The 57,671-nt window shown below is 63.0% G+C and carries 48 protein-coding genes, 1 pseudogene and 1 riboswitch (1 of these 50 running past the window's edge); of the genes and pseudogenes, 17 read left to right on the top strand and 32 right to left on the bottom strand.

Going from position 1 to position 57,671, the window contains the following annotated elements; translation table 11 throughout:
• Positions 1-696, bottom strand: partial view of a Y-family DNA polymerase gene (locus ACH6CV_RS08915; RefSeq protein ID WP_456357833.1) — the 5' portion only. 543 nt of this gene lie to the left of the window's left edge; only the first 696 of its 1,239 coding nucleotides appear in the window; it begins with the start codon at positions 694-696; the stop codon falls past the left edge of the window.
• A 123-nt stretch (positions 697-819) separates the two neighbouring features.
• Complete coding sequence (locus ACH6CV_RS08910) at positions 820-2,784, bottom strand: polysaccharide biosynthesis protein (RefSeq protein ID WP_456357832.1); 1,965 nt, start codon at positions 2,782-2,784, stop codon at positions 820-822.
• Between the two features lie 138 nt (positions 2,785-2,922).
• Between ACH6CV_RS08910 and ACH6CV_RS08905 the strand changes: the two genes are divergently transcribed.
• From ACH6CV_RS08905 to ACH6CV_RS08895, 3 genes are all read left to right on the top strand, one after another.
• Positions 2,923-4,089 (top strand): D-alanyl-D-alanine carboxypeptidase family protein, encoded by a 1,167-nt coding sequence (locus tag ACH6CV_RS08905; RefSeq protein ID WP_456357831.1) that lies wholly within the window; start codon positions 2,923-2,925, stop codon positions 4,087-4,089.
• Between the two features lie 325 nt (positions 4,090-4,414).
• Positions 4,415-5,092, top strand: a complete 678-nt coding sequence (locus ACH6CV_RS08900; RefSeq protein ID WP_456357830.1) for a methyltransferase family protein — start codon at positions 4,415-4,417, stop codon at positions 5,090-5,092.
• 315 nt (positions 5,093-5,407) lie between these two features.
• On the top strand, positions 5,408-6,301 hold the full coding sequence (locus tag ACH6CV_RS08895; RefSeq protein WP_456357829.1) for an ROK family protein: 894 nt from the start codon (positions 5,408-5,410) through the stop codon (positions 6,299-6,301).
• Between the two features lie 218 nt (positions 6,302-6,519).
• Here ACH6CV_RS08895 and ACH6CV_RS08890 read toward each other — a convergent pair whose 3' ends face one another.
• Positions 6,520-6,690 (bottom strand): DUF362 domain-containing protein, encoded by a 171-nt coding sequence (locus tag ACH6CV_RS08890; protein ID WP_456357828.1) that lies wholly within the window; start codon positions 6,688-6,690, stop codon positions 6,520-6,522.
• Between the two features lie 93 nt (positions 6,691-6,783).
• On the opposite strand from ACH6CV_RS08890, the gene ACH6CV_RS08885 reads away from it, so the two are divergent.
• Positions 6,784-7,278 carry a hypothetical protein gene (locus tag ACH6CV_RS08885; protein WP_456357827.1) on the top strand — a complete coding sequence of 165 codons (495 nt, stop codon included), beginning with the start codon at positions 6,784-6,786 and terminating at the stop codon, positions 7,276-7,278.
• Positions 7,279-7,283: 5 nt separating this feature from the next.
• Positions 7,284-7,417, top strand: a pseudogene (locus tag ACH6CV_RS08880) (DNA-3-methyladenine glycosylase I); the annotation flags it as partial.
• A 10-nt stretch (positions 7,418-7,427) separates the two neighbouring features.
• Here the strand turns inward: ACH6CV_RS08880 and ACH6CV_RS08875 are convergent.
• The 3 genes from ACH6CV_RS08875 to ACH6CV_RS08865 form a co-directional block, all read right to left on the bottom strand.
• Positions 7,428-9,065 (bottom strand): ABC transporter ATP-binding protein, encoded by a 1,638-nt coding sequence (locus ACH6CV_RS08875; protein WP_456357826.1) that lies wholly within the window; start codon positions 9,063-9,065, stop codon positions 7,428-7,430.
• Entirely contained in the window at positions 9,055-10,818 is a 1,764-nt protein-coding gene (locus ACH6CV_RS08870; RefSeq protein WP_456357825.1) for an ABC transporter ATP-binding protein, read from the bottom strand. The genes ACH6CV_RS08875 and ACH6CV_RS08870 overlap by 11 nt, the downstream gene beginning before the upstream one ends.
• A 120-nt stretch (positions 10,819-10,938) precedes the next feature.
• Positions 10,939-11,439 carry a YdeI/OmpD-associated family protein gene (locus tag ACH6CV_RS08865; protein ID WP_456357824.1) on the bottom strand — a complete coding sequence of 167 codons (501 nt, stop codon included), beginning with the start codon at positions 11,437-11,439 and terminating at the stop codon, positions 10,939-10,941.
• Between the two features lie 192 nt (positions 11,440-11,631).
• On the opposite strand from ACH6CV_RS08865, the gene ACH6CV_RS08860 reads away from it, so the two are divergent.
• From ACH6CV_RS08860 to ACH6CV_RS08850, 3 genes are all read left to right on the top strand, one after another.
• Complete coding sequence (locus tag ACH6CV_RS08860; RefSeq protein WP_456357823.1) at positions 11,632-12,672, top strand: hypothetical protein; 1,041 nt, start codon at positions 11,632-11,634, stop codon at positions 12,670-12,672.
• A gap of 36 nt (positions 12,673-12,708) precedes the next feature.
• Positions 12,709-14,742 (top strand): isopeptide-forming domain-containing fimbrial protein, encoded by a 2,034-nt coding sequence (locus ACH6CV_RS08855; protein ID WP_456357822.1) that lies wholly within the window; start codon positions 12,709-12,711, stop codon positions 14,740-14,742.
• Between the two features lie 361 nt (positions 14,743-15,103).
• A complete protein-coding gene (locus ACH6CV_RS08850) occupies positions 15,104-17,353 on the top strand; it encodes a peptidoglycan-binding domain-containing protein (protein WP_456357821.1) in 2,250 nt (749 codons plus the stop codon).
• A gap of 112 nt (positions 17,354-17,465) precedes the next feature.
• Here ACH6CV_RS08850 and ACH6CV_RS08845 read toward each other — a convergent pair whose 3' ends face one another.
• The 5 genes from ACH6CV_RS08845 to ACH6CV_RS08825 form a co-directional block, all read right to left on the bottom strand.
• The gene (locus tag ACH6CV_RS08845; protein WP_456357820.1) at positions 17,466-19,361 is read right to left on the bottom strand and encodes an SDR family NAD(P)-dependent oxidoreductase; all 1,896 of its coding nucleotides are present in this window, start codon (positions 19,359-19,361) and stop codon (positions 17,466-17,468) included.
• Between the two features lie 12 nt (positions 19,362-19,373).
• A complete protein-coding gene (locus ACH6CV_RS08840; protein WP_456357819.1) occupies positions 19,374-20,219 on the bottom strand; it encodes an acetoacetate decarboxylase family protein in 846 nt (281 codons plus the stop codon).
• 12 nt (positions 20,220-20,231) lie between these two features.
• Positions 20,232-22,154, bottom strand: coding sequence for an oxidoreductase (locus ACH6CV_RS08835; protein ID WP_456357842.1), 1,923 nt, complete (start codon positions 22,152-22,154; stop codon positions 20,232-20,234).
• Positions 22,147-23,196, bottom strand: a complete 1,050-nt coding sequence (locus ACH6CV_RS08830; RefSeq protein ID WP_456357818.1) for a hypothetical protein — start codon at positions 23,194-23,196, stop codon at positions 22,147-22,149. The genes ACH6CV_RS08835 and ACH6CV_RS08830 overlap by 8 nt, the downstream gene beginning before the upstream one ends.
• Before the next feature lie 137 nt (positions 23,197-23,333).
• Entirely contained in the window at positions 23,334-24,509 is a 1,176-nt protein-coding gene (locus ACH6CV_RS08825; protein ID WP_456357817.1) for a helix-turn-helix domain-containing protein, read from the bottom strand.
• A gap of 350 nt (positions 24,510-24,859) precedes the next feature.
• A riboswitch (SAM riboswitch) is annotated at positions 24,860-24,972 on the top strand.
• Positions 24,973-25,035: 63 nt separating this feature from the next.
• On the opposite strand from ACH6CV_RS08825, the gene metK reads away from it, so the two are divergent.
• Positions 25,036-26,199: a methionine adenosyltransferase gene (gene metK / locus ACH6CV_RS08820; protein WP_456357816.1), complete on the top strand. Its 1,164-nt coding sequence runs from the start codon at positions 25,036-25,038 to the stop codon at positions 26,197-26,199.
• 101 nt (positions 26,200-26,300) lie between these two features.
• On the opposite strand, the gene ACH6CV_RS08815 is transcribed toward metK, so the two are convergent.
• A complete protein-coding gene (locus ACH6CV_RS08815) occupies positions 26,301-26,987 on the bottom strand; it encodes an SH3 domain-containing protein (protein ID WP_456357815.1) in 687 nt (228 codons plus the stop codon).
• A 179-nt stretch (positions 26,988-27,166) separates the two neighbouring features.
• Here ACH6CV_RS08815 and pta point away from each other — a divergent pair, with 179 nt between their 5' ends.
• The 4 genes from pta to rpmF all read left to right on the top strand — a co-directional run bounded on the left by pta (position 27,167) and on the right by rpmF (position 30,386).
• On the top strand, positions 27,167-28,156 hold the full coding sequence (gene pta, locus ACH6CV_RS08810; RefSeq protein WP_456357814.1) for a phosphate acetyltransferase: 990 nt from the start codon (positions 27,167-27,169) through the stop codon (positions 28,154-28,156).
• A 260-nt stretch (positions 28,157-28,416) separates the two neighbouring features.
• Positions 28,417-29,610: an acetate/propionate family kinase gene (locus ACH6CV_RS08805; protein WP_456357813.1), complete on the top strand. Its 1,194-nt coding sequence runs from the start codon at positions 28,417-28,419 to the stop codon at positions 29,608-29,610.
• 60 nt (positions 29,611-29,670) lie between these two features.
• The gene (locus tag ACH6CV_RS08800) at positions 29,671-30,180 is read left to right on the top strand and encodes a YceD family protein (protein ID WP_456357812.1); all 510 of its coding nucleotides are present in this window, start codon (positions 29,671-29,673) and stop codon (positions 30,178-30,180) included.
• 2 nt (positions 30,181-30,182) lie between these two features.
• Positions 30,183-30,386 carry a 50S ribosomal protein L32 gene (gene rpmF / locus ACH6CV_RS08795; RefSeq protein ID WP_456357811.1) on the top strand — a complete coding sequence of 68 codons (204 nt, stop codon included), beginning with the start codon at positions 30,183-30,185 and terminating at the stop codon, positions 30,384-30,386.
• Between the two features lie 94 nt (positions 30,387-30,480).
• On the opposite strand, the gene ACH6CV_RS08790 is transcribed toward rpmF, so the two are convergent.
• From ACH6CV_RS08790 to ACH6CV_RS08750, 9 genes are all read right to left on the bottom strand, one after another.
• On the bottom strand, positions 30,481-31,941 hold the full coding sequence (locus ACH6CV_RS08790) for a rhamnulokinase (RefSeq protein WP_456357810.1): 1,461 nt from the start codon (positions 31,939-31,941) through the stop codon (positions 30,481-30,483).
• A gap of 13 nt (positions 31,942-31,954) precedes the next feature.
• Entirely contained in the window at positions 31,955-32,563 is a 609-nt protein-coding gene (locus ACH6CV_RS08785; RefSeq protein ID WP_456357809.1) for a class II aldolase/adducin family protein, read from the bottom strand.
• 14 nt (positions 32,564-32,577) lie between these two features.
• Positions 32,578-33,510 carry a 1-phosphofructokinase family hexose kinase gene (locus tag ACH6CV_RS08780; RefSeq protein WP_456357808.1) on the bottom strand — a complete coding sequence of 311 codons (933 nt, stop codon included), beginning with the start codon at positions 33,508-33,510 and terminating at the stop codon, positions 32,578-32,580.
• Positions 33,503-34,579: a hypothetical protein gene (locus ACH6CV_RS08775; RefSeq protein WP_456357807.1), complete on the bottom strand. Its 1,077-nt coding sequence runs from the start codon at positions 34,577-34,579 to the stop codon at positions 33,503-33,505. The genes ACH6CV_RS08780 and ACH6CV_RS08775 overlap by 8 nt, the downstream gene beginning before the upstream one ends.
• 10 nt (positions 34,580-34,589) lie before the next feature.
• Positions 34,590-35,579, bottom strand: a complete 990-nt coding sequence (locus tag ACH6CV_RS08770) for an ABC transporter permease (RefSeq protein ID WP_456357806.1) — start codon at positions 35,577-35,579, stop codon at positions 34,590-34,592.
• Entirely contained in the window at positions 35,572-37,080 is a 1,509-nt protein-coding gene (locus ACH6CV_RS08765) for a sugar ABC transporter ATP-binding protein (RefSeq protein WP_456357805.1), read from the bottom strand. The genes ACH6CV_RS08770 and ACH6CV_RS08765 overlap by 8 nt, the downstream gene beginning before the upstream one ends.
• A 17-nt stretch (positions 37,081-37,097) precedes the next feature.
• Entirely contained in the window at positions 37,098-38,117 is a 1,020-nt protein-coding gene (locus tag ACH6CV_RS08760) for an ABC transporter permease (RefSeq protein ID WP_456357804.1), read from the bottom strand.
• 72 nt (positions 38,118-38,189) lie between these two features.
• Positions 38,190-39,167 carry a sugar ABC transporter substrate-binding protein gene (locus ACH6CV_RS08755; protein WP_456357803.1) on the bottom strand — a complete coding sequence of 326 codons (978 nt, stop codon included), beginning with the start codon at positions 39,165-39,167 and terminating at the stop codon, positions 38,190-38,192.
• A gap of 289 nt (positions 39,168-39,456) precedes the next feature.
• Positions 39,457-40,527 carry a LacI family DNA-binding transcriptional regulator gene (locus ACH6CV_RS08750; RefSeq protein WP_456357802.1) on the bottom strand — a complete coding sequence of 357 codons (1,071 nt, stop codon included), beginning with the start codon at positions 40,525-40,527 and terminating at the stop codon, positions 39,457-39,459.
• A gap of 224 nt (positions 40,528-40,751) precedes the next feature.
• On the opposite strand from ACH6CV_RS08750, the gene ACH6CV_RS08745 reads away from it, so the two are divergent.
• Positions 40,752-41,333, top strand: coding sequence for an RpiB/LacA/LacB family sugar-phosphate isomerase (locus ACH6CV_RS08745; protein WP_456357801.1), 582 nt, complete (start codon positions 40,752-40,754; stop codon positions 41,331-41,333).
• Between the two features lie 80 nt (positions 41,334-41,413).
• Here ACH6CV_RS08745 and ACH6CV_RS08740 read toward each other — a convergent pair whose 3' ends face one another.
• From ACH6CV_RS08740 to ACH6CV_RS08690, 11 genes are all read right to left on the bottom strand, one after another.
• Entirely contained in the window at positions 41,414-41,635 is a 222-nt protein-coding gene (locus ACH6CV_RS08740; RefSeq protein WP_456357800.1) for a small, acid-soluble spore protein, alpha/beta type, read from the bottom strand.
• 54 nt (positions 41,636-41,689) lie between these two features.
• Positions 41,690-41,887: a small, acid-soluble spore protein, alpha/beta type gene (locus ACH6CV_RS08735; protein WP_456357799.1), complete on the bottom strand. Its 198-nt coding sequence runs from the start codon at positions 41,885-41,887 to the stop codon at positions 41,690-41,692.
• Positions 41,888-41,995: 108 nt separating this feature from the next.
• Positions 41,996-43,999: an ATP-dependent DNA helicase RecG gene (gene recG / locus ACH6CV_RS08730; protein WP_456357798.1), complete on the bottom strand. Its 2,004-nt coding sequence runs from the start codon at positions 43,997-43,999 to the stop codon at positions 41,996-41,998.
• Positions 43,996-45,633, bottom strand: coding sequence for a DAK2 domain-containing protein (locus tag ACH6CV_RS08725; protein ID WP_456357797.1), 1,638 nt, complete (start codon positions 45,631-45,633; stop codon positions 43,996-43,998). The genes recG and ACH6CV_RS08725 overlap by 4 nt, the downstream gene beginning before the upstream one ends.
• A 24-nt stretch (positions 45,634-45,657) precedes the next feature.
• The gene (locus tag ACH6CV_RS08720; RefSeq protein ID WP_456357796.1) at positions 45,658-46,008 is read right to left on the bottom strand and encodes an Asp23/Gls24 family envelope stress response protein; all 351 of its coding nucleotides are present in this window, start codon (positions 46,006-46,008) and stop codon (positions 45,658-45,660) included.
• 590 nt (positions 46,009-46,598) lie between these two features.
• Positions 46,599-47,345 carry a CPBP family intramembrane glutamic endopeptidase gene (locus ACH6CV_RS08715; protein WP_456357795.1) on the bottom strand — a complete coding sequence of 249 codons (747 nt, stop codon included), beginning with the start codon at positions 47,343-47,345 and terminating at the stop codon, positions 46,599-46,601.
• 1,125 nt (positions 47,346-48,470) lie between these two features.
• Positions 48,471-49,892 (bottom strand): radical SAM protein, encoded by a 1,422-nt coding sequence (locus ACH6CV_RS08710; protein WP_456357794.1) that lies wholly within the window; start codon positions 49,890-49,892, stop codon positions 48,471-48,473.
• Positions 49,893-50,034: 142 nt separating this feature from the next.
• Positions 50,035-50,583, bottom strand: coding sequence for a TetR/AcrR family transcriptional regulator C-terminal domain-containing protein (locus tag ACH6CV_RS08705; protein ID WP_456357793.1), 549 nt, complete (start codon positions 50,581-50,583; stop codon positions 50,035-50,037).
• A gap of 186 nt (positions 50,584-50,769) precedes the next feature.
• Positions 50,770-51,366, bottom strand: coding sequence for an SOS response-associated peptidase (locus ACH6CV_RS08700; RefSeq protein ID WP_456357792.1), 597 nt, complete (start codon positions 51,364-51,366; stop codon positions 50,770-50,772).
• A 1-nt stretch (position 51,367) separates the two neighbouring features.
• Positions 51,368-52,117, bottom strand: a complete 750-nt coding sequence (locus ACH6CV_RS08695) for a YebC/PmpR family DNA-binding transcriptional regulator (protein WP_456357791.1) — start codon at positions 52,115-52,117, stop codon at positions 51,368-51,370.
• A 57-nt stretch (positions 52,118-52,174) separates the two neighbouring features.
• Positions 52,175-52,588 carry an NUDIX domain-containing protein gene (locus ACH6CV_RS08690; protein WP_456357790.1) on the bottom strand — a complete coding sequence of 138 codons (414 nt, stop codon included), beginning with the start codon at positions 52,586-52,588 and terminating at the stop codon, positions 52,175-52,177.
• A gap of 138 nt (positions 52,589-52,726) precedes the next feature.
• Between ACH6CV_RS08690 and ACH6CV_RS08685 the strand changes: the two genes are divergently transcribed.
• From ACH6CV_RS08685 to ACH6CV_RS08675, 3 genes are all read left to right on the top strand, one after another.
• Positions 52,727-53,707 (top strand): aldo/keto reductase, encoded by a 981-nt coding sequence (locus tag ACH6CV_RS08685; protein WP_456357789.1) that lies wholly within the window; start codon positions 52,727-52,729, stop codon positions 53,705-53,707.
• Positions 53,708-53,774: 67 nt separating this feature from the next.
• Positions 53,775-55,487: a glutamine--tRNA ligase/YqeY domain fusion protein gene (locus ACH6CV_RS08680; RefSeq protein WP_456357788.1), complete on the top strand. Its 1,713-nt coding sequence runs from the start codon at positions 53,775-53,777 to the stop codon at positions 55,485-55,487.
• Between the two features lie 259 nt (positions 55,488-55,746).
• The gene (locus tag ACH6CV_RS08675; RefSeq protein ID WP_456357787.1) at positions 55,747-57,651 is read left to right on the top strand and encodes an endonuclease MutS2; all 1,905 of its coding nucleotides are present in this window, start codon (positions 55,747-55,749) and stop codon (positions 57,649-57,651) included.
• Positions 57,652-57,671 lie beyond the last annotated feature (20 nt).

Here is a 57,671-nt window from a genome sequence, read left to right as displayed (position 1 = left end):
GTCCAGCCCCAGCGCAAACGCCTTGAGCATGGCCCCGTGCTTGCCGAGCTTTAAGGTCAGCGCCGCCTCGTCGGAGCGCGCCAGGTCGCCGATCGTGCGGATGTTCAATTGCGTAAGCTGCGCAAGCGTACTGCCGCCCACGTACAGCAGCGCCTCCGCCGGCAGCGGCCAGGCCTTCGCTTGAAAGTCGTCGCGCTTAAGCACGGTGGTGCCGTCGGGCTTCTTCATGTCGGAGGCGAGCTTCGCCATCACCTTGCCAAACGACACGCCCACCGACACCGTGATGCCCAGCTCCGCGCGCGAGCGAAGCCGGATCATGTCGGCCAGTCGCTCGCCCGCCGCCACCGTGACCCCCGGCGCGCTGATGTCCAGCCACGCCTCGTCCAGCCCGTAGGGCTCTACCCGGTCGGTGTATTGGGCGTAAATGTCACGCAGCAGCCGCGAATAGCGCATGTACTGATCGAAGTGGGGCGGCAGCGCCACCAGGCCCGGGCACTTGCGCCGCGCCTGCCAGATCGGCTCGCCGGTCGCCACCCCCATGGCCCGCGCTGGCTGGTTCTTGGCCAGCACGATGCCGTGGCGCGCCTCCGAGTCGCCGCACACGGCGACGGGTTGCGTTTTGAGTTCCGGGCGGCCCAGCAGTTCCACCGAGGCGTAGAAGCTGTTCGCGTCCGCGTGCAGGATGACGCGTTCCATAGGACAATCCCCCTAGGCAAACATATGTTCTCATCGCTATTTTAGAACATTCGTTTGTGTTTGTCAAGGGGTGGAGCGAAAAAAGCGGCAGGGGGAATTCCCCCTGCCGCTTACCTCTAGCCTCTACCCCGCCTTGCGCTGATCTTCCCTGAAGGACGGCACCAGCGCGCGCAGCGCGTCGCGCACCGCTTCCTCGCCCTCGTCCATCGCGGCATCCAGCGCGTTCAGCTGCTTCAAAAACAGCGCCTCGTCCATCTCCATCGCGCTCAGTACCATAATCTTATCGTGGCAGGTCGTGTGCAGCGTCTCCGCTTCCTCGCTCATCGCCAGTTCCTCGTACAGCTTCTCACCCGGCCTGAGCCCGCAAAACTCGATCTTGATCTCCTCGTCCGGCGTGAACCCCGCGAGCTGAATCAGGTTGCGCGCCAGATCCACGATCCTGACCGGCGTGCCCATGTCCAGCACGAAGATGCTGCCCGTCTCTCCGATGCCGCCCGCCTGCAGCACCAGCTGCGCCGCCTCGGGAATCGTCATGAAGAACCGCGTGATCTCCGGATGCGTCACCCGCACCGGCCCCCCCATCTCGATCTGCTTCTTGAACAGCGGGATCACGCTGCCGTTCGAGCCCAGCACGTTGCCGAACCTGACCGCCATGAACCGCGTCTGCGAATGGCGCGCCATGTGCTGGATGATCCGCTCGGTCACGCGCTTGGTCGCGCCCATCACATTGGTCGGGTTGACCGCCTTGTCGGTCGAGATTTGCACCATGCGCCTTACCCCGTGCCGCGCCGCGCACTCGGCCACGTTCCACGTGCCGAAGATGTTGTTCTTGACCGCCTCCGACGGGCTATCCTCCATCAGCGGCACGTGCTTGTGCGCCGCCGCGTGGAACACCACGTCCGGCTTATGCTCGCCCATCACCTCGTCGAGCCGCGCCTTATCGCGCACCGAGCCGATCAAAACCGTCAGCTTGAGCTTATCCCCGAAGCGGCTGCGCAGCTCCTGCTCCAGCTCATAGGCGTTGTTTTCATAAATATCGAACACGATCAGGTGCGATGGCGCGAACGCCGCGATCTGACGGCACAGCTCCGAGCCGATCGAGCCGCCGCCGCCGGTCACCAGCACCGACTTGCCGGTCAGGTACGCCTCGATCGAGGCCATGTCCAGCTTGACCTCCTCGCGGCACAAGAGGTCCGCGATGTTCACGTCGCGCATGGCGCTGACCCTTTGCGGCCCGCCCGTCACGTCCTGCATCGCCGTCACCATGCGCAGCTTGCAGCCGGTCGACGCGCACACCTGCATGATGCGGCGCATCTGCGCGCCGGACGCCGATGGGATCGCGATCACGATGTCGCTGCACTGGTATTTTTTGACGTATTCCGGGATGCGCTCGGTAGAAGGCGCGATCGGCACGCCGCTGAGCAGCGTCCTGGCCTTGGCCGGGTCGTCGTCTACGACCACCACCGGCATGCCCTCGCGGTAGCCACGCGCGGCCATCTCCCGGATCACCGTCGCGCCGCCCCATCCCGCGCCCACCACCAGCACGCGCCGGCGCTGCTCGGGGCTGATTGCGCGCCGCTTGACGCCCAGCTGGTTTATCAGCCGGATGCTGAACCGCTGCCCTGCGATCAGCAGGAACATGATTAGCCACGCCACGCCGTAGACCACCTTGCCGTGCAGGAAGCTGTTGGCCTGTATGCGCACGCTGTTGCCGACCAACCCCAGCATGTACTGGAAGAACGACAGCCGCGTGCCCGTGCGCTCGAGCGCCGTGGCCACCACCGCGAACGCGTAGGTGGCCATAATGCCCAGTATGGTGCCCAGCAACAGCCGCAGCACCTCGCCGATGCTGGCGTAGCGCCACAGGCATCTGTACACGCGCGTCACGCAGAAGGCGGCGATGCAGAAAAGCGTCAACACCGGCCAGATGTTGACGTAGCGCTGCAGCACCGAACCGGGCACCGCCTTCTCGTAGCGCAGATACAGCGCCGCCAGGAACGATACGTTGACGATCACCACGTCGATCATGATCTGCAGCGCCATCTTGCTCGCGTGCCGCCAGCGCGCCGCCTGCTTGGTGTTTGGCATATCGTCTCCCCTTGCGCGATCGGGCGCAGTCTATGAATGGTGTCATTATACCATTCAGGGCGTCAAAGCGCAACATGGCATAATCGGGACGGGCCGCGGGTAGGATTAGACATAAGCAAACAAGCCGGGGAGGGGATCATGATGCCGAAGAGGCTGCTGGCGTTTTTATGCTTGGCCTTGCTGCTTACCAGCACCCCCGCATACGCCGCGCTCGAGGCCGAACCGCCGATCGCGCTCGAGTGCGAGAGCGCGCTGCTGCTCGAGCCCGATAGCGGACAGGTCGTCTTTGAAAAGAATGCCGACGAGCGCGTGAGCGTCGCCAGCGTCACCAAGGTCATGCCGATCCTGCTCGCCTGCGAGGCGATCGAGCAAGGCCGCGCGACACTTTCAGATATGGTGAGCATATCGCCGCGCGCGGCCGGCATGGGCGGGTCGCAGGTGCTGCTCGAGGCCGGCGAGCAGCAGAGCGTATCCGCGCTGCTCAAGAGCATGATCGTGGCCAGCGCCAACGACGCCACCGTGGCGCTGGCCGAGTTCCTGTTCGGCTCCGAGCAGGCCATGGTGCAGCGCATGAACGAGCGCGCACGGGAACTGGGCATGACGGGCAGCAACTTCGTCAACGCGACCGGGCTGCCCGCCGCGAACAATGTAACCACCGCCCGCGACGTGGCCGCGATGGCGCGCGAGCTCGTGCGCCACGCGCTCTTCTTCGACTACTCGACGATCTGGATGGACGTGATCGAGCACCCCGGGGCGCGGGTGACCGAGCTGACCAACACCAACCGGCTGACGCGGCTCTACGACGGCTGCGACGGCATCAAGACCGGCTCGACCAGTGAAGCGGGCTACTGCATGGCGGCCTCCGCCTCGCGCGGCGGGATGCGCCTGATCGCCGTGGTGCTGGGGGCCGAGACCAGCAAGCAGCGCTTCGCTGTCGCCGGCGCCATGATGGACTACGGCTTTGCCAACTACCGCAAGTACGCGGTCGCGGAGCGGGGCGCGCGGATACGCGGCAAGCTGCCGATCGACGGCGGCGACCGGCAGGCGATCGAATTGATGCTGGGCGAGAACCTGACGCTGCTGATCGCCAAGGGCGAGGAGCAGGACATTGAGCTGACCCCCGCGCTGCCCGAGCGCCTGGCCGCGCCGATCGCCGAAGGGGAGCAGGTGGGCGACGTGGACGTGCTGCTGAACGGCCGGCTCGTGGGCCGGGTGCCGGTGGTGGCCGCGGAAGCGGCCGAGCGGCGAGGGTATTTTGACGGGTGGAGGATGCTGATTCGCAGGTGGCTGTACAGCGCCGCCTGACGGCGCTTGCCGTAACCACCCCGCGTGAGCGATTATGGGCGTCCGGAGGGCTCGCCCTTTGGCGGGATCCGGGGGGCGGGGCCCTTGGCGTTCCCCCGTCCCCCGCGCCGCCGTATCCGGCGCCCAGGCACGAGAAACGCGGCCGGTTCCGGGCGACGGCGGCGCGGCGGCCCCGATGCGGCCGCAGGGAGCGAATCCCCGCCGCGTAAACCGCGCCCCCATTTGCCGCATGCTGGCAACTCGGCGGGCGATATGGTATAATCATCCATCCGTAGACAGCAGGCGCTCAACAGGGCGCCGATACAATTCATAGGGGGCGTGTGCCATGCGCGATCGGATGCGGCTGCTGTTTATCATGCTGGTCAAGGGCATGTCGGGCCTTGCGTTGATGGGGTTGGTGATCTTCGGGGCCGCGGGCAGCTTGCGCTATGCCGGTGGGTGGATGCTCATCGGCGCGCTCGCCGCGCTGATGCTGGGCTTGGGGCTGTTTTTGTGGTCCAAGCACCCCGATACGCTCAAAAGGCGCCTCAAGGCCGTGGAATCCGAGCGGGCGCAAAAGGGCTGTGTCGCCCTGATCGGCCTGCTGCTCTGCGCCTCTTTCGCGCTTGCGGGGCTCGACCATCGCCTTGGGTGGACGACAATGCCCATGTGGACATCGTTCGCAGGCTTGGCCGCCTTAACCTTCGGATACGGCCTGTTTGGCGCGGTGATCCTGCAAAACGCGCACGCCTCGCGGGTGGTGGAGGTGCAGGCGGGTCAGGCGGTCATCGCCACCGGGCTGTACGCCGTGGTCCGCCACCCCATGTACCTGGCGAGTCTTATGCTGTTCCTCTCCATGCCGTTCGTGCTGGCATCCTACGCCGCGCTGCCGCCCATGCTTTTGCTGCCCTTCGCGTTGGCGCTGCGCATCCGAAACGAGGAGGCCGTGCTCGCGGCCGGGCTGGCGGGCTACCCTGAATACATGCAAGCAACCCGATACCGGTTGATTCCCTACATCTGGTAGCCCGCCTGCCGCAACATCCGTGGCCGTTCGATAAGCGCCGGTTAAAGCATGCGTGGGATTTGACCGGCGCTTACCTACCGCTTCTTCTGGTTGCCGCGCTTGTTCAGGCCTCGCGGCAGATTCTTTTGCGTCTCTTTTTTCTGGGTGTCGTTGGCGTCCGTGGTGCGCAGTTCGCTCTCCTTGCGGTTTGACATGACTTCTCCACCTCCACCCCTATTGTCGCGCGCGGCGCGCTTCATTATGCGCCGCGCAGGCTTGAACGACGCGAGGGCTTGTGGTAGAATAAGGCATCCACATGAAAAGGATGTGAAGCCGATGCGGCTGGGCGCACTGGAGGCTGGCGGAACCAAGATGGTCTGTTCGGTGGGCGACGAGCGCGGACAAATCTTCGACCGGGTCAGCCTGTCTACGCTTACCCCGGAGGAAACCATTCCGCAGATCATCGCGTATTTTTCGGACAAGCAGATCGAAGCGCTGGGCGTGGCCGGGTTCGGCCCGCTCGACTTGGACAAATCGTCGCCGACCTACGGCCATATCACCACCACGCCGAAGCTTGCGTGGGTCGACTGCGCGCTGCTGCCGAAGCTGACGGAGGCGCTCGGCGTGCCCGCCGACATCGACACCGACGTGGGCGCGGCGGCGCTGGCCGAGCTTCAAATGGGCGCGGGCCGGGGTATAAAGAACCTGGTGTACGTCACGGTGGGCACCGGCATCGGCGGCGGCGTGATCGTAAACGGCGAAATCGTGCACGGACTGGTGCACCCCGAGGCCGGGCACTTCATCCTGCGCCCGCATCCGGACGATCCCGCGCCGGACGGGTTCTGCCCGTACCATAAGGGCTGCCTCGAGGGGCTGGCGAAGGGGCCGACGTTCGACGCGCGCTGGGGCGTCTCGTCGAAGGATCTGCCCCGTGGCCACGTGGGCTGGGCGATCGAGGCGTACTACCTGGCGCAGCTGTGCGTCATGGCGATCACGGTGCTGTCCACCGAGATGATCGTGCTGGGCGGCGGCGTGATGCTTAAGGATTTTCTGTTCCCGATGGTGCGCGAGCAGACGCTCAAATTGCTGGGCGGGTATGTGGCGCACGACAAGGTGCTGGTCCACCTGGACCGGATGATCGTGCCGCCGGGGCTGGGCGTCAACAGCGGCGTGACCGGCGCGCTGCTGCTGGCCGCGCGCGCGGCGCGGGGGCAGGGGCTGATGGCATGACCCGAATGGGGTGGGATTCGTCGAGTTTTTGTTCCCTGCAAGGCGTCTGCGCAGGAATACCGGGGGTATTTTTAGCGGAAGCGGCACACAGAAGGCGAAAAGGCGGCGGAAGACGCCCCATGAGCGGCCGTACCATCAACCCTTAAAGAAAGCATAAAAAACGGAGGCGGCCTTGCGGGTCGCCTCCGCCTGTAGACGAGGGTCGGATATTACGGATATTACGCCTCGGCGGGCGCGTTGACCGGGCACACGTCGGCGCAGGCGCCGCAGGAAATGCACGTGTCGGCATCGATCTCGTGCTTGCTCGCACCCTCGGAAATCGCGCCGGTGGGGCAGGCGTCGACGCACGCGCCGCAGTTGATGCACTCGTCGGAAATCGCATAGGCCATGGGAATACACCTCCATATTTTTCTCAGGGCATTATAGCATTGATCCGTACAAATTGCAAATGTATTTTCGAAACGGAAACGGATGTGAGGAACATGTCGAACGCATTGGAAAACGCCTGGGCGCTGCTCGGGGCCTGCACGCCGCTCAAGGGGGATTGCGGGGCGCTGTGCGGCGCGGCGTGCTGCGCGCCCGACGAGGACGGACAGGGCGCGGTGCAGCTGTTCCCGGGCGAACGGGCGCTGATCGGGGCAGTCGGCTGGGCGCGGCTCGAGGAAGCAGATGCGGGCGTCACGTTGGTGTGCGAGGGACATTGCGAACGCGCAAAGCGGCCGCTCGGATGCCGGATTTTTCCGCTGACGCCGGTGAGGCGGGGCGGCGCGTGGGACGTGCGGCTCGACCGGCGGGCGTGGGCGATGTGCCCGCTGATGGGCAGCGGCATCATGGGGCTGGCCCCGGATTTTGTGGAGGCGGCGCGCGAGGCCGTGCGGATGCTCGCGGCGGACGCGGAAATCGAACCGTTCCTGCGCGCCTGGGCGCGGCGGGAGCGCGCGTATCGGGCGCCTCTTACGGCGGAGGGATGGCGATAGGCGGGATCAAACGCTGCGATTGGGCGAACAGGAGCGATCTGAGCAAGCATACCGCGACAGGGCATGGGGCGTACCGGTCCACGACGACCGCCAACTGTTCAAGGCGCTGATCCTGGAGGGCCGGCAGGTGGCATCGTCGCCTCTTGCCTTCATTCCCCAATCCGCACCAGCCGCAGGCCCTGCGCGCGTTCGTGCAGGCGGTGGGAGATCGACAGCACCGTGCGGCCCGCGCAGGCGCGCTCCAGCGCGTCCAGCACGTGGCGCTCGGTGTCGCTGTCGAGGTTCGCGGTGATCTCGTCGAGCAGCAGAATGTGCGGCTCGGCGGCTACCGCCCGCGCGATCGACAGCAGCTGGAACTGGCCCTTCGAAAACGCGGCCTTGTCGGCGGGCGTATCGTAGCCCTGTTCGAGCAGCAGGATGTTTTCGTGCAGGCCCACGAGCCGCGCGGCATCCTCGACTTGCCGCCTCGTGATGGCGGGGTCAAACAGCGCGATCTGATCGGCCACCGTGCCGCTCACCAGGCGGAACGACTGCTCCACATAGCCGAACAGCTTGCGCTTCTCGGCGTCGGGGATGCCCGAAGCCTCCGCGCCGTCCACCAGCACCCGGCCTCGCTCGGGGCTGTACAGGCCAAGCAGCAGCCGGAACGCGGTGCTCTTGCCCGCGCCGGTCCGTCCCACCAGGGTCACCGCCTCGCCGCGCGCAACCGTCAGACTCAGGTCGTCGAACACGGGGTCATCGTCGTCGTACGCAAAGCGCACATGGTCGAATTCAATGCAGGGATCGGCGTTGCGGTCGATCCGGCCGGTCGCTGCCGCCCGCTCCGGCTCTTGCATAAATTCGTCGATCCGCACGACGCCCGCGACGGCGGACTGGATGTTTTGAATCTCCATGCCGATGCTCTCGAGCGGCTCGAACACCTTGCCGACATAGGCGATGACCGCCACCGCCGTGCCCACGCTCATGCCGAAAAACGCCTGCATGCCGTAGCCCCGTGCCGCGGCGACCATCATCAGCGCGATCACGCAGGAGCCGATGACAATCACGATCGGCGAATAGATCGAATCGTACACATTGGCCGCGTCGGTCGCGCGGTAGCTCTCCCCGATGTAGTCGTCGTACCTGCGCTCCATGTACTGCTGGCGGAACAGGTTGCGGATCATGCGGATATTCAAGATGGTTTCGGGCACGTGGCCCGTCACCTTGCCCACGGCGACGCGGTTCTTGATTTGCGCCGCCAGCATCCGCTTTTGGAACAGGCGCGTCATGAAGAACAGCGGCGGCGTGACCAGCAGCATCATAACGCCCAAGCCCCTGCTCTTTATGAAGATCACCGCCAGCACGCTCAGCACCTTGAACGCGTCGGCGACCATGCCGATGATGCCGTTGGTAAACAGCGAGTCCACCACATCCACGTCGTTCACGAAGCGCGAGGTGATCTCCCCGGGCTCGTGCCGCGTGAAGTAGGCGGCGGGCAGGCATGTGAGCTTCGCGCACATGGCGCTGCGCAGAGCGTGGGTGATCTTCTGCCCGAACAGGGTTATCATGACATTTTGGCCCGATTCCAGCAGCCCCGACAGCGCCAGCAGCCCAAAGTACTCAAGCGCCAGGTTGAGCGGGATCGACTGCCGCGCGGTCAGCCGGTTGACGATGCGCTCCAGGACCAGCGGCGGCAGCAGCGCCGCCCCGATCGACAGCGCGATCACGAGCCCGGTCAGCAGGGTCTCTCTCTTGGCGGCCGAGACGATGCCGCGCACCACGCCGCCCAGACCGCGCCTATGCTTCACGCGCGTCACCCCCATCCACTTGCGCGCGGTACAGTTCCGCGTAGGCGGGGTTATCCCGCATCAGTTCGTCATGCGTGGACAGAACGCCCGCACCGCCGTCCAGGTACAGCACGCGGTCGAGCTGCGAGAACATATACAGCCGGTGGGAAATCAGGATCACGATCTTATCGGCGGCCATCCTGCGCAGATTGTCGAAGATCGCGCGCTCGGTGCTTTTGTCCACCGCCGAGAAGGGATCGTCCAGCACCAAGATACCCCGCGCGTTGTACAGCGTGCGCGCCAGCGCAAGGCGCGCCTGCTGCCCGCCCGACAGCCGTACGCCGCCGCCGCCGACCGGGGTGGCGGCGCGCTGTGGCATCTGTGCGACCTCGTCCGCCAGGCATACCGCTTCCAGATAGGGCGCGGCATCCTTCGCCTCGCCCAACCGGATGTTCTCCTCGACGCTGTCGCTCATCAGTTCCGGCTCGTGGCCCATGTAGGTAATAAGCCGGCTGCGCTCATATAAGCTCAGCGCAGCGAGCGCCCGGCCGCCGACGCGGATGTCGCCCGTATAGGGCGCCTCGCCGATGAGCGCCTTGCCCAGCGTGGACTTGCCGCAGGCCACCGGCCCGGTCACGCCGACGATCTGCCCCGGGCGGGCGGACAGCGCAATGCCGTCGAGGATTTTCGGCCCGCCCGGCCAGGCGAGCGACAGATCGGAGATCTCCAGTTCCACCGGCCGCGAAAAATTTATCGTCGTCGATGTATCCGGCTCGACGTATTCCCGCATCAGCGGCTTAACCCTATCCCAGGACACCCGCGCCTTTTGCACGGCGTTAAACAGCCTGGCCGCCCTGGAGGATTTGAGCGCCATCCTGGCAAAGCAGGCCAAGAAGGCGGTAAACGCCGCGATGTCCCAATTCGCCCAACCGCTGCCCAGCACGTTCTTCCCGCCCAGGTAGAGCACCGGGATCACGCCGCACATCGAGATGATGTGGTAGATCGGCTGCATGCTGTTCTCCCACAGGTTGGCCGCGACGGCCTTTTTTTCGTAATCGTCCAAATGCGCTTCAAACGCCGCGTCGCGCCCTTGTTCGCAGCCGTACGCCCGGTAGGTCACGGCATTCGATATCCGATCCATAGAGGCGGCGTTCAGCCGGCCGGCGCTGTGCTTGTACGCCATGTTATAGCGCGCGACGCGGCCCTTGAGCCGACCGGCCAGCACGTAGGCGACGGGTGTGAACGCGCCCGAGAGCAGCGCAAGCCGCCAGTCGTAGGCAAGCAGCAGCGCGAGATAGGAGACCAGCACCACGCCGGTATCAAACACCTCGGTAGTGAACTTGCGCATGCCCTCCACGCAGGCATCCACGTCGGCCACCGCCTTGGTCATCACCGCGCCCAGGCCTTCCCGCTCCAGCTCTTCCCTGTCCTTGTTCACCAGGCTGTTGTAGAGCATGTGGCGCATGTTGCGGCTGACGTTGTTGGCGAACCGGCGCACGTAGAACCGCTTGACGCCGCGCATCGACTGCACGGCGAGTATCACGGCCAGGTAGATCATTGCCAGCGACACCATCGCCGGGAAATCCTGCTTGCCCTCCGAAATGTCAAGCAGCGTCTGCGCCAGCCGGCCTTCAAAATAAGGCCCGGCGATCATGCCGACATTGTACAGCACGCCCGACACGGTGGTCAGCGCAAGCGGCCACCGCTCCAGTTTGAAATAGGAGACAATGCGATCCGGCCGCTCGACATTCCTGATTTTCTTAGGGCCGGTCATCTCGAAGGAGCTCCTTCCATATGTGGCCTCCGTGCGTTGCGTCTTCGCAGTCATTATAGCACATAATCGGCGTTTGTGTGCCCTTCGGTGTGCATGCAATATCACGATGGCTGCGTGCATTCAATCAATCAATATCCCCGATTTGGACACGTCGGGCACGGTGCAGCCGGAGGCGTTGAAACAGCAGGGCCGCCGATCGCCGCGGCTCAGCTTCGAGCAGGCCACCTCGATCCGTTTCTGGCGCGTCGCCGGGTTGGCGGCGGCGCGTATCCACCGGAACCACGCCCAGCGCGCCTTGGCGGTGAGGTCGTCCCAACGGCCGGTGAGCCCGGCCCGGACGATCGCGTCCGCGATGTCGCGCGGGATGTCCGGCTCCGGCCACTTGTCGATCGGTTCCACGTCGAAGCGCAGCGTTCCCTCACCCGCCTGGCCCGGCGCCAGTTCAAGCCAGTGGCCGCCCTTGCCGTCCGGCTCAACGGCCGCCTCAAAGGCCGCGCCGCCCAACGTCCCCCGCACCATCGCCATGCCGCGGGAGGGCAGTTGCCCGCTGGCGTCTGCCGGCAGCCGCACGATCCTGCGCGCCCCGGCCGTCGACGGCGTTGCCTCAAATACGATACGCATGCCATGACCTCCTTCGTCCATGCGGACCCTATGATACAGAAATATACCCCAAATCCAGATTTTCAAATTATTTCCAAGGGTTTTTCCCCCTCGGTTTCCAAGTCAAATGCATCCATTTGCGCGCGGCGCGCGTCTAAGGTTTTGATGGACGAAAGACCAATCGCATCTCACCCGAGGAAAGGAGCAATATCCATGAAACATCCGATCAGAAAATACCTGTCTATCGCGCTGGCCCTGAGTATGCTCTGCCTGCCGGTCGCAGGCTACGCCGAGTACTGGGAACTCACTCCGTGGAAAATGATCGACGGCGTGTGGCAGTACGAGGATGTCGACGGCACCCTGTACCCGTACGACCCCACCGGGATGACCTTGCCCCCCGATGTAGACGGCATGGTCTACCCCGCACCGCAGGCCGAGCTCGAACCCGAACCAGAGTATGAGCCCGAGATCCCCGAGCAGCCCGAGATCCCCGAGCCCGAGATCCCCGAGCCCGAGATCCCCGAGCCCGAGATCCCCGAGTCCGAGATCCCCGAGCCCGAGATCCCCGAGTCCGAGATCCCCGAGCCCGAGATCCCCGAGCCCGAGATCCCCGAGCAGCCCGAGATCCCCGAGCAGCCCAAGGTCGTCGAGCAGCCCGAAGTCGTCGAGCAGCCCGAGGTCGTCGAGCAGCCCGAAGTCGTCGAGCAGCCCGAGGTCGTCGAGCAGCCCGAAGTCGTCGAGCAGCCCGAAGTCGTCGAGCAGCCCGAAGTCGTCGAGCAGCCCGAAGTCGTCGAGCAGCCCGAGGTCGTCGAGCAGCCCGAGGTCGTCGAGCAGCCCGAGGTCGTCGAGCCCGAGATCCCCGAGCAGCCTGAGGTCGTCGAGCCCGAGATCCCCGAGCAGCCCGAGGTCGTCGAGCCCGAGATCCCCGAGCAGCCCGAGGTCGTCGAGCCCGAGATCCCCGAGCAGCCCGAGGTCGTCGAGCCTGCGATCAATCCGGACGACCTGCAGGTGGAAATCACCCCGGTCTTCGCGGGCGAGAAACCCCAGTACGGCGAAGCCGTCCGGCTGCTGTCGGTGGTGCTGGGCGCGCCCGAAGGCGCGGCGCTCGACTACCAGTGGCAGTACCTGCCCGACGGCGGCGGTTGGACCGATGTGCCGGGCGCGAACGGCAGCACCTACGAATTCGTACTGGACGAAGCCAATGTCTACTACACCTGGCGGTTGCTGGTCACCCCGGTGAACGAAGCCGCCTAGGCCGCGCGTCGGTCATAGACAGGAAGGAGATTGTGCATGAAACGCAAACTGACCCTATGGCTCGCGTTGCTGATGGCGCTGATGTGCCTTATGCCAGCAGCGCTGGCTCAAGACGTACCGCCGGAAAGCAAGGAATCCAATGAAGTAACGATCCCGCTGCCCGAGCCGCCCGCCGAGACCAGCGAGCCGGTCGAAACCGGCGAACCCAACCTGGCGCTGTCGATGAGCCTCGCGCCGCAGAAAGTCGCGCCGGGCGGCAGCCTGGTGTGGACGGTCCAACTGACCAACAACGGCCTCACGGCGGTCACCAACCCGATCGTGACCGGCTATATGCCCGAGGATTTCGCCCCGGTCTATCCCGAGGCGCTGCCGGGCTACGACTCCGCCGCCAATCGATTCACCTGGTCGCCCCCGTCGGTGGGCGTGGGTGAGACGCTCACGCTGGCGATAAACCTGATGGTGGCTTCGGACGCCGTCGCCGCCGAGGCCCCGTTCAGCACCGTGCTGAGCACCTCCGACGGCCAGGTCCTGCAGACCGTGGTCGGCAGTGTGAACGTGGTGGAGGCCACGCTCCGGCTGAGCATGCGCTCAAATATCAAGCGTGCCGAGCCGGGCGACGCCGTGGCCTACACGATCGAGGTCACCAACACGGGCAAGATCGACGCGGCGGACCTGTGGCTCACCAACGACGTGCCCGAGAACATGACGATCGATCCCGGAGCGATCACCGGCAACGGCGAATACGACGCGGACGCGGGCCAAATCGTCTGGGAGGATTTCGACCTGGCCGCCGGCAAGTCCAAGACCTTCAAGTTCGTGGGCGTGATTCCGTCCGACGCCGCCGAGGGTGAAGTATACGTCAACACCGCGGAGCTGAACGACCTGGTTGCGGTCGCCTCGGTCACGGTGTACGAGCCGCAGCCCGAGCTGAGCATCACAAAGAAGGTCAACAACCGCACCCCCGCGCCGGGCACCACGGTGAAATATACGATCACCGTCAAGAACACCGGCGGCGCCGACGCCTACGATGTCGAAGTGTTTGACCGCCTGCCCGAGGATCTCGAGATCAACAAAAAGTCGATCACCGAGGACGGCGAGTACTCCGCGCGCAACAACGAGATCAGCTGGATGGTCGACGTGCCCGCCTACGACAAGGTGGTGCTGACGTTCAAGGCCTATGTGCCCGATTGGATGGAGGACGGCGACGTGCTGGTCAACCGCGCGCGCATCCCCGAGGTGGGCAGCGCCAAGGCCACGATGGTGGTGACCGAGGACGCCGTACCCAAGACCGGCGATCCCAGCGTGGTGCCCGCGGCCTGGGCCGCGCCCCGGCCCGTCCAGGGCCCGCCCACGCCCCAGAATCTGATCAAGACCCAGGCCGCCGCCCCCGCGCCGGTCGCGCCGCGCGAGGATGGCGCGGCGATCCCGCCGCCGCCGATCGCGGAAGCGTTCCAAGCGATCCACGCGCAGAACAGCGACATGGTGGGCTGGCTCAAGGTGGCCGATCAGGTGGACCTGCCGATCGTGCAAGCCCAGAACAACGACTTCTATATGGTTCGCAACTTCGACAAGAGGGATGACGAGGCGGGCGCGCTGTTCCTCGACGAGCGCAACCACCTGTACCCGAGCGACCAACACCTGCTGATCTACGGCCACAACATGAAAAGCGGCAAGATGTTCGGCAAGCTGTCCGCGTTCCGCGACCTCAAGTACCTCAAGGCCAACCCCACGTTCACCTTCCAGTCGGCCTACGAGGTCGTGCCCACCACCTATGTCACCGTGGCGGTGCTCGATGCGTCGATGACCAAGGACAATCCCGACTACCTCAAGGTGCGCAAGCCCAACTTCGACGACGAGGCCGATGCAGCGAGCTATATCGATTCGCTGAAGAGCCGTTCGTACTTCGATATCCCGGTGGCCTGGGACGCCTCCGATCGGCTGCTCTCGCTTGTGACCTGCTCCTACCTGCAGGACAATGGACGCCTGATCGTGATCGGCCGCCCGCTGCGTGCCGGCGAGACGCCCGAGTCGGTCGCCGCGCAGGTCGCGCAGGCGCAGGGGAAGGCGTAAAAAATTACCGCGACAGCATCATTTATGAGGGCCGCCTTCGGGCGGCCCAGACCATTGACAAACCCGGCGCCACTCTCTTGCGGCGCCGGGTTTGTCAATGCCCCGAGGCCGCCAAGGAGGGTATGGGCAGACCGCTCGGCGGCATGCGGGCGCGTACGCCATCCCCCCCCCGCCGCGTAAAACCCGCCAAAATCCTGAACGAGGGAATGTTTGAGATTGGCATAATACCGTGCCTTCCTGCCCCATCCGACGCAACCGCCTATGTGAAATTTATATTGACGTATGCTGGAACAAATTGTAAGATAACTCTGTCATATGTATGTCCGGACGGAGCGATTTGCTTTGGGGGGAGGAACACACCATGAAGAAAATCTTGGCGTTCTCGCTTGTCCTGGCCGTCTCAATCGGCCTGTTCCCGACTGCGCTGGCCGAAGGCAACACCGCAGAGGGCATGACGGCGCACGGCGCGGAACTGTGCGCCTATGTCGGAGAGGGCAACCTGCTGCGCGCGGTGGGCGAGCGCGAGCCCCTCGTTCAGGAGAGGGTGCGCGCCGTCGTCTACGCCTCCGACACCGCGCTGGTCTACGAGGTGGCCGACGAGTTTTGCGTCGACACCGACCGCGAGGGCGTGCTGACTGCGCTGGACGTGGCGGCCGATGTACCCCAACCGACCGCGATTGCCAGCGTCTCGATCGGCTCGGTCTGGTCGAAGGAGGACGGTCTGGTCTTCTATGCGCCGCACGACAACCCCTCGGCACTGATGCAGTACGACCCGGCGCTCGGCACGAGCGAGCCCGCATGCAACGCGGGCGCGCCGATCGCGCGGCTGCGCCTGTCGGCCGACGGCCTGCTGGTGGCCACCGAATCGGCCGAACGGCTCTACATCCCGGTGCTGCACAGCCTGGCCGATCCGATCTACCCCGCCCAGCGCGCGACGGTTGAGGTCGGCGATCGGTTCGAAGCGCTGCTCGATGCAAGCGGCGTGCTGTCCACGCGGCTGCGCGGCAACGCGCAAACCAATACGGTCGCGCAGGGCGTCACCGCGATGGCCGTCGAGGGGCCCATCGTGTACTTCCTGCAGGCCATCGACGGCCAGACCCACCTGATGGCCCACAACATCACGAGCGGCGCGGGCGCATCCGACATGTGCGCCTTCGGCGAGCCGATGCTGAACGAGCTGGCGGTCGGCGACGGCTTTATCTTCGCGGTGGGCGAGAGCTTCGTGGTGTACCGTTACGCGCTGCTGACCGGCGAGTGCGAGCCGTTCACGATGCTCAATAAGGCGGAGGTCTATCAGCCGGTGCTCAAGGCTTTCGACGGATTGCTGCTGATCTACGACGCCGCCAGGGAAGTCGACCAGAACTTCGTCAAGGCCTTCGAGGTGGGCGCCCCGGCCAGCCAGGAGGACGGCATCGTCCAGCCCGACCTCGACGCCGCCGCGCCCGAATCCGCGCCCGCCCCCGAAGAAGATGCCGAGGAGCCCGAAAACGACGGCTCCGGCATCGAGGACGAGCCCGCGGACTTCGAGGACCCGGTCGATAAGAAGGAGCGCGAGGCCCGCGAGAAGGCCGCCCGCGAGGCCGCCCGGAAGGCCCGCGAGGAAGCCGCCAAGAAGGAAGCCCCCGAGTATGCCACGCTGTCCAACGGCTCGCGCGGCGAGGCGGTCGTGCGGCTGCAGCAGCGGCTCAAGGAGCTGGGCTACCTGTCGGGCGCTGTGGACGGCGTCTACGGCAAATCCACCCAGCGCGCGGTCACCTACCTGCAGGGCGACATGGGCTACACCGAGACCGGCACGGCCGGGGTCAAGTTCCAGCAGGCGGTGTTTGGCGGCAAGGCCCCCTATTATGAGACCTATATCGCGCTTCGCAAGGGCGACGAGGGCGTGCGCGTGCGCGATTTGCAGACGCGGCTGCGCGCGCTGTACTACACCGCCGCCAGCGCGGGCGGGCATTACCGCGAGAACACCGTGGCCGCGGTCAAGCGCTTCCAGAAGCAGATGGGCTACAAACAGACCGGCAACATCACGGTCAGCCAGCTCAAGAAGCTGGGCAGCAAGTCGTGCGCGAGCTGCCACATCTACTTTACACTCAGCAAGGGCGACAGCGCGCCGGTGGTCAAGGCGCTCAATCAGCGCCTGAAGAAGCTGGGCTACTTCGACGGCTCGGTCACGAGCAACTATGGAAAGAGCACGGTGGAGGCGGTCAAACGCTTCCAGGCGCAGTACGGTATTATGGCCACGGGCGAGTGCGAACCCAACCTGCAAACGATGATCTACGACAAGAACGCCCGGCACTACGACGATCCCTCGCCCTATGAGCCGCAGCCCAAGCCCAAGCCCGGCCCGAGCGGCCAGGTCATCACCGACGCCCAGCTTAAGGTGGTCAAGAACTGGGTCGGCAAGTTCTATGGCAAGAGCATGAACGCCAAGAAGGCCGTCGGCAAGGTGCAGGATCGGCTGATCGACCTGAACTACATGTACGAAACCGACAGGACGCTCGTCTACGACAAAAACACCAAGGGCGCGATCCTGGCGTTTCAAAATGCCGCCATGCCCGGCGAGAAGCACACCGGTATCGCCGGCCCGAACACGCTGAAGCTGCTGTTCCAGTAGCATTTGTCCCGCGGGCAAGTGAAATAGGCCTGCGATGCGAGAGGAGCGCTGCGGCGCATAGGAGACTCCCCTCCTATGCGCCGCAGCGCTCCTCTCGCGCCTCAGGCCTATTTCACTGCGGCTCGTAAGCCGTCATGTTGCCGGCCCTTCTCGACGCGGCCACGCCTTCGAAATACTGATCCCAGCGCTTGGCCACCTGGGGGTTGCCCCAGATCATCGCGCTCACCCCGTCGGCGTCGTCGCCCAGTATGAGGCGCTCGTTGTCGGCGACGCCGGCCAGGATACGCAGCGCGGACTGCCGAGGCGACTGCGCGCCCGCAGGCGCGGGCAGCCCCTTGAAGATCGCCGTGGCCGTCGTGCCGGGCGTGGCCGAGTTGAACCGGATGCCCGCGTCCCAGTACTCGTAGCGCAGCACCAAGGTCAGCGCGTTCAGCGCCGCCTTGCTGGCGGAGTAGCTGGCCTGGTAGGGCATCGGCGTGAAAGCCGTGCCCGATATGACGTTGACGATCTGACCGTGCCCTTGCGCAAGCATCACCGCGAGCGCTGCGCGGCAACCGTACAGCGCCCCGTAGAAGTTGACGGCGAACACCCTCTCCCAGTCCGCCTGCGAATCGACAAACCCGTCAAGGCCGCCGTCGCCATCGCAGCGTTCCTTCAAGCGGGCGATCATCCCGGCGGTGTCCGGCGTCTCGGTGAACATGCCCGAACGGCCGACGCCCGCGCAGTTGATGAGGATGTCGAGCCGGCCGCCGAAGAACGCCGTCGCGGCGGCGATCATCGCCTGCACGTCTTCCTCCGCGCTGACGTCGCAGGGGATGCCCATGACCTTGCCGGGGTACAGGCCGTTGAGCCGCCGCACCTGGGCCTCGAGGCTGCCGCGGTTGTAATCGGCCAGCGCCACCTTCTCCGCGCCGTAGGCGAGCAATTCCTCGCACAGCGCCAGCCCGACGCCGGACGCGCCGCCGGTGACCGCGACGGTCTTGTCCTTGTAGTATGCCTCGTCCACCGTATCGGACGGCCGGTTCGCCCAATAGGCCCTAAGCCGCTCAAGCACCGCCTCGTCCATACCCGACTCGCCCATCTCGATCAGCTGTTGCAAGGCGTCCAGCGCCGCCAGTTCCTCGGGCGTCCTTTCCGCGTAGCTCGCGATAAAGGACAGCGTTCCGCTTCTGCGCTGACGCGCGAAGCCCAGGTAGATCTCGTCGTACACTTGGGCCATGGCGTCCGGCAGGAAGCATTGGGTCGCGCCGCTGACGTCGCCGTCGTCGCCCAGGATCAGGCGCTCGTTCCTCGCTACGCCGTTCAGGATGCGCTGGGCGGACTGATGCGGCGACTGCGCCTCGGGCGGCGGCGTATTGCCCTCGAAGATGGCCGTGGACGTCGTGCCGGGCGTGGCCGAGTTGAACCGGATGTTCAGGTGGGCGTATTCCGCGCGCAGCGAAAGCGTCAGCGCGTTGAGCGCCGACTTGGTCGCGGCGTACATGCTCTGGTAGGCCATCGGCGAGAACGCGATGCCCGAGATGATGTTGACGATCTGACCCCCGCCCTGGTCGATCATGATGGGCAGCGCGTGCCGGCAGCCGTACAGCGCTCCGTAGAAGTTCAGGGCAAAGCCCTTCGCCCAGTCCTCGTTGGTCGACGGCTCGGCGGCGGCGATGCCCTTGGGCAGCAACGTGTCCGGCTGCAGGGTAAACATGCCGGCCAGGCCCGCGCCCGCGTTGTTGAAAAGCAGGTCGAGCCGCCCGCCGCCGAACGCGCGCGTCTCGCCGATCATGCGCTCCACATCGCCTTCGATGGTCACGTTGCAGAAGATGCCCTTCACCTTGCCGGGGTACGCCTCATTCAGCCGCGCTTCATGCTTCTTTAGATTCTCGCGGTTGAAGTCGGCCAGCACCACCTTGTCGGCCCCGCTTTCCAACAGCTCCTCGCACAGCGCCAGCCCGATGCCCGACGCGCCGCCGGTCACGGCGCAGACCTTACCGGCAAAATACGCGCGATCGTATTCCATTGCTCAACCTCCTTACTCGTATACCTGATGCTCGCGGCACAGCGTACACTGGTCGTAGCGCCCGGTGAACAGGTACTGCATCACCTCCGGCACTTGCGCGTCGGGGTATTTGTGCAGCGTCGTCAGGCTGTCAACCCAGTTGTCGCTGACCATCCAGCCCGCGCCGATCACCGAGACAATGGGCAGCTCGCCCCAAGGATCGTTCGGCGTCGAGTTCAGCGTGACCTTCGCCGTCGCCGGATCCCAGGCGGTAAACCGGGTGGGGCTGTCATAGGCGAGTATCTCCATGCCGTTGAATCCCGCGTCCGGGTCGATCCTGTACCGGAAGTTCAGGCAGCCGCCGCCGGTCACGATCGGATTTGCGCGCGAGCAGCCCTCCTGCGCGGTCGCAAAACCGGGCTGGTTGTACCGCCCCATGTCGAGCTCTACGTCCACCAGCCGCACGCCACCGCGCTCGATGAAGCAATGGCCCCGACGGTCAAGCCGCTCTACATGAATCCTTTCGCACAGCTTCTTGGGCAGGCCGCTCGTCTCGCGCCCGGAGATCATGCCCATCAGCGCGCCGGGGCCCGAGAGCATCAGGCCCAGGAAGTGCAGGCCGGTGACGCCGTTGTACTCGGCCATGATGCCGATGCCGCCCTCCATGTACCATGGCCCGAAGGTGGGTTCACGAATGTTGACGATGTAGATGTAACCCATGCCGGGATCCGCGACCTTGAGCGGAGGCGGCAGCAGCGCCTGCGCCCTTTCCGTATCCAGGTTCACGAACACCTGAATGCCGTACTGGTGGTTCATCGCGCCGTTCTTCATGAAATTCGCCAGCCGATCCATCGGCACGAATACCTTGTTTTCCATCATTAAGCGCTCCTCTCACATCGGTTCAAACACAAACGCCCTGCCGTGCGCGTCCTGCGTGGCTTCGAGGATGCGCCCGCCCCTTTGTGCGTCGCCCACCACATGTACGTTGGAGAAGGCCGCGCGGAACGCGTCGGCCACCGCCCTGCGCGCTCGCACGCCGACGGCCAGCACGACGCAGTCGGCCCGCACGGACACGGTCGCGCCGTCGGACAGCCGCGTAAGCGCAACTCCCTCGGGCGTGACGCGCATAAGGCGGTGTCCCACCAGCACCCGCGGGTTATGGGGCGTGATGCGGCTCATCACGTCGTCCACCACGGTCGGGAACATGCCGGGGCCGAGCGAGTCCAGCATCTCCACCAGCGTCAGCGCGCAGCCGTCCATCGCCAGCATCTCGGCCGTCTCCAGGCCGGTCATGCCGGAGCCGATCACCGCCACGCTGCCCTTGGGGCGAACGCGGCCCAGCAGCACGTCCTCCGCCGTGCATACGCGCGCGTCGTCGACGCCGGGCACCTTCGGAACGACCGGCTCCGCGCCGCAGGCCACGAACACGCCGCAGGGCTCGATGGCGCGCACCGCCTCGGGCGTGACCGCCTCACCCAGGCGCACCTCGACGCCCGCGCGCTCAACCTGCGCGATCAGCGAATCCACATAGCGCGCGATCTTGTCCTTGCCGTAGCCCTTGTCGGCCGTGTTGAGCGTGCCGCCGAGCCGCGCGTTTTCGTCGAACAGCACCGGGTTAAAGCCGCGCTCCGCCAGCACCAGCGCCGCCTCGATCCCCGCGGGACCGCCGCCGACGACGGCCACGGCGCGTCCGCCGCCATTCAAGGCGGGGTGCGCGAACTCGCGCTCGCGCCCGGTGACCGGGTTGACCGCGCACTTGACGCGCCGGGTTTTCACGATCTCGCCGAAGCAGCCGAGACAGCCGATGCACTTGCGGATCTCGTCCGTCGTTCCGGAAAACGCCTTGTTGCACCAGTCGGGGTCGGCCATCTGCGCGCGCCCGACGCCCACGAAGTCGCACGTTCCGTCCGCAAGCAGCGCCTCCGCCGCGTCGGGGTGCTTGATGTTGCTGACCGAGATGACGGGGATATTGACTGCGCGCTTGACCGCCGCCGCCATATGCCGCTTGTAGCCCTCCGCGTAGGTGCCGGGCTCGAGACAGGCCTGCGTATAACAGCTCACGTTGATCGCGTCCGCGCCGGCTTCCTCCAGCGCGCGGGCGATCTTCGCGGCTTCTTCATGGTCGATGCCGCCTGGCAGCGCCTCCTCGGCGTTGATGCGCACGCTGATCGGGAACGCGCCGCACATTGCGCGGATACCCGCGAGGGTCTCGCGCACAAAGCGCATCCGACCGTCAAAGCTGCCGCCGTACGCGTCGGTGCGGAAGTTCATGGCCGGGGACAGGAACTCGTTAATCAGGTAGCCATGCGCGGCGTGCAGCTCCACGCCGTCCGCGCCCGCCGTCTGCGCGATCCAGGCGGCCTGCACGAATTTCCGCGCCATTTCCGCGCACTCTTCTTCAGACAACGCGCGCGGCACGACGCCGGACATCGGAGCCGCTACGGCCGAGGGCGCGACCGGCCGCTCGCCGCCGATCGCCTGAGAGGCCTCGCGCCCCGGATGCTGCAGCTGGATGAAGATGCGGGTCCCGTACTTGTGCACGGCGTCCGCGAGCCGCTCAAGCCCCGCGATGTCGCTCATCCGATACGCCGCCAACTGGCAGGGGTCGCTGATGCCCGCACCGCCGGCGACGCGCGTGACCTCGGTGATGATGAGGCCGCAGCCACCCCTGGCCCGCGCCTCGTAAAACGCGACGATGTCGTCGGTCACACCGCCGTCCGCCGCGGCGAGGTTCACGCCCATCGCCGGCATGACGACCCGATTGGGCAGGGTCAGGCGGCCGATCGTGCCCTCGCTTCTGAGCCGCTCATACATTTGCTTCAATCCCCTTCTTTCTGTCTGCGTTTGGCTGCGTATAGCGCAGTATGGCTAAGTTGACGGTCGGTTTTGTCAGCAGCGTCGTGAACAGCAGGCGGATGACGAAATACTGGAAGAAATTCATGTCCTCAAAGCCGAAGAAGGTGAATACCGCCCAGAACGCCAGCGCCGCGACGATCATGATGGGCACGAGCAGCGTCAGCGCAAATAAGGCGGGCGAGGCGGGCATCCAACCGACCCACCTGTTCTCGGCCTGCGCGACCGGCAGCGCGCCCGCCGTTCGCGCGGCGCGCATGTTCCGGGCGATCGGGTAAGCCATGCTCACCGTGACAATCGCGCCGAGAATCGAGGCCGAAATCACGATGCCGGCGCGCGTGGTGGGCGGGATGACCACGTGCTGGTCGCGGATGATCGTGCCGCCGAGCGCGAGCCCGAGCAGCATGTTCAGCCCGAAATCGTTGCGAACCGTATCGAACCATTCCTTGAAGGTGGACATGCGCGGCAGCGGATTCTTGACCGGCTGCGCGCCCTTTTGCTGTGCGTCCGATGCGCGCGCGCAGTCGGGCTGCACGTACCGCAGAATGGCCAGTTCCACGATCTTGGCCGACAGCAGCGTGGTGTAGATGACCCTCCACACCGCGAAGCGCGCGAAGGTGAACGCCTCGATGTGAAAAAAGCGGATGACGAACGCGTTGAACAGCGGCGCAAGCATGGCAAAGACAGCGCCGAAGACGAGGGCCAGCGGCAGCGGATGCTTCGGCAGTTTCTGCATCAACCGGCTTTGCGGCGCCTCCCGCGGCAGCCGCCCCTGCGCGCGCAGCCGACCGACCATGAACCGCACGATGAACACGTCAATCAGCGACGTGGTAATCCCGCAGATGCCCGCGTCGGCCAGAATACCCCCGAGCGTCAGCGACCGCCCATAGTAGAAGATGAACGCCACCGCCAGGTTGATGATCGCCGTCAGCAAGATGATCGGGATGTTGTCGATATAGGGCAACCCGGCCGACCAATTCCCGTCCTTGGATGATGCAGCCATCGATCTTCCTCCCCTTCGAGCGCGCGGCTTTGCCGCGCGGCAAATTCCACAACGCCTGCCATATAATGCCAATATAACAGAAAATCGGCTCGCTGGAAAGTGCAATCCCGCCTTCGAAAATGCTACGCCCCGAGCGGTTATAAAATGTATTTTTTCAGCTCGCGCGGGCCTGAAATGGACAGCTTTTCGTAAATTTCCCGCATGATGTTTCGGAATCTGCCCACCGAGATGCCGTACTGCCGGGCGATCTTGGCGTGGGGTACGCGGCGCGCCACCTGCAGCGCGAAATGATATTCCCGAAGCGACAGGATCAGCGTGATGTTGTCCTTGGTGAAGCGGTTGTGAAAGGTGATCCAGTTTCTCCACGTGCGCTTCCATTGCTTAAGGACCCGCTCGTAACAGTCGGGAAATTCCTGCGCCAGGACCTGCTCCATCAGCCCGCCGAAAAGCGTCACATGCTCCGCGAACGGCGTGATCAGGTCGTGAGGCAGGGCAATGCGACAGGCGTCCAGCAGCCAGCGCCGCGCCTCCTCGTCGCGTTCGAGATTGTGGCAGGAAACGGCGCACATCATCCGCAGGTAGATGTCATACGGCGCGATTCCTTTTTCCGGCGCGCAAACCGACTGCGCGGTCTGCGCCACGGCCAGCATGGTCTGAAATTGTCCGAGGCAGAGGAAGTACTTCGAGCGCAGGTAGAGCGCATAGGGCCGCACCGCGGGCGGGAGGGCGCCCAAATCCCCCTCCCTCAGCCATTCGGGCACCAGGTTCGGAGCGGCCACGCTGACGGCCGCGGTCGCAAGCCCCAGTTCCGCGAAAACCCTGACGGTTTCGTCCGCGGTGGTCTCGACGATCCGTTTCAGCCAGCCTTCGATCTCGGTGTAGGCGCGGTAATCGCCCGTGCTGATGGCCGCGGCGATGGCCCCCAGGCTGATGCGCAGCCGCGCCGCGTCGTCGCGAGAGACGTTTTGATAGCAGGCCATCACCCGCTCAAAATCGCCTCGCTGATAGCAGATTTCCGCTTCGTAGATGAGCCGCAGCCTGTCCTCGCCCAAGGTCTCCAGGATCGCGTCGGGCCCCGAAGCGGGCAGAGGCCCGGCGGTGGACGCGAACAGGCCGAGCAGTTCGGCGGATAGAACGCATGGATGCGGCTTGTCCCGCCTGAGATCGGCGGGCTTCTCCGCGCCCAGCGGGATCATCCACGCCCGGCCAAACGCCTGCGCGCCCGGTATCCGCTGCTCGGCCGCCAACCGCTGCACCTGCCGGAGCGAAACCCCCCACCGTTCGGCCGCCTCTTGGGCCGTCATATAGCGCATCCCGCCGCCACCCTTCGCGATCAATTGACAGCGCCTACCCGTCGTATTCGCGACGGATAGGGATTGTTAAATTTCCGATCGCCGCTCGCCGCCCTCACAGAAGTAACCCCCCTGCTCATGGCGGCCCGCCCTCTTTGCATGCCCATAGCATAACATTCTCGGTTCTTATGCGCAAGCATACAGGCCTGTTTGGGGTGGAAAAACGCGCCGTTCTGTCAACCATCTTTTCAAGAAAGTCCTGATCGAATTTCGCTTCCGGTTCGCGCTTTATCGCGTCTTCATGGGTTGCGGGTGTATAAAGGTTTTACTTGACACCGCTGTGCGCGCGTGCAATAATAACGATCGGATATGCCTTATCCAGAGTGGTTGAGGGACGGGCCCGATGAAACCCGGCAACCGGCGCGCTTGGCAGGCGCATGCGGTGCCAAATCCCGCGGCGCGTTTTCGCGCCGGAAGATGAGGCGCACGTTGATGCATGCGGGCTCATCTTCGAGCCCGTGTTTTTTATTTACTGAGGGAGGTTTTATTGATGCGTACGCTGTTTACTTCCGAATCGGTGACCGAGGGCCACCCGGACAAGATGTGCGACCAGATTTCCGACGCGGTGCTGGACGCGATCCTCGAGCAGGACCCGGGCGCGCGGGTGGCGTGCGAGTGCGCCGCCACGACGGGACTGATCCTGGTGATGGGGGAAATCACCACCAACTCTTACGTGTCGATCGACAAGATCGCGCGGCAGAAGGTGATCGAGATCGGCTACGACCGGGCCAAGTATGGCTTCGACGGCAACTCCTGCGCGGTAATGGTGTCGGTGGACGAGCAGTCGCCCGACATCGCGATGGGCGTGAACGACGCGCTCGAGGGGCGCTCGGAACACCGCTACGACATCGGCGCGGGCGACCAGGGCATGATGTTCGGGTACGCCTGCGACGAGACCGAGGAATACATGCCGCTGGCGATTTCGCTGGCGCACCGGGTGACGCGGCGGCTGGCCGAAGTGCGCAAATCGGGCGAGATCGCCTACCTGCGTCCGGACGGCAAGTCGCAAATCACGGTGGAATACGAAGACGGGCGACCGGTTCGCGTGGACACGGTCGTGGTATCGACGCAGCACGCTGCGGACGCCGCCCGCGAGACGATCGAGCGCGACGTGATCGAGCGCGTGGTGAAGGTCGCGGTGCCGGCCAAGTGGCTCGACGACAACACGCGCTACCTGATTAACCCCACGGGCCGGTTCGTCGTGGGCGGGCCGCAGGGGGACTCTGGGCTGACCGGGCGCAAGATCATCGTGGACACCTACGGCGGCTACGCGCACCACGGCGGCGGCGCGTTCTCGGGCAAGGACCCGACCAAGGTAGACCGCTCGGCGGCCTACGCGATGCGGCACGTGGCCAAAAACCTGGTGGCGGCGGGCCTGGCGAAGAAGTGCGAGGTGGGCGTAGCCTACGCGATCGGCGTAGCCGAGCCGGTCTCGCTGACCGTGGACAGCTACGGCACCGGGGCCATGAGCGACGAGGCGCTCTCCGCGCTGGTGGGCAAGGTGTTCGACCTGCGGCCCGCGGCAATCATCGACCGGCTGAATCTGCGCCGTCCGATCTACGCGCAGGTGGCGAGCTACGGCCATTTCGGGCGCAACGACCTGGATCTGCCCTGGGAGAAGCTGGATTACGTGGATGCGCTGCGCGCGTAAACCCATTTCTCCGCGCAGGGGCGCCCGCAGGCGGGGCGGCGGCCCGATAACAGAACCAAATGGATCGTGATCCTTCAGCCTGACCGCCTCACCCTTCTGCGTCATGGCTGTCGTTTGAGCGACGCATCGAGCGGGCAAAAATCCAAATAGCGCCCGTCCGCATACCCGACGCCGCCGCCGCGCATCTCCACACGGCACCAGCCGTCGGCACGGCGGCACGCGCGGACGGTTTCGTCCGCGTTCAGCTCGCCGATGCGTTCGCCCGCGCTGCCCGGCAGACTGCGCACCGCGAGCGCCTGGCAACGCACCCGCGCGAGCAGCGGCTGTTCCTCGCAGGCGCTTATCTCCGCTTCGGATCGCGCGGCGTACAGCCCCAGCACGCAGGCCCGCAGGTAGCCCTGCTTGCCCGACAGCAGCATAACCGGCCGGTAACCGGCGCGCTCAGGCCCGGTGACCAGCGCGCACGCGCCCGGCCGCATCGCGGAGAGCGCCTTGCCCTTGGGCTTGGCGGTGGCGCGCAGCACGTCGCGCGCCGACAGCCGCGCCAACGTAACCTCGCCGAGCACCCCGCCGAACGGCTCGCCCGGCGTCTCGACCAAGCGGGCGCGCACGTAGCCCAGCTTGCCGGTGGCGGTCATCACCGGCAGGAACTTGCGCACGCGCGCGCCCATGACGCACACGCACGCGCCGCGCGCAAGCCCCCCGCGCGCCTTCGCGCCGCGCTCGGGGCGCTTCAGCAATCGCGCCCTGCCGACGATCCGCGCCGTGTTCAATCCGACGATGCCCATCAATCGCACCCACCCTATGTATCCCGATCAATTCACACCGATTATAGCATGCGCGTACCGGCGGCACAACGCGAGTATTTATTTCTTAACATATCCTTCCACCAATCAGTCGAAAATTGGCGTATAATAAAGAAGTGTGGATTTCTACCGAGGGATCATGAGGTATGGAGGCAACAGACATGGCACTGATCGACAGAATCAAGGCGAGAGCCTGCGCGGATGTCAAGCACATCGTGCTGCCCGAGGGCGAAGAGACGCGCAACATCCGGGCCGCGGCCAAGATCGCGCGCGCGGGCATCGCTCGGATCACGCTGCTGGGCGACCCGGCCAAGACGCGCGAAGCGGCGGGCGAAACCGATCTGACCGGCGTTACGATCGTAAATCCCGCGGCGTCGTCCAAGGCGGCCGCCTACGCGGAGGCGCTCTACGAGATTCGCAAGGCCAAGGGCATGACGCTTGAAGAAGCGCGGGCTCTGGTGGCCGACCCGATGTACTACGGCGTGATGATGGTGAAGATGGGCGACGCCGACGGGCTGGTTTCGGGCGCGATTCACTCCACCGGCGCAATGCTCAAACCGGCGCTTCAAATCATCAAGGCCAAGCCCGGCATGAAGACGGTGTCCTCCTGCTTCCTGATGGAGTGCCCCGATCGCTCGTTCGGTCATGACGGCGTGATGATCTTCGCCGACTGCGCCGTGATCCCAAGCCCCACCGCCGAGGAGCTGGCGAACATCGCGCTGGGCGCGGCCGACAGCGCGCGCGCGCTGGCCGAGATGGAGCCCAAGGTCGCCATGCTGTCCTTCTCCACCAAGGGCAGCGCCAAACACGACCTCGTGACCAAGGTGCAGGAGGCCACCAAGATCGCCAAGCAGATGGCCCCGGAATTGCTGCTCGACGGCGAGTTGCAGCTGGACGCCGCGCTGGTCGAGGAAATCGGCCGCCTCAAGTGCCCGGGCAGCCCGGTGGCCGGCCAGGCCAACACGCTGGTCTTCCCGGATCTTGGGGCCGGCAACATCGGCTACAAGCTGGTGCAGCGGCTAGCGGGCGCGGAAGCCTACGGCCCGGTGCTGCAAGGCATCGCCAAGCCCTGCAACGACCTGAGCCGCGGCTGCTCGGTGGACGATATCGTGGCCACGGTGGCCATCACCGCCGTACAGGCGCAGGGCTGACGATAGATCGCGAACCTCTTCAGGAGGTTTGGAGGGCCGCAGCCCTCCATGTCCAATTATTTGTGCCGGCTTTGCCGGTGAAGTGGATTCCGACAAAGGGCGAGCTTGCCCGCCCGACTTGGAATCAATTCATGCAGCCGGATTGCGCCCGGAAACCCCGCAGGCTTTTCTGCAATCCGGTGCCCCCGTAGCCCAACTCCCTCGTATGCGGCCGCAGCCGGATGCGAGGGATCCCGAATATACACGCCGGAGGGATTCTCATGAAGATTCTGGTCATCAACGCGGGCTCCTCGTCACTCAAGTACCAACTGATCGACATGAAAGACGAGTCGGTCATCGCCAAGGGCATCGCCGAGCGCATCGGCATCGACGGCAGCAACCTGACCCACAAGTACGGGGACGGCGGCAAGTACCAGGTCGCCACCCCGATGAAGGATCACACCGAGGCGATGAAGTACGTGCTGGACGCGCTGCTCGATAAGGCGCACGGCGTGATCTCCTCGATCGACGAGATCGGCGCGGTGGGCCACCGCGTACTGCACGGCGGCGAGAAGATTACGAAATCTACCCTGATCGACGACTACGTGCTGTCGGTGATCGAGGAATACATACCGCTGGGCCCGCTGCACAACCCGGCCAATCTGATGGGCATCCGCGGCTGCATGTCGGTGATGCCGAACACGCCGATGGTGGCGGTGTTCGACACCGCGTTCCACCAGACGATGCCGCGCCAGGCCTTCCTGTACGCCCTTCCCCAGCACTATTACCGCGAGATGGGCGTGCGCCGCTACGGCTTCCACGGCACCTCACACCGCTATGTGGCGGGCGAGATCGTAAAGAAACTGAACAGGCCGAACACCAAGGTGGTCATCTGCCATCTGGGCAACGGCTCGTCGCTGTCGGCGGTCATCGACGGCAAGTGCGTCGATACCTCGATGGGCCTGACCCCGCTCGAGGGCGTGATGATGGGCACCCGCTCCGGCTCGCTCGACCCGGCCATCGTGCAGTTCATCGCCGAGCGCGAAGGCAAGAGCGCCACCGAGGTGGTCAATATGCTCAACAAGGAATCGGGCATGCTGGGCATGTCGGGCCGGTCGAGCGACATGCGCGACGTGTACGACGGTGCGGGCGAGGGCGATCAGGCGTGCAAAGACACGCTGGACGTATGGAACTACGGCGTCAAGAAGTACATCGGCGCGTACGCGGCGGCGATGGGCGGGCTGGACGCCATCGTGTTCACTGCCGGCATCGGCGAGAACGAATACCGCGCGCGCGTCTCGCTGTGCGAAGGGCTCGAGTTCCTGGGCGTGGAAATCGACCATGAGGTCAACCGCTCGCTGCGCGGCAAGGAGGCCAAGATCTCGACCCCGAACTCGAAGGTCGAGGTGTGGGTCATCCCCACCAACGAGGAACTGGCGATCGCGCGCGACACCTTGGAACTGACCAAAAAATAATTTGACAAACCCGCTGTGTGCCCCTATAATGTCAAAGGTTGACTCTGTGAGGTGAATCCCATGCTGCTCGACATTTCCCGCGCGCTCAAGAACCCCGGCCAGAGCTACCCCTTCTCGGGCGCTCTCTCGCTTGAGGCGATGGATGTGCTGGACGATCCGGTGCGGTTCGAGGGCGTGGCGATCGACGGATCGTTTACCGGTGCGGTGGAGTCGGTGAAGGTCGTCGGTCGCGTGCGGGCGAAGGTACATACGCGTTGCGCGCTCTGCCTGGACCCGGTCGCATTTGATCTGGACGCGCCGCTTGCGGAAGTGTTCACCCGCACAGTGGATCCCGAGGATCCCGACCAGCGCCCGCTGAACGGCTATGCGGTCGATCTGACCGATCCGGCCAAGGACGCGCTGCTGCTGGCATTGCCGATGCGCGCGCTGTGCCGCCCCGATTGCGGCGGGCTGTGTCCGGTTTGCGGCGTCAACCTGAACCACCGGCGCTGTACATGCCAGGAGGGCGGCGAACGCCACAATCCCTTTTCGGCATTGGATGAATTGCTGACAGAGGATGAGGAGGTGTAACCATGGCCGTACCGAAAGGAAAAACTTCCAAGGCGCGCAAGAACAGCCGTCGCGCCGCCAATTGGAAACTGGAACTGCCGGGCATCGTCAAATGCCCGCGCTGCCAGAAGATGAAGCTGAGCCACCGCGTGTGCAAGCATTGCGGTTACTACGATGGCCAGCAAGTGGTGAAGGTCGAAACCGACGCCAAGACCAGCGCGAAGTAATTGCGCAAAATCAGGGCCCGCGCCATCGGCGCGGGCCCTTTTACGCTTTGCTATCCGGCAAGGCGGCGGCGTGGATTTGTTTGCGCCCATACCCTCAGCTAAGCCGATCTGCGCAAAGGCGATCATGCGCCTCCCATTCCTCCGGAGATTGAGGGGTGTATTCGCGGAAGGTGCAGCTATTCCTGACCACCTCGCGACCTTGCGCGATCGACGCGATCTCGCCGCACGCCAGCATCTGAACCAGCATGTTTCCGATCGCCGTGCCGTCGGCCGGGCCCGCCACGACCGGGCGATTCGCCGCGTCGGCGGTGAACTGGCACGCCAACGCGTCGAGCGAGCCTCCGCCGATGATGCTGATGCGGGTAAGCCGGCGGCCGGAGAAGGTCTCCAGCGCTTCGAGCGACCGCCGGTATTGCAGGGCGAGCGCCTCATAGACTACGCGGAAATATTCTCCAGGCGTCTCGGGCGCTCGCCCCGTGTGCTCGAGACTGGCCGAGCGTATCTTCCTGCGCATTTCGCCCGGGCTGTAAAACCGGCGGTCGTTTGCGTCAATCAGGTGCTGAAAGGGCCTTGCACCAAGCGCCTCGGCCTGCATCTGCTCGTAGCTGAACCGGATGCCATCCTGCGCCCAGTCGCGCATCAACTCCTGAAGCAGCCACGAACCCATCACGTTTTTGAGCAGGCGGTGGTGCCCCGGCAAGCTGCCCTCGTTGGCGATGTTGTGCGCGTAGCCATACTCGGTGATGATGGGCAGATCGGCTTCCATACCCACCAGCGACCAGGTGCCGCTCGAGATAATCGCGCAGTCTCGGTCTATGGGCGCGGCGAGGAACGCGGACGCCGTGTCGTGCTCGCATACGCTAACCACGTCGATCCCGGGCACACCCAGGCTTTGGCGCACCGGCTCGGTCAGCGAGCCCACATGGGTTCCCGGCATGACAAGCGGCGCGAAGAGCCGTTTGGGAAAGCCGATCGCGTCGAGCGTGCGCGCGATCCACGTCCTCGTGTTTAAGTCCAGCATCTGCGTCTGCGCGGCCAGCGTGTATTCCATGACGCGGTTGCCGGTCAGCAGATAGACGAGCAGGTCGGGCAGCATCAGCAGGTTGTCCGCATGGTCGAACAGATATTGCTGGCCATTCTCCACCATTGCCGCCAGCTGCATCCATGTGTTGAACGGCGCCAGCTGGTTGCCGGTCAGCAGGTACAGCTCACGCGGCGGAATGCGGCGGTAAATCGCTCGCTCGTGCTCGATCGTGCGCGGGTCGCGGTAGGCGCGCACCGGAAACAGCAGCTCGCCGCGCCGGTCGACAAACGTAAAATCATTGTTGTAGCCGTCCAGCCCGATCGACGCGACCTGCGCGACGGCGCACGCCTTGCCGATGCCCTCCGCCAGATTGCGCCAAATGCCCGGAAAGTCCCAGTACATCGCCTGACCCATCTGAACAATGCCGTTTTGAAAGCTGTGTACCGGATCAATCGACAGCGTTTCACCGTCAAAACGGCCGAGAAACATCTTCCCGCTGCTGGCTCCCAGGTCAAACGCAAGGTAATTCACGCGCATTCCTCCGTCAGGCAGGCATCACGATGTGCTTGCACAGGTTACAAAACGCGTCGCCTTCGATGCGCTCAAGCATCGAGTACGCGCCGAAGATGTGGGGGCCCGAGACCACCACGCCATGCTTGGGCAGGATCATGCCGATCGGCTTTCGTTCGGCCAGCTCGCGCCGCTCGTCGAAGTACTTATAGACGTTTTCCGCCAGCTCGCGCGTGTACGCCTTCGTCCACTCAATGCACTCGACGTGGCCGCGCCCCATCGTCGCCTCGGTCACATTGGGGATCGGCTGCGCGAACGCCACAAACGGCATGCAGTAAAACGGGTGCGCGTGGATCGTCGCGCCGATATTCTGGAAATTGGAGAGCAGCAGGATATGCATGTCGGTCTCGCGGGACAGCTTCCCCTCCCCCTCGAGGATATTCTCTTGATAGTCGATCAGCAGAATATCCCGGGGTGAAAGCTCGCAATGCTTGTGCTCCGACATCATTGACGGCGTGACCAGTATGCGGTTTTCGGCCACCCGCACCGCAAAATTTCCGCCCGCGGCGTTGGTGAGCCGCCTCTGCCACATATTGCGCGCCGTGACGCACATCTCCTCGCGCATGTCCATGTATTGCAGCATGATTTTTCCCTCTTTCAGATTCTTTCGATTGTGACCATCGGGCACAGCGCCCGCGCCCGCGCGGCGTCAAAATTGACCGAGAGCGCCTCCTCCGCCATGGCCGCCGACGCGGCTGTGGCGTAGATCAGCGTCTCCTCAAAATCAGCGCCTTTCTCAAAGCCGTCCAGCAAACCCGCGACAAAACAGTCGCCGCAGCCCACCGTGTTGTACACCCGGACTTCAGGCGGCCTGACCCGGTACAGCCGATCCCATGCCCGAACCAGCGCGCCCCTGCCGCCCAGCGTCACCGCCACGACCTCAATGTGGTGCTTGTCGAGGTCCGCGATCGCGCGAATGATGTCCGCGTCTGTCGCAATCGCGCGCCCGGTCAATCCCGACAGCTCGTCGTCGTTGGGCTTAATCAGAAATGGGGAGCGCGTTACGCACGCGCCGAGCGACTTGCCGCTCGCATCGAGAAAAACCCGAATTCGCTTGTCCGAGAGCGCGTCCAGCACCCGGTTGTAAATGAATGGATCGGCGAAGTTGGACGTGTCGCCGGACAGCGCCAGCAGGTCGCCGTCCCGAATCGATTCTTGCATCAGCGCAAGCAGCGCGATCATATGCTCCTCGGTCGGCTCGGGTCCCTTGTCGCAGACCAGCGTGCTGTCCTTGGTCGCTTCCTCAACGATCAGGTAATTGACCCGACTCTCGCCCTCGGAGCCGTATACAAACACCGGGATTACACCCGAGTCCTCGATCATCTTGATAATGCGCCGGCCGTTTCTTCCAAACGCAAACCCAAATGCGCGCGATGTCGTGCCCATCACCCTGAGGTTCATCGACACATGCGTACCCTTGCCGCCCATCGTCGTCGCCTTGCCGGCGATTCGGTTGGTCACATTGCGGCGAAAGCTGTCCAGGTAGATGATTTCATCCAGCGCCGGGTTGAGCGTCAGCGTGTTAATCATGGCGCATCCCCTCGTCAAACCGGTAGTCTATGCCCAGCAGCAGCTTCATGACACGGGCGATCTCTTCCTGCGTGCCAAAGAAGAACCACAACGAGGACGTGCTGGTCGACTCCGTTCGCCCGGTCTGCGCGCCGATTGCCGTGCCACTGTGCTCGAATTCCGCGAAGCCGTCCTCCTGTCCATGGTCATTGTAGTAATATGCCGAGCAGCCGCGATCGCCCAGGTTGCCCCACGGCTCGGACAAATAGGGGATCGACGGATCGTTATAGTAGTTGCGCACCATCAGATGCCAGCCGCCGCCCGTCCGCTTGACAAACCCCATACGCCCGCACGTTTGCGCTGAACGGTACGCCACCTTATACTTGTGCCGCCCGGTGATCATAAGCTCGGCATAGCCGTCGCGCACCTGCTGGCACGCGCCCGCCGGATCGTAGTAATCGACAAAGTCAAAGTCGCCGAAAAACGGCGTGACCACCCTGCCCTCGGGATTGATCTGCGTCAATGTCCACGGCTCGAGCGCGAGCGGGAAGTCGGAGTCGTCGCGCAGGCGGATATCCTGCGTAAAGCCGCAATAGTCGATTGCCGCATCGCGAAGCGGGGTAAACGCAAGCGGATTGGCCGCCGGAAAATAGCGCCTATCAATATGAAAGGATTTCTTCTCACCGGTCTCGAGCACCGAAAGCATCACGTCCTGGCTGAGCGCCACGCCGCCGCCCGACTGCCTTAGCTCGTATGCGCCCGGATCGAGTTGGGGCTGGACGGTATACGTCTGGTCAAACGTCTCGGGGGTTTGGCAGAAGAACTTGAGCTCCGGGTTGATCCACAGCCGTTCGCCGCCCAGGTTCCACGCGCGTCCCTCCACAAAACGCCTGAACGCCGCTTCATCCAGAAACACCTTGTTGAGCCACAGGATGCTTTCGCCCTCCTCCCCCTTGAATGGGCCGATCAGCCGGCCGCCATACTGGGTGACCAGCGCGGTGTAGCCGTTTTTCAGCTCCAGCGTCCGGTAGTGCATGCCCATGCCATCCAGCCGTGCGCGTGCGGTTTTGAGTGTCACATGATTGTTCATATCTTTCTCCTTACCTGAGCTCTCCTTTATAGTTCATGCTGTCCACCATGACCGCCAGGAAGATGATCAGGCCCCGCACAATCGTATATATGTAGGGATTCGCCGCCATCATCGTCAGCCCGTTGACGATCGTGTAGATCAACAGGATCCCAATGATCGATCCTGGGAAGATCGTGCCCTTGCCTCCAAACAGCGAAATGCCGCCCAGCACCGCCGCCGGAATGATGATGAATTCATTGCCGTCTGCAAAGGAGCTGGGGACAGAGCCGTTTGCACCCGCGGACAGAATGCCGGCCAACCCGCACAACGCGCCGCAGATGACATAGGCGACCATCGTGTTGCGCCTCGTGTTGATGCCCAGCTTGATCGCCGCCTCGTGGTTGTTGCCCTGCGCCTTGAGTTGGCAGCCAAACGAGGTGTAGCGCATCACGTAATGAAACACCGCCACGCCGATCAGCGCAAAGTAAATCAGCACCGAAATGCCCAGAAACGTCTTATCGGTCAGCTTGAAGCCCATCGTGTTCAAGATGATCAGCTTCGCGTCGGTCAGGAACATGCCCAGTCCGCGGGCGATGCTGGTTATGATCAGCGTCACAATGAACGGCAGCATCTTCATGCGCGCGATGAAAAAGCCGTTGATCAGCCCGATGAGCGCACCCACCAGCAGCGCCACCAGCAGGATCAGGGCATATGAGCCAAACGAGGCCACCTCGACACCACCCTGCGACATGTGCTGGATCACCAACGCGCCTACGGCAGCCGACAGATACATATTCGAACCGGCTGAAATATCGATGCCTCCATCCATCATGACAAACGCCATGCCGATTACGCCCAACAGCAGCGGCGCGCTCTGCTGGAGCAGCAGCAGGATGTTGTTTGCCGTCAGGAAGTTCTTGTTGCCGTAGGAAAACACGGCAAACATCATCACAAAGATCGAGTAAACGCCGTATTTGACAATGAAGTCAAAGGAAAAGCCCCTCCGCTTGGTTTCAGGCATGGCCTTGTCCTCCCGTCAGTGCGTGCTCCATAATGGCTTGGGCGGCGAATTCACTCCGGGACACTTCTCCGGTGATCTTGCCGTTGCACATGATCAGAATCCGGTCGCAGATGCCGATCAGCTCCTCCATCTCCGACGATATGCACAGGATGCCTGAACCGGATTTCGCCAGCTCCAGCATCAGCGTGTAGATCTCGTACTTTGCGCCTACGTCGACGCCGCGCGTCGGCTCGTCCATGATCAGCATTCGGGGTTTGCGCGCCAGCCATTTGCCGATGACGACCTTTTGCTGGTTGCCGCCCGACAGATTGCTGGCCAACTGGAGCTGCTTATCTGCCACCTTGATGCTAAAATCGCGGATAATCTGATCGGCGAGCGATGCCACATCGCGCTTCTTGATTAGGCCCAGGGCGCGCACCATGTCGGACAGCTTTGCCAGCACCAGGTTGTCCTCGACCGGCTTGGGCATGAGCAGCCCTTCCTTGCGCCGGTCCTCCGAGATGAACGCCATGCCCTCGGCAATCCACCTTTCGGGCGTCATTCCCTTTGTGCGCTTGCCACGGAAGGTAATCTCTCCGCTCGTCATCGGATCAAGTCCGTACAGCGCGCGCACAAACTCGGTCCTGCCCGCGCCCATCAGCCCAAAAATACCCAACACTTCGCCTTCATTAAGCGTAAGCGATACGTCTTGAACCGCCGGCGGCGCATACATGTGCTCGACCGAGAACAGCGGTGCACCGATCTGCTTTTGCACGGATGGATAGATCTTTTCCAGTTTGCGCCCCACCATCAACGAGACAATCCTGTCGCGGTCGAGGTCCTTCTTCTCGATGTCGTCGATCATGCTGCCGTCGCGCAGCACCGACACCACGTCGCACAACGAAAATACGTCCTCGAGGATGTGCGAGATGTACACGACCGTAACGCCCTTCTCCCGAAGTCCCCGGATGATGCCAAACAGGAAGTCCTTTTCCTTTTGGGACAGCGAGGTGGTCGGCTCGTCGAATAGGATGATCTGCGCGTCCATCAGCAGCGCCTTGATGATCTCGACCGTCTGCCTCACACCCATCGGCAGGCTCTCAACCACTGCGCGCGGGCTGATCTGAACGCCCAGATCGCCCAGCTTCTTCTTGGCCTGCGCATTCATAAAACGGAAATTGACCGCGCCGGTTCTGGTCTTGGGCAAGTTATCAATGTACAGGTTCTCGGCGACGGTCAGGTTTGAAAACAGGTTCAGTTCCTGATGAATGAACGCGATGCGCGACGCGCGGGCATCCTTGGGCGTGACCGGGTTATACGGCTTGCCGCCCAGCGTCATCGTGCCGCTCTCGGGTGCGAAAACGCCGCCGATCACATTCATCAGCGTGGATTTGCCCGCGCCGTTTTCGCCCACCAGTCCATGGATTTCGCCCTTTTTGAAGGTCAGGCTGACGCCGTGCAGCACCTCGACACCGTAAAACTCCTTGCGAATATCTTTTAGCTGCAGAACAACCTCCTGCATTCGGAACGCCTCCTCTCCTATTCCTTCAGCGCACGGGCCGCCGCCCTAACGCTCATACGGCGCGTCACAAGCTCCAGCCCGGCGGCAATCATGATGAATACCCCCTTGACCGCGTCGTATAGCGTGTAATGAACGCCCAGCAGGTTGAGCATGTTGCTCAGCAGGATTAGAAACAGCACGCCGTACAGCGTCTTTTTGACCGAACCGAAGCCACCCGACGGGTTGGTTCCGCCAATCACGACCGCACCCACGATGTTGATGAACATGTTGTCACCCAGCGTGGTCACACCCGAACCGTTTTTGGCGGTGTACATCAGCCCCGCCACGCCTGCCAGCAGGCCGCAATAGAGCATTTCGATGAAGATAATTTTGCGTACCGGGATGCCGGACACCTGCGCGGTGTGGGGATTGACGCCCACTGCATACACGCGCCGCCCAAACTGCGTCTTGTTCAAAAGCCAGTATGTGATCAGAAACACCACCGCCGCGATCACCAGCGGCACGTAAAACCAGTCGCCCTTGCCGCCGATCGCGGTAAAGCCCTTGGGGAGCCCCCCCAATGAGATTTTGTCGTAATAAATGCTGCCAAACCACACCGCGATGCCGGAGAACACCAGCTTGGTCGCCAGCGTCGCCACGAACGAGGGCATTTTAAGCCGGGAAACCGCCAGGCCGTTCATCGTGCCCACGCCGACACCGATCGCCACGCCGGCCAAAAGTGCCGCCACAATGGCCCACGCGCTGCCCGCCAACCGGGTGCGAACCAGTATATAGGCGCCGATCGTGCTGACCAGCGAAATGACCGATGTTGTGGAAAAATCAATGCCGCCGTTGAGCGTGACCACCGTCAATCCGCACGCCACAACCAGCAGCGGCGCGCAGTCCTTAAGATAATTGTTCAGGTTGTACCAGGAGCCAAAGCCCTCGACAAAGATCAATGCGTAGACGAAAAAGATGATCCAGATAAAAAGAATCGCGTTGTCGGCCACAAAGCGCTGAAGTCTTGCCGCGCTTCGCCCGGACATTTTTCTGTTCACAGCTTCGCCCCCTTCATTTTTCACAGGGGAGCCGGATCACCGGCTCCCCCTGAAAAGGTCTGCTCCTTCAGCTTACTTGACGCCCGCCCAACCCCAAACCAACGCGGCAACCTGGTCAAGGTTTTCGAAGGTGGCAATGATGCCCGGATCGATCGTGTCGCTCTCGGTCAGGGTCTCTCCCTTGATCAGCGACACTGCCGCCTCGACGCACATATGGCCCTGTCCCACCGCGCCTTGCGCCGCGTTGGCCCAGTTGTAACCGTCCTTGAGCATCTGCATTCCATTGACGTCGCCGTCAAAGGAAATCACTGCGACATGGTTCTCCTCGCCGCGCTTGGCCCACTTGCCGATCTGCTCGAGCGAGGATTGGATGGGCGTCCACAAGAAGTCGGACGGCGTGATGATCAAGTCGACGTTCGGATACGCCTGAAGCGCATTCTGAAGGCCGGCCAGCGCCACCTCGTGCTTCCATTCGGTCGGCACGTCGATCACGACGTTGACGTAGCCCGGATCGGCCTCAATCGCGGCCTTGAAACCGTCGCGGCGCTGAATCGCGTTCTCGTCGCCCAAGTCGCCAATCAGCATGATCGCGTTTTCAAACTTGATGTCGTTGGCCTTTGCGTAGCCGATTAGCCAGGTCATCTCGTCGTAGGCCATCTGGTAGTTGTCCGACAGGATCTGCGCCGAAGGCTTCGCCTCGCCCGTCGTGGGACGGTTGTCCATAATGATGTACACGCCCGCGTCGTTGCACTCTTCGATGGCCGCGTCGATCGCCACCGAATCTGCCGCAGCGCAGATGATCGCCTGGCAACCCTTTGCGATCAACTGCGAAATCTGTTCGTTCTGCACGTTCGCGTCACCGCCCGCGATGGCCTCGACGATCTCAACGCCCATTTCCCCGGCCTTGTCGTAGATCGCTTTGTAGTTGCCTTGCCAGAACTCGGTATCCAGGTCGTCCATCGAAAGGCCAACCTTGTAAGTCTCCGCCGATGCGGGAATGATCGTCGCTGCAATCAGCAACAGAAGCGCCAGGGCGAGAATCTTCTTCATGATACGTACCTCCCTTTATTTATTGCCCCACGCAGGGCAAAACCAAATCCGCGGAAGCGTGTGCGCCCACGCAAGCGAGAAAAAATTTGCGCGACGCAGATCACAAACGGTCTTTGCGTTAGCGTACACGCACATCCCCAATAAAGAAATCGGATCCCCGACAACACAATCATATCATAGCTACTTTCGCCGCCCTTGTCAATGTAAAACAGGAAATTGTATTATTTTCGACAATAATTCACAATTATTAACGACCTACGGCTCGGGAATATAGCTAAACAGCCCAAATCTATAGCAAAATCGCATCCCCCGCCGCCTGCATAATGGAGTGGTCCGCGGCGTTAAAACGCATGACGATCTTTGAACGGATCTCGAGCTCGGCGCTTTGAGGCATCCAGCGCTGGGAAAGATGCTTAAACAGCAGCGTGACGGCGAGGTAGCTTTGCCTGCGCGGTTCCTGGTCGATGATCATGTCGCAGATGCCCTGCTTCAGGTATTGTTCGACCTGCTGGGTCACGTCGTAGCCGATCAGCACCGGCTTCTTGGGCAGGGGGTGGTTGGCCACATAATCACCGAGCGCGAGTGAGCCGGTCGCGGAATTGGAAAATGCGCCGTCGAGGTCGGGGTACCTTTGCATCGCAGCCGCAAACGCACGAAACGCGATTTCATAGTCGTCCTTGTAGGTTTCAGACACCACGATCTGAATGTCCGGGTAGCATTCGCGGATCACATCGCAAAAACCGTTGCGCCTGTCCATTGCGGAACCCGGATGAAAAAAGCTGGTGAACACGCCCACCTTGCCCTTTCCATGCAAAAATCTGCCCATCACATCGGCGGACATCTGCCCCGATTTGTAGGAGTTTTCGCCCACAAAGACCAGGCGCTTACTACCCTTCGCGTCGGAGTTGAATGTGACCACCGGTACGCCCGAATCGACAATGCGGTTGATCTGGGGCGCGAGCGCGTCGCCGCCTGCGTTGATCGCCACGCCGTCCAAGCACGTGAAATCAAATCCGCCGAGCACGCGCATCTGCTCCTCCACCTCGAGCGATTCACACAAAACGTGTTCCACATTGAGCCCGTAATCCGCAAACTCGCTCTCCGCGTCCAGCACGCCCAAGCGGATGTATTTATAAAAAAAATGAGGGTTGCGCGGGGTGATGACGGCGATGTTGATCTTGCGCTGGCGGCCCAGCGCGCTTGCAATCTTGTTGGGGCGATAGCCCATCTCTTCCGCGATGCGCAGAATATTGCGCTTGGTCTCCTCGTTTATGCGCCCTCTGCCGTTAAGTGCGCGATCCACCGTCCCTACTGAAACCTTCGATGCCCGCGCGATCGTCTCAATCGTCACCCTGCTCATCCAACGCCATTCCCCTTTTCTATGAGCATAAGCACCCCATAATAAACCGATCATATTTATTGTAATCCACCCGGCAGCCTTTGTCAAGGCAGGCGCCAATTGTTAAATTCCATCGATTTGCGTGGACGCACACGCGAATCCCTTGTGCAAACAAATTTTCCGTATTACAATCAAAGTGTTCAATTTTGGTCGTTATCCCATCACAACAAGAGAGGAACATTGCCATGAAAACCGTGAAGGACAAACAGGTACTGGTCGGCGCGGATTCCGCCGGCTTCCCGCTGAAGGAAGCGGTGTGCGCGTATCTGCGCGGAAAGGGCTGGACGATCACCGACATCGGCGTCAGGACGGAGGGCGAGAAGAACCCCGAGATGTTCCACCGAATTGGGCTCAAGGTGGGCGCGAAGATTGCCGAGGGCGAGTTTGAGCGCGCGCTGCTGTTCTGCGGCACCGGCATGGGCATTCACCTGGCCGCCAACAAGTGCCCGCATGTGCAGGCGGCCGTATGCGAAAGCGTACCGGCGGCCCTGCGCGCCATCACCGGCAACGGCTGCAATGTGCTGGCGATGGGCGCGTTCTACGTCGCGCCCCAGATGGGTATTGAGATGGCCGACGCCTTCCTGAACCACAACCTGGGCGACGGCTACGAGTGGTGGCCCAACTTCTTCGAGTTCCATAAGCTGGCTTACGACGAGCTCGACACCTTTGATTATGAGGAGTTTAAGCGCAACGGCTTTGAGGTGAAGCGCCTGGGCGACTACCCGCTCGAAGGCTTAATCAACGAGCGCCCCAAATCGGCCAAATAAACTGCGACCAAGCCAAAGGCTTCCGTCTGCCGCTGGCATACGGAAGCCTTTGTCGGGGACGCCCCGTCATTTACCGGTCGTTAGCGCATCGGCTGCTGGCCGCTCATCGAGCGCTCCTGGGCCTCGATCATCTTTTTGACCATCGAGCCGCCGATCGAACCGGCCTGGCGGCTGGTCAGATCGCCGTTATAGCCCTGCTTGAGGTTAACGCCCAGTTCGCTAGCCACTTCATGCTTCATATTGTACATGGACTGGCGCGCTTCCGGGATGTTGATCTTGTTGTTGCCACTGTTGTTCGCCATTTTGCTTACACTCCCTTGCTATTGAGTCGTCTTGGGCGGGCAAACTGCCCTTGCTTACTTGTGGGCATTTTCGTAGTCTTCGATCATCTTGCGAACCATGTAGCCGCCGACATAGCCGTTCTCACGAGACGTGAGATCGCCGTTGTAGCCCTGCTTCAGGTTCACGCCCAACTGGCCGGCGATTTCGAACTTCATCTTGTCCAGCGCCTGGCGAGCCTCGGGGATATTGACCCGATTCCTGCTGCTCATCATTTTCACCTCCCGAACGAGTCTGAAACTATTTTGACCGCGCCCGGGGAAAATAGACTGGTAGCTTTTTGTTTCAAAATTGTACCTGAAACCAAACGGGCTTGCGCGCCCCTAATTCATCGCGACCTCATGGAATCGTTTTTCAAAAGCCGTGCGAGCGAGCGCGATCACTTGCCGCGCCTCCTCCGATTCGCGCTCGCGCATGAGCGCGCGCGCCGCTTCGTGCGTCTCTTCCAATAGACGCATGTCGGACGCCAGCGCACCCAGACCGCCTATCGCCAGGCCCGATTGGCGGTAGCCGAACAGGTCGCCCGCGCCCCGGATTTCGAGGTCCTTTTCGGCGATTTTGAAGCCGTCGCATGTCTCGGTCAGCAGTTTCAGTTTGCCGCCCGCCTCGGCCATCAGGAAGCACCACGACTGATACGCGCCGCGCCCGACCCGGCCGCGCAGCTGATGCAATTGCGCGAGGCCGAAGCGCTCGGCGCTCTCGATCACCATCACGCTGGCGTTGGGCACGTTGACGCCCACCTCCACCACGGTGGTGGCGACCAACACCGATAGCTTGCCGCTGCGGAAATCCGACAATACGGCTTCCAGTTCGCGCGGCTTCATCTGCCCGTGCGCCAGCGCGATCCGATGGCCCGCAAGCGGCCCGTTCGCGAGCGCCTCGTACGTAGCCTGCGCCGACTTGGCCTCGAGCGCCTCGCTGTCCTCGACCAGCGGGCACACCACGTACACCTGCCGCCCTTGCGCGATCTGCGCGCGCAAAAAGCCGTACAGGCCCGCTCGCTTGTCCTCGGGCACGAGGCGCGTCTTGACCGGCGAGCGGCCGGGCGGCAGCTCGTCGACCACCGACACGTCGAGGTCGCCGTACAGGATCAGCGAGAGCGTCCTCGGAATGGGCGTGGCCGACATCACGAGCACGTTGGGCGATATGCCCTTTTGCGACAGCGCCGTGCGCTGCCTGACACCGAAGCGGTGCTGCTCGTCGGTGATGACCAACCCCAGATTTTCGTAACGGGCCGCTTCGGAAATCAGCGCGTGGGTGCCGATCGCCACCCGCCACGCCCCGCTCGCGATGGCCTCATGCGCCGCCCTCTTGCGGGCGGCGGGCAAGCTGCCCGTGAGCAGGCCGCAGGTGATGCCCAGCGACCCCAGCAGCGCCTTCGCGCTCTCGTAGTGCTGCTGCGCCAGCACCTCGGTGGGGGCCATCAGCGCGCCCTGAAAGCCGGCGCGCGCGACCAGGTACAGCGCGCCCAGCGCGATCGCGGTCTTGCCCGAGCCCACGTCGCCCTGCACCAGCCGCGCCATGGCCTGCGGCGCGCGCAGGTCGCGCGCCACCTCGCCGAGCACCCTTTGCTGCGCGCCGGTCGGCGGAAAGGGATTTGCGGCCCAATACTCGTCGAGCCACGCGTCCGCGCAATCGACAGCCACGCCTGCCCCGCGCCCGCCGCGCATCAGCCCCAGCGCCACCTGGTAGAGCAGCAATTCCTCGAACGCCAGGCGCCGCCGGGCCGCAATGAGCGCCTCGCGCCCGGTCGGGATATGCGCCTCACGCATCGCAAAGTTGCGCTCGCACAGGCCATGCCGGAACCGAAGCGATTCGGGCAGCTCGTCGGGCCACTGCCCCTCGCACAGCCCAAGCGCCGCGCGCACGGCGTCGCGCAGCACGTTCGCGGGTACGCCCGCTACCTGCGCATACACCGGGATCAGCGCCTTCTCGCGCTCGAAGCTGGGGCTGGTCAGTTGCAGGCCGCCGCCCTTGGCCTCTACCCTGCCGTACAGCAGCAGCGGCTCGTCTTTGTTGAGCTTCCCCTTGAGCCAGGGCTGGTTGAACCACACCGCCGGCATAACATCGCTTCCGTCGGTCACGCGTGCGCGCGTAATGTGCAGCCCCTTGTAATAGCGCGCCGACACCGCGCCGCGGATCCACACTTCGACCGCCGCCACGTCGCCCGCCGACAGGTTCGCCAGCGGCCTTACCTCGCTCAAATCGCGGTAGTCGACCGGCAGGCGCAATAAAAGTCGGCGGACGGTATCAATACCGGCCGCCTTTAGCGCCTTCTGTCGTCGCGGGCCGATGCCCTTGATTTCGGAAAGCGGAAAATCCATCATTCCACCGCGATCAGGTAATAGTACAGCGGCTGCCCGCCCTTGTACACGGCCACGTCGCAATGCCCGTAGGCCTCGTTGAGCAGCGCTTCGAGCGCGGCGGCCTGTTCTTCGCTGATGTCCTCGCCGTGGTAGATCGAGATCATCTCGGTGTCGTCGGTAACCATCGTGGACAGCACCTCGACCGCCACCTCGTCGACCGACTGTCCGAGCAGCGCGATCCGGTTGTCGACCAGCGCCATGATGTCGCCCTCGTGAATCTCGCGGTTGTCGAAGGTGGTGTCGCGCACGGCGTAGGTGATCGAGGCGGTATGCACCCGCTCGGCGGCCTCCTGCATGATGCGCGCGTTCTCCTCGCCCGAGCGGTCGGACATGAACGCAATCGCCGCCGCGATGCCCATGGGCACCGACTTCGTGGGCAGCACGTATACCGTCTTGTCGGTCAGCTCGGCCGCCTGCCGCGCGGCCAGGATGATGTTGGTGTTGTTGGGCAGCACGAACACCTGCCGGGCGTTCGTCGCTTCGATGGCCTGATACAGATCGTCGATCGAGGGGTTCATCGTCTGCCCGCCGTCGACCACCTTGTCTACCATAAGGTCGGTGAAGATGTCGTTCAGCCCGGGGCCCAAGGCCACCGCCACGATGCCGAACTCCTTGGGCTCGGCCTCCTGCGCGGCCCTGCGCTGCGCCTGCCGCTCGCGGAACTCCTCGAGCATGTTGTCGATCTTGATGAAATCCAACTCGCCGAGCTCCAGCGCCATTTGCAGCGCCTTGCCGGGGTCGTTGGTGTGCACATGCACCTTGACGACCTCGAGGTCGCCCACCACCAACGCGCAGTCACCGATGCGCTCGAGCCGGCGCCTAAGCTTCGCCACCTCCGAGTCCTTCATATCCGGACGCGGGTGCGACACGATGAACTCGGTGCAGTAGGCGAAGGTGATCTCCTCGAGCGATGCGTGGTCGTCCACGAACTCGCCCGCCGCCCGGCCCGCGACGGCCCCGGCCTCGACCTCCTCGATCGGCTCGCCCTTGAGCGCGGCCAGGAAGCCGGCGTACATGGTCATGAGCCCCTTGCCGCCCGAATCGACCACGCCGGCCTGCTTGAGCGCCGGCAGCATGTCGGGCGTGCGCTTGAGGATTTCGTTGCCGGCGCTTATGACCAGCTCCATGATCGCCATCAAATCGGAGGTGGCGTTCTCAGGGCGCTCGACCGTCTCGGCGATCACGCGCGCCACGGTCAGGATCGTGCCCTCCTTGGGCTTCATGACCGCCTTGTAGGCGGTATCCGCGCCCATGCGCAGCGCGCGCACGAACAGTTCGGCGTTCATGTCGTCCGCGCCCTCAAGCGCGCGAGAGAAGCCGCGCAGGATCTGGCTCAGGATGACGCCGGAGTTGCCGCGTGCGCCCTTGAGCGCGCCCTTGGCAATGCTGCCCGCGACTTCCGATACGGTGGGAAACCCCAGCGCGTTCAGTTCCTTGACCGCCATCGTGATGGTCTGCGACATATTGGTGCCCGTGTCGCCGTCGGGCACAGGAAACACGTTGAGCGCATCGATGCTCGCGCGGTTTCGCTCCACCAGCGCCGCGCCGGAGGCAAACATCTCCTTGAGCATCATGCCGTCGATGGTCTTTAACAAAACAATCCCTCCCGCACCCGCCCGTTACACGCGGATGTCTTCCACCGACACGTTCACCTTGCCCACCTTGATGCCGGTGAGGTGTTCGATCTTGTATTTCACGGTATCGATGATGGTATCGGCCACGGCGCTGATCGAGATGCCGTACTCCACGATGATGTACAGATCCACGTCCACGCTCTCGCCCGCCGCGCGCACGCGCACACCCCGGCCCAGGTTCTCTCGGCCCAGCAGCTGCACGATGCCGTCGGTGGTCCGCTTGGACGCCATGCCCACGATGCCGTAGCATTCCAGCGCCGAATACCCCGCCACCTTGAGCAGGATATCCTCCGCCACCGTCACCGTGCCCAGCTCCGTTTTGAACTTGCAATCCATAGACGTTCCTCCCATAGCGAAGCCCACAGCCTCGCGCTGTGCCCATTAGTATACCTTGTTTTGGCGCGGCGCGCAAGGTACTTTTGGGTCTTACGAACCCGGCAAAAACTTTTACACGCTCACATTTGGCTGCATAATCTCATCGGGCATGGCCTGCGTCTGCTCCCGAATGTTGCTTTTCCACTTCATTCTGCCAGATGATGCCGCCCCTGTCCCTCCTTTGGGACCCGTACTGTCAAAAACCAGTTTGCGCAACTTATGGGACCTTACCACCGAATATGATGTTCGCGCCGGGAACCGGATCAGGCCGACAAGCGGGGCTTGCTGGCCAGATCCGGTTCCCAGCGCGACAAAAAACGCAGCATGGGTATGCGGCTTTGGATATCGATAGATATCGCACCGACAATTCCCGTGTTGTGCGGTGTTGCCTTAGCTTTTTATCCGATTTCCTGTTGACGGCCCTTTTATTATAAGCTCCATTTTCTGTATCTGGCGTATGGTTGTCATTGTCTTCGAGAAGAATTCAGCAGTTTTTACCGGCCCAGCCCTCAACCGCTCAATAATTACGATTGCCCCAAGCAACGCCCGTCCTATAGCAATAGAAACAAGTAACCTGTTCCGACCATCAGTACATTGCTGATGCTGTGCATGAACATCGGATATATCACGCTTCGACTGTCCTGGTATGCCTTGCCCATAATAATGCCTTGCGAAAACGCATATAACAGGCGGAAAGAGTCCGCTTCAATAACAAACGGGAACAAAGACCACTTCATATGGGCAATTGCAAACAAGAAGGAGGCAATGATTGTTTCCAGCGTAACGCCCCACTTAACTTTTACGCTTTTCCCCAACACATACATGAGCATTGTTATGGGGAGCGCCCGGTACAAAATCTCCTCAGCCGGTCCGCTTAAGAGCAATTGAAAGCCCAGCGTTCCAAGAATATTTCTTGTATCCAACGGGAAGTCATATACCGGTAATGAGTTGTTTATCAGCATAAGTATATGGACAGCGAGTGTGACCCCCGAAAATATCATGGTATACAGCGCCGCATATTTGGTTCCTTTTTTCCAGTCCCCAAAGCCGAAACCGAAATCAGTCTTTAAAAGCTTACTTAACATCAAGGCTACGGCCAAGGCAAGGAACATCTCCGTTATATGGTGAATGGAGATCCAAGTATAGGCTTTGTAGGGGTCAAACCCCTCACAGGGGAGTAAATCGGCGACAATGCCCCCCACCTTGCCCAATGCTTCCTGAAAAACAAGCAACAGCAAAACAACCGCCCCGTATAACAACACGGCTTTCCAACCTACTTGTTTCCCTTCTGTTTTCATGACACCTTCGACTCCGCAGCAGTCACGCTTGATTAACGACCTCATATATTCTTCATCTACTTTCTGATATTGAGTATGTTTTCTTATTTCGTCATGTTTGATATCAATGCCTCCAATAGACGCACTAATGTTCGCGCAATCGCGTGCTGTGTTGCGGATCGTTGTTCCATGATAGCCATTGCTATTGAAATGCTCTACCGCTACTTCTTTAATCTATCTCTTAAGCCTTTTCCCACCATATCAAACACCGAGCTACCTAACGTTCGTTAATAATATACCATATCGCTTCTTGGATTGCAATAGGTTTTCAAAAGATATCTCTTTTTTGCTGCCGAACCGGTCTGCGCCGACTGCGGTGGACCCTACGGTCAGCAGATATAAAATGCTGAGCGATCCCTGCGGCAGCGGCAGAACAAGGCCATGGCTGGCTTTACCGCGTTCTTCCTGAAGTCTTCGTCGAATTCCCTCCGTATTCCGGACATGGAGAACCCGCCCTGCTGTTTTGAGGCGCCCGGTAGGAAGTTTGACGCGTGGGTTTCCATGGAGTGGCCGCCATGTCAAACTCCCCGCGGGGGCGGTTCCCCTCTCATGGGGCCGACCCTTCGCCGACCCCCACATGGCGGCGGAGGCCCCTTGTCAACTCCTTGAACGGTCAATCCCCGGCCGGTCACTCCTTACCCATCTGTCCGGTAATCCAGGTAAGCGCTGATTAAAGCACGCGTGCGGTGGCGCGCCGAATTTTCGTCAGATTGCGCTTGCAACATCTGAAGGCGTAGCGGCGCTACGTCGAGGGTTTTGCAGGCGCAAGATGGCGCAAAGGCAGCCGCCACCGCGCGTGGGATTTGATCGGCGGTTACCTGGGTAAGCGCTGATTGATTCGGACGCCTTTTCGCTGCCCCGGCACAGGAAAGTAGTGCGCGCCGCCGTACCGCTTGACCGTCCCGAACGGATGCTCCGCCGTTTCCTTACGAATCTGCCGGCGGAGGATGCCCCGCCGGATTCTGAGCTCCACACGTTTCGGGGCGCGCCTTTATCGATTCAATGCGTGGTTGTTCGGGCCGATAACCACATCCCCCGGAATGCTTGAAACAGGCGCGGGCGTCGGTTTCATCGCGAAGGCGACCCTCACCCGCCAACGCTTTGGCACATCTTGCTGTGACACACCTCGCTTTGGCACATTTCGCTTTGGCACATTTCGCTTTGGCGGGAAGCGCGCCACAACCGATCGGCGACCGGAGTCCAGCGCTCGGCCGCTCCCTTGCACTTGCCGCACAGCGAATCCACGTCCTCCGGCGCGGCCAGGTCGGTGGAATGAGCGCCCGATGCGTGAACCATCTCCGCCAGACGGCCGTAGTTGTCGAGCAGCGGGCAGGGGCGCAGGTGGTTCTGGTTGAAGGGCTGGCCTTCGCGGTACCGCATGAACAGCGGCGACTGATACGCCTCGAGCAGCGTCTTTTCGCGGATGTTGGAATCGGAGTAGTGGATGAAGGCGCAGGGCTCGATGTCGCCGTTCGCGTTGATGTGAAGGTAGTTCCGCCCGCCCGCGATGCAGCCCTTGACGTACTCGCCGTCGTTCCAGAAGTCCATCGTGAACAGCGGGCGGGTCTCACGGAATGCACGGATCTGGCGGTACATGTACTCGCGCTGTTCAGGCCTGGCCAGCAGTTCGGTGGGCGCGCTCGCGCCGACCGGCATGTAGGTAAACAGCCATGCGAACTTGCAGCCCATGTCGATCAGGTGGTCGATGTACGCCTCGCTGCCGATGGTCTCGGCGTTCCTGCTGGTGTAGCACAGCGACGCGCCGAACAGCAGCTTCTTGCGCTTGAGGATATCCATGGCGCGAATGACCGCCTTGTAGGTGCCCGCGCCGCGCCGGTCGTCGGTTTCGGCCTCGTAGCCCTCGATGCTGATGGCGGGCACGAAGTTCTTAACCCGCAGCATCTGGTCGGTGAATTCCTCGTCGATCAAAGTGCCGTTGGTGAAGGCCATGAACATGCAGTCGCCGTGTTGCTCACACAGCCGGATGATGTCGCGCCGGCGCACGAGCGGCTCGCCGCCCGAGTAGATGTACATATAGGTGCCCAGTTCCCTGCCCTGGCGGATGATGGAATCCAGCGTTTCGTAATCCATGTTCATCGCATTGCCGTACTCAGCCGCCCAGCAACCCGTGCAGTGCAGATTGCAGGCCGAGGTAGGGTCCATCAGGATCGCCCAGGGGATGTTGCAGTTGTGCTTTTCCTGGTTTTTCTTCTGGCGCTGACCGCCGATGAAGGTGGCGTTCACGACCAGATTCTCAAACAGGGTCTTGCGCACTTCCGAATCGACATCCGACCAGAGGCTCTTGATCAGCCGATACCAGTTGTTGCCGGGGTCGTCGATGGCCGCATGGGCGGCTTGACGCTGTCCCTTCATGCTGCCTGACTTGTCCAGCTTGTCGAACCAGTCCAGCAGCTTAGGGATGTTGGCGTCGGGGTTGCTGTCCATATAATGCAGTGCCTGCTTGATGCCGAATGCCTGCACGTTTTCCCATACCGTCTTCTCGCTCATGATATGACCTCTTTCCGATGCCGCTTGGAAGCGACATCCGTACATCTTACCTTAACATGATCGGGATCATGCCGAAATCATCAACAAAAGCGCTTTGTCCGGTTTTCATACAAACGATATAGGATTGTCTATAAGACCTCGTTTACTCGGCACATTTGCTTACGGCCAGCGCGAGGTATTCTTCGAGGATGGGCGCGTAATCGGCCAGGAATTTGACGTGGTCGGTCTTCATGCCCTCCTGCACCCACTGGACCAGCGTGCCCACGATCGCGTTGGTGAACATCCGCGCGAACAGGTTGATGGCCTCTTCGTCGATCGTCCGGCCGCCGATCGCCAGCAGGATCTCGTCGATGCAGTAGTCGTGGCAGACCTCGTACAGGTGATCGCGCAGGTTGTTCTGCACCTTCGAGGTGAGCGCGTCGGTGTAAAAATCCTTCCCCGAATAGAAGTACTCGGCGAGGTTGTTCAGCACCTTGCTGTCCCGGTGCTCGTCCATGATGCGCGCGATATCGGTGTCGAAGATCCAGCAGATCAGTTCCTGCTTGTCCTGAAAGTGATAGTAAAACGTCTGGCGGTTCAACCCGGCCGCGGCCACGATCTCGCTGATGCTGATCTTGTCCAAATGCTTGCCCGACGCAAGTTTCTTCAAGGTGCTCGCGAGCAGCTGTTTTGTCAGCTCGGGCTTCGACATGGCGATCCCTCCTGATACCCATTCCGAACATAAATCCGTCGTCGCGCCGGATCTTTTTCCGTTCCGCTGCGTCGCCCTCCGCTCACCGCAGCGCCGCTACGGCTCGCTCCGGCTCCTTGCATGGCGAAAAAACCGCTCGCCGCTTTGGACGCATTCATGTTCTTCATTGGTATGAGATGGTTGATCTCAAAACAGGCGCAGTTGTTCGATGCCGTCCGCCGGCCTGACCGACAGGGGGAAGGGTACGCGTCCAAGCGCCTGCGCGACGAACGCGCCGCCGCTCAGCCAGAGGGGCACCTCCGTTTGGCGCAGCAGCACCGGCATGCGGTCGTGGTAAGCGGCCATCGATTCGTTGGCGGCGGTGGTCAGGATCACAAACCGGGGCTCCGCCTGTCCGCCGGCCGCAAAGTCGTCGTACATGCCCGCAAGGTACAGAATTTCTTCGCCCGGCAACTCGAACAGCAGCTTGCGCCTGATCCGGCCGCCTTCGCGCCGCCACTCATAAAAGCCGCGCGCGGGCACCGCGGCCCGGCGCTCTGCAAGCGCGCGGGCAAACATCGGCAGTTCACGCACGGTCTCGGCGCGTGCGTTAATCACCGGGCGGCGGCCCTCCATGGGGAAGCCCCACCGCATGGCGCGGGGGCCGAGCGCGGTCAGCACCGCGGCGCGGTCCGACGGGCACACCTCGCCGGCTTTCACGGGCGCGTCCCCCAAACGCGCCAGCGTAGCAATGATGCCGCGCAACGCCGGCGCGTCAAAATCAACCAGGTATCGACCGCACATGTCAGTCTTCCTCAGCGTCCTCCGGCAAATTGGCGTTGTGGTACACGCCCTGGCTGTCTTCGTAATCCTCAAGCCAATCGATCAGCTTGACGACCTTGGCGATTGTCTCGGCGTCGGTGACGTCCACCGTGTTGGTGGGCACCATCGCGCGCTCGGCCGACAGGAAGGAGCAGCCGGCCTTCTCGAGGTTTTCGCGCACGGCGGAGAACTCGTTGGGGTCGGTATAGACAATGGCGACGTCTTCCTCGACCTCGACGTCGGCCGCGCCTGCGTCCAGTGCCAGCATCATCAGCTCTTCCTCGTCGAGCCCTTTCGCATTGTCCAGCTCGATCACGCCCTTGCGCTCGAACATCCAGGACACGCAGCCGGTCGCGCCCAGCGAGCCGCCGCACTTGTCGAAGATGTGGCGCACCTCGGAAGCCGTGCGGTTGAGGTTGTCGGTCACCATCTCCACGATCACGGCCACGCCGCCCGGCGCGTAGCCTTCGTAGACCATCTCCTTGTAGTTCGCGCCCTCGCCCTCACCCGCGGCCTTCTTAATCGAGCGCAGGATGTTGTCATTGGGCATATTGGCGGTCTTGGCCTTGGCGATCACGTCGCGCAGTTTGCCGTTGACCAAGGGGTCGCCGCCGCCGCCCTCGCGCACGGCGATCACGATTTCGCGCCCGATCTTGGTGAAGATCTTGCCGCGCTGCGCGTCGGTCTTTTCCTTCTTGTGCTTGATCGTGGACCATTTATTGTGTCCGGACATAGATACGCCCCCCGCATGAACAAGATACTGTATCATATCACACCGGGATGGAGGTTGTCAAAACTGACTGCGGTATTTCTCGTGCGCGACCGACACCAGCGCCTTGTCCTGGCTGTAGGTCACGCGCTCCAGCGCCTCGTCGATCGGGAAGTAGTCGCCGTCGGTGAAGCCCTGCTCAAACGCGATCCGGTAGAGCGCGGAATTTGCGCGCATGACGTACCAGGTGATGCGGTTGCACACCGGCTGGTGGCGCGTCATCGAATAGAATTCGTAGCTGGTTTCGCCGGCGGGAGAGATGATTTCGGCCTCGATCCCGGCTTCCTTGCGCACCCGCTCGAGCGCCACGTCCTGCTTGAGCCGCTTGTCCCGGACGACCCCCTTGGGCAGCACCCACTCATGCTTGTCGTTGCGGAGCAAGAACACCCTGTCCTCAAAGAATACCACGCCGCCCGCGCAATCGCGAAAGATCATAAGCGCCAACCACCTTCCTGATGATTTGCCCCTGACACCATCCTAGCATAGTATATCCCCAAAATCAAGCGCCGCGAAACGCTTTGCGCCCGGGAGAAGATGTGATACAATGGCAGGAAAGCATAGGGGGCGACAACCATGATGATGCGGCGACTGGACGCGCTGGACAGGGAACTCAGCGCGCTGTGCCTGGGTACGATGAACTTTGGGGCGGAGCTTAACGAGCGGGACAGCTTCGAGGTGATGGACGCGTTCGACGCGATCGGCGGCAACTTCATCGACACCGCGCGCATCTACGGGGCATGGGCGTCCACGGGCATGGGCGCGTCGGAAAAGGTGATCGGCGCGTGGCTGCGCGCGCGGGGCAACCGCGACCGGAAGGTGATCGCCACCAAGGGCGGCCACCCGCAACCGGAGCGCATGCACGAGGGGCGGCTTGACAAGGCCGGCCTGACGGCCGATTTGGAGGCGAGCCTGCGCGCGCTGGGTACCGACTATATCGATCTGTACTGGCTGCACCGCGACGATACGGCGCGGCCGATCGAGGACATCCTCGAAACGCTCGCGGGATTCATCCGTCAAGGGAAGGTGCGCGCGGTCGGCGCGTCCAACTGGACGGGCGCGCGGCTGCGCGAGGCGTGGAGCGTGTCGTTTAGGACCGACCTGCCCTACTTCTGCGCCGATCAGCCGATGTGGAGCATGGCGCGGGCCGAGGGCCTGGCCGACGCAACGCTCGTTCAGATGGACGGGGATCTGTACCGCTGGCACGCGAACAGCCGCATGCCCTGTGTGCCCTACACCGCGCAGGCCAAGGGTTTCTTTGCCAAGCTGGAACGGGGCGGCGAGGGCGCGCTGAGCGACAAGGCGCGCGCGCGCTATCTGAGGGAGGACAACCTGCGCCTGTACGACGCGGCGCGGGACATCGCGCGGGAGACGGGCCTCGGCGTTGGCACGGTGGCGATCGCCTACCTGACCAACCAGGCCGCTTTTGCCGCGCATCCGATTGTCGGCGTGTCGAGCGTCGCGCAGGCGCGCGCGCTGTCCGAAGCCGCGGACGCGCGCCTGACCGAGGCGCATATGGCGCGCCTGTCGGAATTGACCGGGCTGATCGCCGATTGAACGGTTGTTATTTACAGGGCTGCCGTGGTATAATACCACCTATCTGAAACCAAAGGAGGCCGGGCGTGTGGAGGAGTACGGGCGCGCAAGCAATTTTATTGAGGAATTCATCGACGAGGACCTGCGGTCGGGGCGGTTCGACCGCGTAAAGACCCGTTTCCCGCCCGAGCCTAACGGCTTTTTGCACATCGGCCATGTGAAGGCGCTGTGCATCGACTTCGGCATTGCCGAAAAATACTCGGGTTCGTGCAACCTGCGCTTTGACGACACCAATCCGACCAAGGAGGACACGGTGTTCGTCGAGGGCATCCAAAAGGACATTGAGTGGCTGGGTTTTCACTGGGACAAACTGTACTTCGCGTCCGATTTCTTTGAAAAGCTGTATGAGATCGCGTGCCTCCTGATTGAAAAGGGCGTGGCCTATGTAGACGACCAAACGAGCGAGGAGATGCGGTTAAATCGCGGCACGCTCAAGACGCCGGGTGTAAACAGCCCCTACCGAGACCGTTCGGTCGAAGAAAACCTCGACCTGTTCCGGCGCATGCGCGCGGGCGAATTTCCCGACGGCAGCCGCGTGCTGCGCGCCAAGATCGACATGGCCTCGCCCAACATGCTGATGCGCGATCCGACGCTGTACCGCATCCTGCGCCACCACCACCACAAGACCGGCGACAAATGGTGCATCTACCCGATGTACGACTTCCAGCACCCGCTGCAGGACGCGATCGAGGGCATCACCCACTCGCTGTGCTCGCTCGAGTACGAGATCCACCGCCCGCTGTACGACTGGATGGTCGCACAGGCCGCTTTTGCGCATCCGCCGCGCCAGATCGAGTTTGCGCGGCTGAACATCACGCGCACGGTGATGAGCAAGCGCCACCTGCGCAGACTCGTGGAGGAAGGATACGTGTCGGGCTGGGACGATCCGCGCATGCCCACGCTGGTCGCCATGAGGCGGCGCGGCTACACGCCCGAGGCGATCAAGGATTTCCTCGCGCGGGTGGGCGTCGCGAAGGCCGACTCCACGGTGGACGGCGCGCTGCTCGAAGCCTGCGTACGCGAGGCGATGGGGAGCGAGGCCCCGCGCGCGATGGCGGTGTTGAACCCGCTGAAAGTGACGCTCACCAACTGGCCCGAGGGGCGGGTGGACGAGCTGACGATGGAAAACCACCCCGACCACCCCGAGATGGGCGAGCGTACGGTCAGGTTTTCGAAGGTGTGCTACATCGAGCGCGAAGACTTCATGGAGAATCCGCCGGGCAAGTTCTTCCGGCTCGCGCCCGGGCGCGAAGTGCGGCTCAAGGGCGCGTACATCATCAAGTGCGAGGCGGTCGTGAAGGACGCCTCGGGCGAGATCGTAGAACTTTCGTGCTCGGTCGACCTGAACAGCCGCTCGGGCGAGGAAGGCGCGAACCGCAAGGTCAAGGGCACGCTGCACTGGGTCGGCGAAGCAGACGCGCGGCCCGCCGAGGTGCGGCTGTACGAGCCGATCCTGCTGGACGAGTACGAGGCCGCCGAGGCGCCGGACCCGGAAGCCGAGGAAGTGGAAGAGACCGCCTCCAATGCTGCGGACTTCATCAATCGCCTGAATCCGAACAGCCTGACCGTGATGCCGGACGCGCTGGTTGAGCCCGCGATCGCCGAAGCCCCGGTGGGCGCGCGGTTCCAGTTTCTGCGCATGGGCTACTTCTGCAAGGACCCCGATTCGTCCGAGGGCAAGCCGGTCTACAACCGGATCGTGCCGCTCAAGGATACCTGGGCCAAGGTGGCGCGTAATTAAATTCATTTGACAACCCGGCGATTCCATGCTATGCTGGCAATCGCAATAACGGCGGGAGGTGTGTTGGTGTCGGTCGGTTTCTAAGGGAATATTGGCACGCATGACAGGCTCGGCCTGTGGTTTTATGCGCCCAAGCGCCTTGTGAAACGACCGCGGAAGCGACTTTGTGAAGCGCCTCTTTCGTTTGTCTTTCAGCGCAGTGGGCAACTGCGCTTTTTTGTGTTCACAGGGCAGCGCTTTGTGAAGGGAGTCGATCCAAATGAATCAACATTACGCCGCGTTGGAGTTTTATGCCATCATCGACAAGCTCAAGGAACACGCCCTGTCCCAGCGGGCAAAGGATAAGCTGGACGGCCTCACACCCTATTTGAGCGAGGACATCTGCGTTCGCAAGATGGCCGAGACCACCGCCGCGCGAGGGCTGCTGGATCAACTGGGCTCGCCGCCGCTCTCGCTGATGACGGGGCTCGACGAAGCCGTCGCGCTGGCCGAGGCGGGCGGCATGCTGATCCCGGAGCAGTTGGGCGATGTGGCCCGGTTTGCCGAGTCCTGTAAGCGGATGGCCGCCTGGCTTAAGCGGGGAGAGGCTTCGGGCGAGGAGCTCGCGCTCTATGGGCGGAGCATAGAAAACCTGTCGCCGCTGCGCTCGGAGATCGAGCGGTGCGTGGCGGGCGAGGCTCTTTGCGACGACGCCAGCCCGGCCCTCCGGCACATCCGCCGCAAGGCGGAGCATGTGGAGGCGCAGATCAAGGAGAAGCTGTCCCACATCCTCCAAAGCCGGAAGCAGTACCTGTCCGACGGCTACATCACGATGCGGCAGGGCCGCTACGTGCTGCCCGTGCAGCGCAAGTACCAAGGCCAGTTCGGCGGTACCGTGATCGAGGCGTCCGGCAAGGGGTCCACCGTGTTCATGGAGCCGTCCGCGATCGCGAAGCTTTCGCAGGACATGGGCGCCCTCGCCCTGGAGGAGGACGCCGAGGTGCGGCGCATCCTCTACACGCTCGCGGCGTTGGTGGCGGAATCCGCGGGCGCGATACGCCGCAACATGGAGGCCATGGAGGTGCTGGACGTGCTGTTCGCCAAGGCCAAGCTGAGCGCCGCCATGAAGGCCGTGCCGGTCGCCATCGGCGGGGAACGGCGGTTGGACATCCGGAAGGGGCGCCATCCGCTGCTCGATGAAGAAAGCTGCGTGCCGCTCGACTGCCGGATGGAGGAAGGCACGTCCGGGATCATCATCACCGGCCCCAACACCGGCGGCAAGACCGTGGCGATCAAGACGGTGGGGCTTATGTCGCTGATGGCTCAGTGCGGCCTGCACATCCCCTGCGCGGAAGGCAGCTACATCGCCATGCGGGACGGCTACTGGTGCGACATCGGCGACAGCCAGGATATCTCGCAAAACCTGTCCACCTTCTCGGGCCACATGACGAACGTGATCCACATCCTCGAACATGCCGGCCGGGACAGCCTGGTGCTGCTCGACGAGCTGGGCAGCGGCACCGACCCGGCCGAGGGCATGGGCATCGCGGTGGCGATCCTCGAGGAGCTCAGGCGGCGCGGCGGGATGTTCCTCGTGACCACCCACTATCCGCAGGTCAAGGCCTACGCCAGCAACACCGACGGCGTGATGAGCGCGCGGATGGCCTTCGACCGGGACAGCCTGCGGCCGCTCTACCGGCTCGAGATGGGCAAGACCGGCGAGAGCTGCGCGCTCAGCATCGCCCGGCATCTGGGCCTCGCGCCGCAGCTGCTCGCGCGGGCGCATTACGAGGTGTACGGCGAATACCCGGGCGGCGCACCGGACGCGGCGGCCATGCAGGTGCCCGCGAGCCGCCTGATCCGGCGGGCGCCGGTACGCGAAGGCGTCGACCTCTCGGCGAAATTTGCCATGGGCGACAGCGTCATTGTGCTGCCCGACGGCGAGACCGCCGTCGTCTACCGCCCCGCCGACGAGCAGGGCGACGTGGTGGTACAGGTCAAGGGGGAGAAGCGCAAGGTCAAGCACAACCGCCTGAAGCTCCAGGTGCCCGCCTCCGAACTGTACCCGCCGGACTACGATTTCTCCATCATCTTCGACACGGTGGCCAACCGCAAGGCGCGCCACCAGATGGGCAAACGGCACGATCCCAGTCAGATTATCGTCTATGAGGACGGGGAAACGTGAGCAAGGCGCGCAACCCGGCG

Origin of the sequence: Anaerozeibacter quisquiliarum (assembly GCF_051162045.1) — a bacterium.
Lineage (GTDB): Bacteria > Bacillota > Clostridia > Christensenellales > Aristaeellaceae > Anaerozeibacter > Anaerozeibacter quisquiliarum.
The sequence above is the reverse complement of the archived record's forward strand: the minus strand, read 5'-3'. Positions and strand labels throughout refer to the sequence as shown.

Excerpts from the sequence above, each read along its gene's own strand:
- ACH6CV_RS08830 (WP_456357818.1), bottom strand. The coding sequence starts at position 23,196 with ATGGCTGCATCATCCAAGGACGGGAATTGGTCGGCCGGGTTGCCCTAT.
- ACH6CV_RS08870 (WP_456357825.1), bottom strand. The coding sequence starts at position 10,818 with ATGACCGGCCCTAAGAAAATCAGGAATGTCGAGCGGCCGGATCGCATT.
- ACH6CV_RS08720 (WP_456357796.1), bottom strand. The coding sequence starts at position 46,008 with ATGGATTGCAAGTTCAAAACGGAGCTGGGCACGGTGACGGTGGCGGAG.
- ACH6CV_RS08750 (WP_456357802.1), bottom strand. The coding sequence starts at position 40,527 with ATGAGCAGGGTGACGATTGAGACGATCGCGCGGGCATCGAAGGTTTCA.
- ACH6CV_RS08815 (WP_456357815.1), bottom strand. The coding sequence starts at position 26,987 with ATGGGCATCGTCGGATTGAACACGGCGCGGATCGTCGGCAGGGCGCGA.
- ACH6CV_RS08895 (WP_456357829.1), top strand. The coding sequence starts at position 5,408 with ATGCGGCTGGGCGCACTGGAGGCTGGCGGAACCAAGATGGTCTGTTCG.
- ACH6CV_RS08695 (WP_456357791.1), bottom strand. The coding sequence starts at position 52,117 with ATGTCCGGACACAATAAATGGTCCACGATCAAGCACAAGAAGGAAAAG.
- ACH6CV_RS08785 (WP_456357809.1), bottom strand. The coding sequence starts at position 32,563 with ATGCTGCAATACATGGACATGCGCGAGGAGATGTGCGTCACGGCGCGC.
- ACH6CV_RS08675 (WP_456357787.1), top strand. The coding sequence starts at position 55,747 with ATGAATCAACATTACGCCGCGTTGGAGTTTTATGCCATCATCGACAAG.
- ACH6CV_RS08700 (WP_456357792.1), bottom strand. The coding sequence starts at position 51,366 with ATGTGCGGTCGATACCTGGTTGATTTTGACGCGCCGGCGTTGCGCGGC.
- ACH6CV_RS08705 (WP_456357793.1), bottom strand. The coding sequence starts at position 50,583 with ATGTCGAAGCCCGAGCTGACAAAACAGCTGCTCGCGAGCACCTTGAAG.
- rpmF (WP_456357811.1), top strand. The coding sequence starts at position 30,183 with ATGGCCGTACCGAAAGGAAAAACTTCCAAGGCGCGCAAGAACAGCCGT.
- ACH6CV_RS08840 (WP_456357819.1), bottom strand. The coding sequence starts at position 20,219 with ATGATGGAAAACAAGGTATTCGTGCCGATGGATCGGCTGGCGAATTTC.
- ACH6CV_RS08905 (WP_456357831.1), top strand. The coding sequence starts at position 2,923 with ATGATGCCGAAGAGGCTGCTGGCGTTTTTATGCTTGGCCTTGCTGCTT.
- ACH6CV_RS08685 (WP_456357789.1), top strand. The coding sequence starts at position 52,727 with ATGATGATGCGGCGACTGGACGCGCTGGACAGGGAACTCAGCGCGCTG.
- ACH6CV_RS08800 (WP_456357812.1), top strand. The coding sequence starts at position 29,671 with ATGCTGCTCGACATTTCCCGCGCGCTCAAGAACCCCGGCCAGAGCTAC.
- ACH6CV_RS08775 (WP_456357807.1), bottom strand. The coding sequence starts at position 34,579 with ATGAACAATCATGTGACACTCAAAACCGCACGCGCACGGCTGGATGGC.
- ACH6CV_RS08765 (WP_456357805.1), bottom strand. The coding sequence starts at position 37,080 with ATGCAGGAGGTTGTTCTGCAGCTAAAAGATATTCGCAAGGAGTTTTAC.
- ACH6CV_RS08710 (WP_456357794.1), bottom strand. The coding sequence starts at position 49,892 with ATGAGCGAGAAGACGGTATGGGAAAACGTGCAGGCATTCGGCATCAAG.
- ACH6CV_RS08855 (WP_456357822.1), top strand. The coding sequence starts at position 12,709 with ATGAAACGCAAACTGACCCTATGGCTCGCGTTGCTGATGGCGCTGATG.
- ACH6CV_RS08850 (WP_456357821.1), top strand. The coding sequence starts at position 15,104 with ATGAAGAAAATCTTGGCGTTCTCGCTTGTCCTGGCCGTCTCAATCGGC.
- ACH6CV_RS08825 (WP_456357817.1), bottom strand. The coding sequence starts at position 24,509 with ATGCGCTATATGACGGCCCAAGAGGCGGCCGAACGGTGGGGGGTTTCG.
- ACH6CV_RS08780 (WP_456357808.1), bottom strand. The coding sequence starts at position 33,510 with ATGATTAACACGCTGACGCTCAACCCGGCGCTGGATGAAATCATCTAC.
- ACH6CV_RS08690 (WP_456357790.1), bottom strand. The coding sequence starts at position 52,588 with ATGATCTTTCGCGATTGCGCGGGCGGCGTGGTATTCTTTGAGGACAGG.
- ACH6CV_RS08755 (WP_456357803.1), bottom strand. The coding sequence starts at position 39,167 with ATGAAGAAGATTCTCGCCCTGGCGCTTCTGTTGCTGATTGCAGCGACG.
- ACH6CV_RS08845 (WP_456357820.1), bottom strand. The coding sequence starts at position 19,361 with ATGGAATACGATCGCGCGTATTTTGCCGGTAAGGTCTGCGCCGTGACC.
- pta (WP_456357814.1), top strand. The coding sequence starts at position 27,167 with ATGGCACTGATCGACAGAATCAAGGCGAGAGCCTGCGCGGATGTCAAG.
- ACH6CV_RS08735 (WP_456357799.1), bottom strand. The coding sequence starts at position 41,887 with ATGATGAGCAGCAGGAATCGGGTCAATATCCCCGAGGCTCGCCAGGCG.
- ACH6CV_RS08900 (WP_456357830.1), top strand. The coding sequence starts at position 4,415 with ATGCGCGATCGGATGCGGCTGCTGTTTATCATGCTGGTCAAGGGCATG.
- ACH6CV_RS08865 (WP_456357824.1), bottom strand. The coding sequence starts at position 11,439 with ATGCGTATCGTATTTGAGGCAACGCCGTCGACGGCCGGGGCGCGCAGG.
- ACH6CV_RS08745 (WP_456357801.1), top strand. The coding sequence starts at position 40,752 with ATGAAAACCGTGAAGGACAAACAGGTACTGGTCGGCGCGGATTCCGCC.
- ACH6CV_RS08805 (WP_456357813.1), top strand. The coding sequence starts at position 28,417 with ATGAAGATTCTGGTCATCAACGCGGGCTCCTCGTCACTCAAGTACCAA.
- ACH6CV_RS08860 (WP_456357823.1), top strand. The coding sequence starts at position 11,632 with ATGAAACATCCGATCAGAAAATACCTGTCTATCGCGCTGGCCCTGAGT.
- ACH6CV_RS08890 (WP_456357828.1), bottom strand. The coding sequence starts at position 6,690 with ATGGCCTATGCGATTTCCGACGAGTGCATCAACTGCGGCGCGTGCGTC.
- ACH6CV_RS08910 (WP_456357832.1), bottom strand. The coding sequence starts at position 2,784 with ATGCCAAACACCAAGCAGGCGGCGCGCTGGCGGCACGCGAGCAAGATG.
- ACH6CV_RS08740 (WP_456357800.1), bottom strand. The coding sequence starts at position 41,635 with ATGGCGAACAACAGTGGCAACAACAAGATCAACATCCCGGAAGCGCGC.
- ACH6CV_RS08835 (WP_456357842.1), bottom strand. The coding sequence starts at position 22,154 with ATGTATGAGCGGCTCAGAAGCGAGGGCACGATCGGCCGCCTGACCCTG.
- ACH6CV_RS08715 (WP_456357795.1), bottom strand. The coding sequence starts at position 47,345 with ATGAAAACAGAAGGGAAACAAGTAGGTTGGAAAGCCGTGTTGTTATAC.
- recG (WP_456357798.1), bottom strand. The coding sequence starts at position 43,999 with ATGATGGATTTTCCGCTTTCCGAAATCAAGGGCATCGGCCCGCGACGA.
- ACH6CV_RS08885 (WP_456357827.1), top strand. The coding sequence starts at position 6,784 with ATGTCGAACGCATTGGAAAACGCCTGGGCGCTGCTCGGGGCCTGCACG.
- ACH6CV_RS08770 (WP_456357806.1), bottom strand. The coding sequence starts at position 35,579 with ATGCCTGAAACCAAGCGGAGGGGCTTTTCCTTTGACTTCATTGTCAAA.